50 protein-coding genes, 1 tRNA gene and 1 riboswitch (1 of these 52 running past the window's edge) are annotated in these 56,819 nt (G+C 71.1%); of the genes, 22 read left to right on the forward strand and 29 right to left on the reverse strand.

Translation table 11 applies throughout. From position 1 onward, the window contains the following. Positions 1–43: 43 nt before the first annotated feature. From ACFU3E_RS14915 to ACFU3E_RS14985, 15 genes are all read right to left on the reverse strand, one after another. Positions 44–1,336, reverse strand: a complete 1,293-nt coding sequence (locus ACFU3E_RS14915; RefSeq protein WP_384156832.1) for a class I SAM-dependent methyltransferase — start codon at positions 1,334–1,336, stop codon at positions 44–46. 208 nt (positions 1,337–1,544) lie between these two features. Continuing rightward, complete coding sequence (locus tag ACFU3E_RS14920; protein WP_384156836.1) at positions 1,545–2,933, reverse strand: NAD(P)/FAD-dependent oxidoreductase; 1,389 nt, start codon at positions 2,931–2,933, stop codon at positions 1,545–1,547. A gap of 466 nt (positions 2,934–3,399) precedes the next feature. Further along, positions 3,400–4,350, reverse strand: a complete 951-nt coding sequence (locus ACFU3E_RS14925; RefSeq protein WP_384156838.1) for an exopolyphosphatase — start codon at positions 4,348–4,350, stop codon at positions 3,400–3,402. Further along, positions 4,347–4,877 carry a DUF501 domain-containing protein gene (locus tag ACFU3E_RS14930; RefSeq protein ID WP_384156841.1) on the reverse strand — a complete coding sequence of 177 codons (531 nt, stop codon included), beginning with the start codon at positions 4,875–4,877 and terminating at the stop codon, positions 4,347–4,349. The genes ACFU3E_RS14925 and ACFU3E_RS14930 overlap by 4 nt, the downstream gene beginning before the upstream one ends. Before the next feature lie 52 nt (positions 4,878–4,929). Continuing rightward, complete coding sequence (locus ACFU3E_RS14935) at positions 4,930–5,406, reverse strand: septum formation initiator family protein (RefSeq protein WP_384156843.1); 477 nt, start codon at positions 5,404–5,406, stop codon at positions 4,930–4,932. A gap of 118 nt (positions 5,407–5,524) precedes the next feature. After that, on the reverse strand, positions 5,525–6,814 hold the full coding sequence (gene eno / locus ACFU3E_RS14940) for a phosphopyruvate hydratase (RefSeq protein ID WP_384156846.1): 1,290 nt from the start codon (positions 6,812–6,814) through the stop codon (positions 5,525–5,527). 276 nt (positions 6,815–7,090) lie between these two features. Further along, the gene (locus ACFU3E_RS14945; RefSeq protein ID WP_384156849.1) at positions 7,091–7,786 is read right to left on the reverse strand and encodes a transglycosylase family protein; all 696 of its coding nucleotides are present in this window, start codon (positions 7,784–7,786) and stop codon (positions 7,091–7,093) included. A 4-nt stretch (positions 7,787–7,790) separates the two neighbouring features. Then, positions 7,791–7,957, reverse strand: a riboswitch (cyclic di-AMP (ydaO/yuaA leader). Between the two features lie 228 nt (positions 7,958–8,185). After that, positions 8,186–9,145 (reverse strand): transglycosylase family protein, encoded by a 960-nt coding sequence (locus ACFU3E_RS14950; RefSeq protein WP_384156853.1) that lies wholly within the window; start codon positions 9,143–9,145, stop codon positions 8,186–8,188. A 121-nt stretch (positions 9,146–9,266) separates the two neighbouring features. Then, a complete protein-coding gene (locus ACFU3E_RS14955) occupies positions 9,267–10,565 on the reverse strand; it encodes a cytochrome P450 (RefSeq protein ID WP_384156856.1) in 1,299 nt (432 codons plus the stop codon). 106 nt (positions 10,566–10,671) lie between these two features. Continuing rightward, positions 10,672–11,691, reverse strand: coding sequence for a nucleoside triphosphate pyrophosphohydrolase (locus ACFU3E_RS14960; RefSeq protein WP_384156859.1), 1,020 nt, complete (start codon positions 11,689–11,691; stop codon positions 10,672–10,674). A gap of 112 nt (positions 11,692–11,803) precedes the next feature. Then, the gene (locus ACFU3E_RS14965) at positions 11,804–12,451 is read right to left on the reverse strand and encodes a SurA N-terminal domain-containing protein (RefSeq protein ID WP_384156862.1); all 648 of its coding nucleotides are present in this window, start codon (positions 12,449–12,451) and stop codon (positions 11,804–11,806) included. Between the two features lie 142 nt (positions 12,452–12,593). Further along, positions 12,594–14,090, reverse strand: coding sequence for a protein kinase (locus tag ACFU3E_RS14970; RefSeq protein ID WP_384157174.1), 1,497 nt, complete (start codon positions 14,088–14,090; stop codon positions 12,594–12,596). Positions 14,091–14,128: 38 nt separating this feature from the next. Next, positions 14,129–14,761 (reverse strand): hypothetical protein, encoded by a 633-nt coding sequence (locus tag ACFU3E_RS14975; RefSeq protein ID WP_248503661.1) that lies wholly within the window; start codon positions 14,759–14,761, stop codon positions 14,129–14,131. Between the two features lie 183 nt (positions 14,762–14,944). After that, positions 14,945–15,688: an N-acetyltransferase gene (locus ACFU3E_RS14980; protein ID WP_384156867.1), complete on the reverse strand. Its 744-nt coding sequence runs from the start codon at positions 15,686–15,688 to the stop codon at positions 14,945–14,947. Between the two features lie 159 nt (positions 15,689–15,847). Further along, positions 15,848–16,624: an HNH endonuclease family protein gene (locus tag ACFU3E_RS14985; protein WP_384156870.1), complete on the reverse strand. Its 777-nt coding sequence runs from the start codon at positions 16,622–16,624 to the stop codon at positions 15,848–15,850. A 162-nt stretch (positions 16,625–16,786) separates the two neighbouring features. On the opposite strand from ACFU3E_RS14985, the gene ACFU3E_RS14990 reads away from it, so the two are divergent. Continuing rightward, positions 16,787–16,972, forward strand: a complete 186-nt coding sequence (locus tag ACFU3E_RS14990; RefSeq protein ID WP_248503667.1) for an antitoxin — start codon at positions 16,787–16,789, stop codon at positions 16,970–16,972. A gap of 88 nt (positions 16,973–17,060) precedes the next feature. Here the strand turns inward: ACFU3E_RS14990 and ACFU3E_RS14995 are convergent, their stop codons facing one another. After that, positions 17,061–17,975 (reverse strand): hypothetical protein, encoded by a 915-nt coding sequence (locus ACFU3E_RS14995; protein WP_248503669.1) that lies wholly within the window; start codon positions 17,973–17,975, stop codon positions 17,061–17,063. A 104-nt stretch (positions 17,976–18,079) separates the two neighbouring features. Here ACFU3E_RS14995 and ACFU3E_RS15000 point away from each other — a divergent pair, with 104 nt between their 5' ends. Continuing rightward, entirely contained in the window at positions 18,080–18,682 is a 603-nt protein-coding gene (locus ACFU3E_RS15000; protein WP_384156875.1) for a TetR/AcrR family transcriptional regulator, read from the forward strand. A gap of 338 nt (positions 18,683–19,020) precedes the next feature. On the opposite strand, the gene mfd is transcribed toward ACFU3E_RS15000, so the two are convergent. The 3 genes from mfd to ACFU3E_RS15015 form a co-directional block, all read right to left on the reverse strand. Then, a complete protein-coding gene (mfd, locus tag ACFU3E_RS15005) occupies positions 19,021–22,554 on the reverse strand; it encodes a transcription-repair coupling factor (RefSeq protein ID WP_384156878.1) in 3,534 nt (1,177 codons plus the stop codon). A 668-nt stretch (positions 22,555–23,222) separates the two neighbouring features. After that, positions 23,223–25,802: an ABC transporter permease gene (locus ACFU3E_RS15010; RefSeq protein WP_384156881.1), complete on the reverse strand. Its 2,580-nt coding sequence runs from the start codon at positions 25,800–25,802 to the stop codon at positions 23,223–23,225. Further along, positions 25,799–26,587, reverse strand: coding sequence for an ABC transporter ATP-binding protein (locus tag ACFU3E_RS15015; RefSeq protein WP_384156885.1), 789 nt, complete (start codon positions 26,585–26,587; stop codon positions 25,799–25,801). The genes ACFU3E_RS15010 and ACFU3E_RS15015 overlap by 4 nt, the downstream gene beginning before the upstream one ends. A 469-nt stretch (positions 26,588–27,056) precedes the next feature. Between ACFU3E_RS15015 and ACFU3E_RS15020 the strand changes: the two genes are divergently transcribed. The 4 genes from ACFU3E_RS15020 to ACFU3E_RS15035 all read left to right on the forward strand — a co-directional run bounded on the left by ACFU3E_RS15020 (position 27,057) and on the right by ACFU3E_RS15035 (position 31,316). Further along, positions 27,057–28,550 (forward strand): MFS transporter, encoded by a 1,494-nt coding sequence (locus ACFU3E_RS15020; RefSeq protein ID WP_384156888.1) that lies wholly within the window; start codon positions 27,057–27,059, stop codon positions 28,548–28,550. A 20-nt stretch (positions 28,551–28,570) separates the two neighbouring features. After that, complete coding sequence (locus ACFU3E_RS15025; protein WP_384156890.1) at positions 28,571–29,095, forward strand: GNAT family N-acetyltransferase; 525 nt, start codon at positions 28,571–28,573, stop codon at positions 29,093–29,095. Between the two features lie 161 nt (positions 29,096–29,256). Then, positions 29,257–29,706: a DUF485 domain-containing protein gene (locus ACFU3E_RS15030; RefSeq protein ID WP_384156893.1), complete on the forward strand. Its 450-nt coding sequence runs from the start codon at positions 29,257–29,259 to the stop codon at positions 29,704–29,706. Continuing rightward, positions 29,703–31,316, forward strand: coding sequence for a cation acetate symporter (locus ACFU3E_RS15035; protein ID WP_384156896.1), 1,614 nt, complete (start codon positions 29,703–29,705; stop codon positions 31,314–31,316). Before ACFU3E_RS15030 ends, ACFU3E_RS15035 begins: the two co-directional genes overlap by 4 nt. 473 nt (positions 31,317–31,789) lie before the next feature. Here ACFU3E_RS15035 and ACFU3E_RS15040 read toward each other — a convergent pair whose 3' ends face one another. From ACFU3E_RS15040 to ACFU3E_RS15055, 4 genes are all read right to left on the reverse strand, one after another. Continuing rightward, the gene (locus ACFU3E_RS15040) at positions 31,790–32,677 is read right to left on the reverse strand and encodes a cellulose-binding protein (protein WP_384156899.1); all 888 of its coding nucleotides are present in this window, start codon (positions 32,675–32,677) and stop codon (positions 31,790–31,792) included. Between the two features lie 142 nt (positions 32,678–32,819). Then, positions 32,820–33,281, reverse strand: a complete 462-nt coding sequence (locus ACFU3E_RS15045) for a carboxymuconolactone decarboxylase family protein (RefSeq protein ID WP_384156902.1) — start codon at positions 33,279–33,281, stop codon at positions 32,820–32,822. 170 nt (positions 33,282–33,451) lie between these two features. After that, a complete protein-coding gene (locus tag ACFU3E_RS15050; protein WP_384156905.1) occupies positions 33,452–36,382 on the reverse strand; it encodes an SUKH-4 family immunity protein in 2,931 nt (976 codons plus the stop codon). Positions 36,383–36,390: 8 nt separating this feature from the next. Next, on the reverse strand, positions 36,391–37,395 hold the full coding sequence (locus ACFU3E_RS15055; protein WP_384156908.1) for an SMI1/KNR4 family protein: 1,005 nt from the start codon (positions 37,393–37,395) through the stop codon (positions 36,391–36,393). Between the two features lie 399 nt (positions 37,396–37,794). Here ACFU3E_RS15055 and ACFU3E_RS15060 point away from each other — a divergent pair, with 399 nt between their 5' ends. Both ACFU3E_RS15060 and ACFU3E_RS15065 read left to right on the forward strand, forming a co-directional pair. Beyond that, positions 37,795–38,382: a YwqJ-related putative deaminase gene (locus tag ACFU3E_RS15060; RefSeq protein ID WP_384156911.1), complete on the forward strand. Its 588-nt coding sequence runs from the start codon at positions 37,795–37,797 to the stop codon at positions 38,380–38,382. A gap of 97 nt (positions 38,383–38,479) precedes the next feature. Further along, positions 38,480–38,974 carry an SUKH-3 domain-containing protein gene (locus tag ACFU3E_RS15065; protein ID WP_384156914.1) on the forward strand — a complete coding sequence of 165 codons (495 nt, stop codon included), beginning with the start codon at positions 38,480–38,482 and terminating at the stop codon, positions 38,972–38,974. Between the two features lie 21 nt (positions 38,975–38,995). Here ACFU3E_RS15065 and ACFU3E_RS15070 read toward each other — a convergent pair whose 3' ends face one another. Beyond that, complete coding sequence (locus ACFU3E_RS15070) at positions 38,996–40,294, reverse strand: sensor histidine kinase (RefSeq protein WP_384156917.1); 1,299 nt, start codon at positions 40,292–40,294, stop codon at positions 38,996–38,998. A 168-nt stretch (positions 40,295–40,462) separates the two neighbouring features. Here ACFU3E_RS15070 and ACFU3E_RS15075 point away from each other — a divergent pair, with 168 nt between their 5' ends. The 8 genes from ACFU3E_RS15075 to ACFU3E_RS15110 all read left to right on the forward strand — a co-directional run bounded on the left by ACFU3E_RS15075 (position 40,463) and on the right by ACFU3E_RS15110 (position 46,926). After that, positions 40,463–41,335 carry a hypothetical protein gene (locus ACFU3E_RS15075; RefSeq protein WP_384156920.1) on the forward strand — a complete coding sequence of 291 codons (873 nt, stop codon included), beginning with the start codon at positions 40,463–40,465 and terminating at the stop codon, positions 41,333–41,335. Between the two features lie 12 nt (positions 41,336–41,347). Continuing rightward, positions 41,348–41,419 (forward strand) — tRNA-Gln (locus ACFU3E_RS15080). A gap of 124 nt (positions 41,420–41,543) precedes the next feature. Next, on the forward strand, positions 41,544–42,992 hold the full coding sequence (gene glmU / locus ACFU3E_RS15085) for a bifunctional UDP-N-acetylglucosamine diphosphorylase/glucosamine-1-phosphate N-acetyltransferase GlmU (protein ID WP_384156922.1): 1,449 nt from the start codon (positions 41,544–41,546) through the stop codon (positions 42,990–42,992). Positions 42,993–43,127: 135 nt separating this feature from the next. Next, a complete protein-coding gene (locus tag ACFU3E_RS15090) occupies positions 43,128–44,108 on the forward strand; it encodes a ribose-phosphate diphosphokinase (protein ID WP_384156925.1) in 981 nt (326 codons plus the stop codon). A 164-nt stretch (positions 44,109–44,272) separates the two neighbouring features. After that, positions 44,273–44,869: a 50S ribosomal protein L25/general stress protein Ctc gene (locus ACFU3E_RS15095; protein WP_384156928.1), complete on the forward strand. Its 597-nt coding sequence runs from the start codon at positions 44,273–44,275 to the stop codon at positions 44,867–44,869. A gap of 66 nt (positions 44,870–44,935) precedes the next feature. After that, entirely contained in the window at positions 44,936–45,538 is a 603-nt protein-coding gene (gene pth / locus ACFU3E_RS15100; protein ID WP_384156931.1) for an aminoacyl-tRNA hydrolase, read from the forward strand. A gap of 54 nt (positions 45,539–45,592) precedes the next feature. Next, positions 45,593–46,084: a hypothetical protein gene (locus ACFU3E_RS15105; RefSeq protein WP_384156934.1), complete on the forward strand. Its 492-nt coding sequence runs from the start codon at positions 45,593–45,595 to the stop codon at positions 46,082–46,084. A 137-nt stretch (positions 46,085–46,221) separates the two neighbouring features. Further along, positions 46,222–46,926 (forward strand): LPXTG cell wall anchor domain-containing protein, encoded by a 705-nt coding sequence (locus ACFU3E_RS15110; protein WP_384156937.1) that lies wholly within the window; start codon positions 46,222–46,224, stop codon positions 46,924–46,926. A 63-nt stretch (positions 46,927–46,989) separates the two neighbouring features. Here the strand turns inward: ACFU3E_RS15110 and ppc are convergent, their stop codons facing one another. Next, positions 46,990–49,722: a phosphoenolpyruvate carboxylase gene (gene ppc / locus ACFU3E_RS15115; protein WP_384156940.1), complete on the reverse strand. Its 2,733-nt coding sequence runs from the start codon at positions 49,720–49,722 to the stop codon at positions 46,990–46,992. 294 nt (positions 49,723–50,016) lie between these two features. Between ppc and ACFU3E_RS15120 the strand changes: the two genes are divergently transcribed. The 4 genes from ACFU3E_RS15120 to ACFU3E_RS15135 are packed head-to-tail and all read left to right on the forward strand — an operon-like array spanning position 50,017 to position 52,243. Further along, a complete protein-coding gene (locus tag ACFU3E_RS15120; RefSeq protein WP_384156943.1) occupies positions 50,017–51,030 on the forward strand; it encodes an acyl-CoA desaturase in 1,014 nt (337 codons plus the stop codon). Then, positions 51,027–51,704, forward strand: coding sequence for a TetR/AcrR family transcriptional regulator (locus ACFU3E_RS15125; RefSeq protein ID WP_248503713.1), 678 nt, complete (start codon positions 51,027–51,029; stop codon positions 51,702–51,704). Before ACFU3E_RS15120 ends, ACFU3E_RS15125 begins: the two co-directional genes overlap by 4 nt. Before the next feature lie 42 nt (positions 51,705–51,746). Next, a complete protein-coding gene (locus tag ACFU3E_RS15130; RefSeq protein ID WP_384156947.1) occupies positions 51,747–51,998 on the forward strand; it encodes a type II toxin-antitoxin system Phd/YefM family antitoxin in 252 nt (83 codons plus the stop codon). Continuing rightward, positions 51,995–52,243, forward strand: coding sequence for a type II toxin-antitoxin system RelE/ParE family toxin (locus ACFU3E_RS15135; protein ID WP_384156950.1), 249 nt, complete (start codon positions 51,995–51,997; stop codon positions 52,241–52,243). Before ACFU3E_RS15130 ends, ACFU3E_RS15135 begins: the two co-directional genes overlap by 4 nt. Before the next feature lie 7 nt (positions 52,244–52,250). On the opposite strand, the gene ACFU3E_RS15140 is transcribed toward ACFU3E_RS15135, so the two are convergent. After that, on the reverse strand, positions 52,251–53,081 hold the full coding sequence (locus ACFU3E_RS15140; protein WP_384156953.1) for a trans-aconitate 2-methyltransferase: 831 nt from the start codon (positions 53,079–53,081) through the stop codon (positions 52,251–52,253). A 117-nt stretch (positions 53,082–53,198) separates the two neighbouring features. Here ACFU3E_RS15140 and tamR point away from each other — a divergent pair, with 117 nt between their 5' ends. After that, complete coding sequence (tamR, locus tag ACFU3E_RS15145; protein WP_184561325.1) at positions 53,199–53,696, forward strand: MarR family transcriptional regulator TamR; 498 nt, start codon at positions 53,199–53,201, stop codon at positions 53,694–53,696. Here tamR and ACFU3E_RS15150 read toward each other — a convergent pair. Beyond that, positions 53,655–54,422: a LuxR C-terminal-related transcriptional regulator gene (locus ACFU3E_RS15150; protein WP_384156956.1), complete on the reverse strand. Its 768-nt coding sequence runs from the start codon at positions 54,420–54,422 to the stop codon at positions 53,655–53,657. The genes tamR and ACFU3E_RS15150 overlap by 42 nt on opposite strands. A gap of 307 nt (positions 54,423–54,729) precedes the next feature. On the opposite strand from ACFU3E_RS15150, the gene ACFU3E_RS15155 reads away from it, so the two are divergent. Further along, positions 54,730–55,188 (forward strand): GNAT family N-acetyltransferase, encoded by a 459-nt coding sequence (locus ACFU3E_RS15155; protein WP_384156959.1) that lies wholly within the window; start codon positions 54,730–54,732, stop codon positions 55,186–55,188. Between the two features lie 89 nt (positions 55,189–55,277). Here the strand turns inward: ACFU3E_RS15155 and galK are convergent, their stop codons facing one another. After that, positions 55,278–56,453, reverse strand: coding sequence for a galactokinase (gene galK, locus ACFU3E_RS15160; RefSeq protein WP_384156962.1), 1,176 nt, complete (start codon positions 56,451–56,453; stop codon positions 55,278–55,280). A gap of 27 nt (positions 56,454–56,480) precedes the next feature. Then, positions 56,481–56,819 carry the end of a UDP-glucose 4-epimerase GalE gene (gene galE, locus ACFU3E_RS15165; protein WP_384156965.1) on the reverse strand. It continues 624 nt past the right edge of the window, so 339 of the gene's 963 nt are visible here — the last part of the coding sequence; its start codon lies off the right edge, out of view; it ends in the stop codon at positions 56,481–56,483.

The following is a 56,819-nucleotide window of genomic DNA, read 5'->3' on the forward strand; positions in this document are numbered from 1 at the left end:
CGAAGGGCCCCTTTCCCGGACGGAAAGGGGCCCTTCGCCGTGCTCAGTTCCAGGTGCGGGTGCGCAGCGGCATGTCCGACGCCCCGGACTCGGGGGTACGGACGGCCAGGACCTGGTTGACGCCGATGCGGTTGTGTTCGAAGGCCAGCGCGGAGGCCGCCATGTACAGGCGCCAGACGCGGGCGCGGCCGGGGCTGGTCAGCTGGACGGCACGCTGCCAGTCCGCCTCCAGGCGTGCGACCCACTGGCGCAGGGTGAGGGCGTAGTGCTCGCGGATCGCCTCGACGTCGCGTACCTCGAACCCGGCGCGCTCCAGCCGGTCCACGGTGCTGCCGATCGGCTGGAGCTCGCCGTCGGGGAAGACGTAGGAGTCGATGAACGCGTCGACGCTGTACGTCGTCTCGTCCCCCCGCGGGCGGCGGGCGATCTGGTGGTTCAGGAGCCGCCCGCCGGACCTGAGGAGGTTGTACAGGTCGGCGGCGTACTCCAGGTACCGCTCGGCGCCGACGTGTTCGGCCATGCCGATGGAGGAGATCGCGTCGTAGGGCCCGTCGCGGACTTCGCGGTAGTCCTGGACGCGGATCTCGACCTTGTCGGTGAGGCCCTCGTCGGCGACGCGCTTGCGGGCGTAGGCGGCCTGCTCCTGCGAGAGCGTGACGCCGACGACGCTCACGCCGTGCTCGCGGGCGGCGTGGATGGCCATGGAGCCCCAGCCGCAGCCGACGTCGAGCAGCCGCCTGCCGGGGCTCAGGCCGAGCTTGCGGCAGACGAGTTCGAGCTTGTCCCGCTGGGCCTGTTCGAGGGTGCTGTCCGGGGTGGGCCAGTAGGCGCAGGAGTACACCATGGACGGGCCGAGGACGATCTCGTAGAAGTCGTTGCCGACGTCGTAGTGGTGGCTGATGGCGCGCCGGTCGGTGCGCTTGGTGTGCAGGTGGCGGCGGGGGCTGCGGGTCTCCTCGCGGGGCGGGGCGGGCGGCAGCGGGGGTCCGGCGAGTCTGACCAGTCCGCGGACGGCGGCGCGGACCTCGGGGTCGCGCAGGGCCTCGGCGAGGGTGCGGGCGTCGTCGCCGCGCTCCCAGATGAGTCCGGCCAGCAGATCGAGGGTCGTGTAGAGGTCGCCCTCGATGTCGAGGTCTCCCGCCACCCAGGCGCGGGCCAGGCCCAGTTCGCCCGGCTTCCACAGCAGGCGGCGCAGCGCGCGGCGGTTGCGTACGACCAGAGTCGGCGCGCCCGGCGGGCCCGCCTGCGAACCGTCCCAGGCGCGGATGCGCACCGGGAGCGGTGCTCCCAGCAACTGTGTGAAGAGGCCCTGCAGCCGCGACGCGGCGTCTGCCATGGTGTACACCTCCGTTAGGGGTATCCCCTGCTCGAGCGAAGTCGAGAGCTTGGGGAAGGGGAATCCCGGAATGTCCAACACCACGTAAGCACCTGCGGGGCTTCGGCGCAGTCCCCGGCACGCGTCATGTCTGGGCAATACACGCCGAAGGGCCTCCCGCACCACGGATGGCGGGAGGCCCTTCGTCAGGCGGATGACCGACCGGAGGTCAGGAGGCCTTGGCCTTCTCCTCGGTCTTCTCCTTCGGCGCGGCGGCGACCGGGGCCGGCTTGGCGGCCTCGTAGAACTCCTCGCGCGGCGTCTCGATGGCGCCGAGCGAGACGACCTCGCGCTTGAGGAACATGCCGAGGGTCCAGTCGGCGAAGACGCGGATCTTGCGGTTCCAGGTCGGCATCGCCAGGCCGTGGTAGCCACGGTGCATGTACCAGGCGAGACGGCCCTTGAGCTTGATCTTCATCTTGCCCATGACGATCATCGCGACGCCCTTGTGGAGGCCGAGACCGGCCACCGCGCCCTTGTTGGCGTGGGCGTAGTCCTTCTGCGGGAAGCCCCGCATGCCGGACACCACGTTGTCGCCGAGGACCCGGGCCTGGCGCAGCGCGTGCTGGGCGTTCGGCGGGCACCAGGCGTTCTCGTTGCCCGCCTTGCGGCCGACGAGGTCCGGGACCTGGGCGTTGTCGCCGGCGGCCCAGATGTAGTCGGTGCCCTTGACCTGGAGGGTCGGCTCGCAGTCGACGTGACCGCGGGGGCCGAGGGGCAGGCCGTAGCGGGTGAGGGCCGGGTTGGGCTTGACGCCGGCGGTCCAGACGATGGTGCTGGAGTCGACCTCGAGGCCGTTCTTCAGCACCACGTGGCCGTCGACGCAGGAGTCCATGGAGGTGGACAGGTAGACCTCGACACCGCGGCCCTCGAGGTGCTCCTTGCCGTACTTGCCGAGCTTGGGACCCACCTCGGGGAGGATCTTGTCGGCGGCGTCGACCAGGATGAAGCGCATGTCCTCACGGGACACGTTCTTGTAGTACTTGGCCGCGTCGCGGGCCATGTCCTCGACCTCGCCGATGGTCTCCGCACCGGCGAACCCGCCGCCCACGAAGACGAAGGTGAGCGCCTTGCGGCGGATCTCCTCGTCGGTGGTGGAGTCGGCCTTGTCCAGCTGCTCGAGGACGTGGTTGCGCAGGCCGATGGCCTCCTCGACGCCCTTCATTCCGATGCCCTGCTCGGCGAGGCCGGGGATCGGGAAGGTGCGGGAGACCGCGCCGAGCGCGATCACCAGGTAGTCGAAGGGCAGCTCGTAGGCCTCGCCGACCAACGGGGAGACCGTGGCGACCTTGCGGTCCTGGTCGATGGTGGTGACCCGGCCGGTGAGGACCTCCGCCTTGGGCAGCACGCGTCGCAGCGGGACGACGACGTGGCGCGGGGAGATGTTGCCGGCGGCGGCTTCGGGGAGGAAGGGCTGGTAGGTCATGTACGACCGGGGGTCGACGACCGTGACGGTCGCCTCGCCGTAGCGCATCTTCTTCTGGATGCGCCGAGCTGCGTACAGGCCTACGTACCCACCGCCTACTACGAGGATCCTGGGACGCTCCGTGGTGCTCATGCCATCGAGTATCCACCCGTCTCAGGGGGGTGGCTCGTGCGCCCCTTCACAAGCTCGGGTGGGCAGTGTGTTATCCTCCGCCGCCCGCGTGATCCACGTCATGGTGACAACCGGGCTCCTTTATGCACCTCGGAGCGTTGTCAATGCCGCGTGAGCTGCCTCTCTGTGCCCGAGGAGCCTCCGTGAGGCACTCCCCGAGGGGTACACCGAGCACCTCCCGGAACACCTCCATACCATGCTTCTGAACATGTTCAAAGGCCCGTTCAGTCCACGGACGGGTCAACGGGGCCCCTCTCGTCGCCCGGGAGGGCCGAATTCCTTGTGAAGAACTTCACGAACTTTTCCGACGGGCTGCCGCCGGAGGGTTCTTCCGAGCCCTCCGGCCGCGCTCATTCGTGATCCATGCCTGCTCAGAAGCGGGCTGGGCGACCGAGCGCGCGACGCCGTGGAGGATCGCGTACAAAGGTCACTCGGCGGACGCACAACTCCAAGCGATCCCGTCGAGGATGTCGTGCTCGCTGACGACGACCTCCTGCGCGCCGATCCGCTCCATGATCGACAGGAGTACGAGGGCGCCCGCCCCGATCACGTCGACCCGGCCCGGGTGCATGGAGGGCACGGCCGCGCGCTCGGCGTGGGTGGAGCGCAGCAGCCACCCGGTGATCTCGCGGACCCGGTCGTGGGAGACACGGGAGTGGTGGATGGCCTCGGAGTCGTACTCGGGCAGCTCCTGCGCGATCGCCGACACGGTCGTCACCGAACCGGCCAGGCCGACCAGCGTGCGCGCCTCGCGCAGCGGAACCGTCTGCTCGGCGAGGTCGAGCGCGGCCTCGATATCGGCCCGCATCGCAGCGATCTGCTCCTCGGACGGCGGGTCGCTCACCACCCCGTCCCGGACCAGGTGACGCTCGGTCATCCGGACGCAGCCGATGTCCACCGAGCGCGCCGCACGCACATGGTCGTCGCCCACGACGAACTCGGTCGAACCGCCGCCGATGTCCACGACCAGGTAGGGCTTCGGGAGGTGGTCGCCCCCGGCGAGCTCCTTGGTGGCGCCGGTGAAGGAGAACTCGGCCTCCTGGTCCCCGGAGATCACCTCGGGCTCGACGCCCAGGATGTCCAGCACACCGCGCACGAACTCGTCCCGGTTCTCGGCGTCCCGGGAGGCGGAGGTCGCCACGAACCGCAGCCGCTCCGCCCCGTGCTCCTTGATGATCCCGGCGTACTCGCGGCACGCCGCGAAGGTCCGCCGCAGCGCCTCGGGGGCGAGCCGGCCGGTGCGGTCGACACCCTGCCCGAGCCGCACGATCGTCATCCGGCGGTCCAGGTCGGTCAGCTCTCCGGTGGCGGGGTCGGCGTCGGCGACCAGGAGCCGGATGGAGTTCGTGCCGCAGTCCACGGCCGCGACACGGGTCACTGGGCGTCCTCCTCGGCGGTCGTCACACAGGCGCCCTTGCGCCACCACTCCGGCAGCATCGCCAGCGCCTCGTCGCCCAGCGGGTTCACACCCGGCCCCGCGGCCAGGGAGTGGGCCACCAGGACGTGCAGGCACTTCACCCGGTCCGGCATGCCGCCCGCGCTCGGGAAGTTCTTCAGTTCCTCGATCTCGTCGCGCCGCCGGATGTAGTCCTCGTGCGCGGCCCGGTACGCCGCCGCCAGCTCCGGGTCCGAGGCCAGCCGCTCGGTCATCTCCTTCATCACGCCGTTGGCCTCCAGCGTGCCGATGGCCGAGTTCGCCTTCGGGCACGTCAGGTAGTACAGCGTGGGGAACGGCGTGCCGTCCGGCAGCCGCGGGGCCGTCTCGACGACGTCCGGCTGTCCGCACGGGCAGCGGTGCGCGATCGCGCGCAGACCGCGCGGGGGCCGACCGAGCTGCTGCTTGAAGGCCTCGACGTCGGTGTCGGTGGGCTCGGTGCGCGGGGTGGTCGGCGGAGGCGTTTCCATGACTGTCTTCAGGCTGTCTTTCTCTGGGTTCAGGTCACTGACTGGGGCTCGGTCACTGGTCGGAGGCGTCGGCCTTGTCGACCCCGTCCCAGACGTTCGAGTACCAGGGGCGGTCGGCCGCCCCCAGGTCCGTGCGCGACTGCTTCGCCGCCTGCGGGTCGACGACGATGAAGCCCGTCTCCCCCGGCATGACGTAGTGCAACCGCTTCCGGATCTGCTGCTCGGCGTACGCGTCGTCCTGCCAGCGCGCCTTCAGGTCGCGCAGCCGTTCGACGCGCTCGCGGGCCTGCTGCTGTTCGCGCTGGAGGTCGTCGATCTCGGCGCGCTGCGAGACGTACTCCCGCATCGGGTAGGCCAGGGCCACGATCAGCGAGCACATCACCAGGGCGAGCAGCGCGGCCCGGCCGGTCAGCCGCGAGCGGCGGGCCTGGCGTTTGGTCTGGGAGCGGTAGACCCGGGCCGCGGTCTGCTCGCCGAGCAACCGGATCCTGGTCGCGGTGGAGAACCGGTCCCGGTCCTTCACGGCCATCTGTCCGCCTCCCGCTCCACCGTCCTACGCGCGTACGTCCCCGGACACGGTACGGGACCGAGTACGGGGACGTACGTACGACGCTGCTACTTACGGGACGGGTCAGCCCTTGCTGTGCCTAATAGTTCGCGGAGCGAAACCGCGGGAAGGCGCTGCGGCCGGCGTAGACGGCGGCGTCGTCGAGGATCTCCTCGATGCGCAGCAGCTGGTTGTACTTGGCGACGCGCTCGGAGCGGGCCGGGGCGCCGGTCTTGATCTGGCCGCAGTTGGTGGCGACGGCCAGGTCGGCGATGGTGACGTCCTCGGTCTCGCCGGAGCGGTGCGACATCATGCACTTGAAGCCGTTGCGCTGCGCCAGCTCGACGGCGTCCAGGGTCTCGGTGAGCGAACCGATCTGGTTGACCTTGACCAGGAGCGCGTTGGCGGCGCCCTCGTCGATGCCGCGGGCCAGGCGCTCCGGGTTGGTGACGAACAGGTCGTCGCCGACGAGCTGGACCTTGTCGCCGAGCTTGGCGGTGATGGTCTTCCAGCCGTCCCAGTCGTCCTCGAACAGCGGGTCCTCGATGGACACGAGCGGGTACGCGTCGACGAGCTCCGCGTAGTACTCGGTCATCTCGGCGGCCGAGCGGTCCTTGCCCTCGAAGGTGTAGACGCCGTCCTTGTAGAACTCGGACGCGGCGACGTCGAGGGCGAGGGCGATCTGCTCACCGGGGGTGTAGCCGGCCTCCTTGACGGCCTCGAGGATGAGGTCGAGGGCCTCACGGTTGGAGCCGAGGTTCGGGGCGAAGCCGCCTTCGTCGCCAAGGCCGGTGGCCAGGCCCTTGCTCTTCAGGACCTTCTTCAGCGTGTGGTAGACCTCGGCGCCCCAGCGCAGGGCCTCGGAGAAGGACTCCGCGCCGATCGGGGCGATCATGAACTCCTGGATGTCCACGTTGGAGTCGGCGTGCGAGCCGCCGTTCAGGATGTTCATCATCGGCACCGGCAGCAGGTGCGCGTTGGGGCCGCCCAGGTAGCGGAACAGCGGCAGGTCGCTGGCCTCGGAGGCGGCGTGGGCGACGGCGAGGGAGACGCCGAGGATGGCGTTGGCGCCGAGCGAACCCTTGTTGTCGGTGGCGTCCAGGTCGAACATCGCCTGGTCGATCAGGCGCTGCTCGGTGGCGTCGTAGCCGACCAGCTCCGGGCCGATCTGCTCGATGACCGCGAGGACGGCTTTCTCCACACCCTTGCCGAGGTAGCGGTTCGAGTCGCCGTCGCGGAGCTCGATGGCCTCGAAGGCGCCCGTGGAGGCGCCGGACGGGACGGCGGCACGACCGGTGCTGCCGTCGTCGAGGCCGACCTCGACCTCGACCGTGGGGTTGCCTCGGGAGTCCAGGATTTCCCGGGCTACGACGACGTCGATGGACGGCACGAGCATCTCCTTCTTGGTGTGACGCGGGTACGCGGGTCGCGTGGACCCGGCGAGGTGCGGGCCGCGGTGGCTCGCGACATGAGCCTAACCGGCTCGGGCCGATCGGCCACCGGGTCGCCCACCCCATGGACAGAACCGAGAGTAAATTGTTTCCGAACGGAACAAAGCTGGAGGGCGAAGACCGGCCGAAAGCCGGGCAGAAAAAACCCCGCCCCGGTGCGTACGGGGGATGACGCACCGGGGCGGGGAGCCCATGGACCCTGGGCGGGCCGCTGCCTACTTCAGGTGCAGCTGCTGGCCCGGGTAGATGAGGTTGGCGTCCTCGACGATGTCCTTGTTCAGCTGGAACAGCTTCTCCCAGCCGCCCTTGACGTTCTCGTCCTCGGCGATCGAGCTCAGGGTGTCACCCTTGACGACCTTGTACTCGCCGTCGCCCTTCTTGACCTTCTTGCCGGTCGGGGTGGTGACGGTCTTCTTGGCCGCCGGGCGCTCGTCGGAGCGGGAGGCCGGCTGCTGCTGGGTCTCGCGGGACTCGGTGCTCTGCTGGTTCTGCTGCGAGGAACTGCCGGAGTCGCTCGAGGAGCCGCCGCCGGTGTAACCGGCGCTCGACAGGCCCTTGCCGCAGACCGGCCAGGCACCCTTGCCCTGGCCCGCCAGGACCTTCTCGGCGATCTCGATCTGCTGCGCCTTGGTGGCCTGGTCGGCGGTGGAGGCGTACTTGGTGCCGCCGTAGCCGGACCAGGTGGAGGCCGAGAACTGCAGGCCCCCGTAGTAGCCGTTGCCGGTGTTGATGGACCAGTTGCCGCCGGACTCGCACTGGGCGACGGTGTCCCACTCGGAAGCGGTGGCGGCGGAGGCGTTGCCGGCCGCCATCAGCGGGGCGGCTACGGCGGCACCGGTGACACCGGCGATGGCGATGGCGCGACTGGCCTTGGACGGACGGCGGTGCGTGCCCTTGCCGGAAAACAGCATGGAGAGATCCCCTCACCGACGCCTGCGAGGTGAGCTGTCGGGTTCGGGCCGGTTGAGTTGCCCGGCCGCGTCCCTCCCGGGACACGGCTTCACCCCAAGCCCTTCCGGCACAACCGGCCGGTCGGGCACCTACCTTGGGTCCCCCGCTCCTGCCTACGGCGCTTGACGCGACGACTGTTCCCGTACCGCCGCTGGCAGGATTCGGCGTTGCGGCAGCCGGGGCTCGCGGTGACGAGCGGTCACGACCGTAGACACGCGATCCGCCGAATTTCAAAGACGATCAGGGCTTCTGAGATCTATCTCTCACGGGCCACAAACAGGACATTCATCGCGAATCATGACGTGAACTCGTGTGCTTTGGGGGCGACTTCCACCCCTGTTTCCGCACTGCCCGAACGGCTACTTCTCGTCCCCTTCGCCCGCCACGGTGAGCTTCTGACCGGGGTGGATGAGGTTCGGGTCGGTACCGACGGCCTTCTCGTTGCCGTCGTAGAGCACGCGCCATCCGCCGCTGACCCGAAGGGCGTCGGCGATGGACCAGAGACTGTCACCGACGCCCACGATGTAGTCGCCTTGGGGCGCGTCAGGAGAGTCCTCGTCGCCGCGCGAGGAGTGACGGCCCGTGGACTCGTCCGCGCGGCCGCTCTCGGGCGTGCCGGTCTCGTCGGCGCTCGGGCCGCGATGACGACCGGAGCCGGTGTCGGTCAGCGCCGAGGAGTCGTCACTCTGCTGCGAGTTGCCGGACCGGCCGCTCTCGGGGGCGGCCGACTCAGCGCCGTCGGACTGCCGGCCAGCCGATGAGTCGGAGGATTCAGGCGTCTTGTCGGACTTGTCGGTTTCGTCACTAGCGGGTGACGATGCGTCAGGCGACGACGACGGGGACGTGGAAGGGCTCGCGGACGGGGACGGATCCAGCGAGTCGAGCAGACCACGCGAGTCCTCCGAACCGGACGATTCGGATGAGTCGGACGAGCCCGACCCCTTGTCCTGCTGAAGGCCGGAGAGCAGTCCGCAGGTGCGCCACGTGCCGACCCCCTGGTCGGCGAGGATTCTCTCGGCGACGGATATCTGCTGAGAGCGGCTGGCCAGGTCGGCGCTCGCGGCGTAGTCGAGGCCGCCGTGGTTCTCCCAGTCCTCCTGGGACAACTGCAGGCCGCCGTAGTAGCCGTTGCCGCTGTTCTGGCTCCAGGCGCCACCGGTCTCGCAGTCCGCGACCCGGTCCCAGGTCGTGCCGTCGGCCGCACTGGCGCCGGAGGCCCCGAGGAGCGGGATCGCGATGGCGGAGCCGGTCACTCCGGCCGCCAAGAGGAGAGCCGGAGCCTGGCGGGGGCGACGGTGCCGACCGTTCCCGGAGAGCATACGGAGACCTTTCGCGAGACAGCTGTGACCACGCGGTGGGAATCCCGGGCCGCGTTGATGGGTGAACGTATCGGCAGACGATCACTTGTCACAAGTTCATGCCGCGTAGATCACGTGAAGATCACAGGTCTGATGTTTCGTCACTTTCAGCCGGTGTGAACTCCACCGGCAGCGTGCGCAGCCCGCGCATGATGAGGCCGCCGCGCCATCTCAGCTCGGCCGGATCCGCCGCGAGCCGGAGGTCCGGAAGGCGGGTGAGGAGGGTGGCGAGCGCGGCCTGGCCCTCCAGGCGGGCGAGCGGGGCACCGAGGCAGTAGTGGATGCCGTGGCCGTACCCGAGGTGCTGGTTGTCGCGGCGGGCGAGGTCCAGCACGTCCGGATCGGCGAACCGCTCCGGGTCCCGGTCCGCGGCGGCCAGGACGACGAGGACGGGGTCGCCGGCCTCGATGCGCTGCCCGCCGAGGGTCAGGGGCTGCGTGGCGAAGCGCCAGGTGGCGAGTTCGACGGGGCCGTCGTAGCGGAGGAGTTCCTCGACGCCGGTCTCCAGGAGGGCGGTCTCCCCGGCGGCGAGGGAGCCCTGGAGCCGTGCGCGCTGCCCGGGATGGGTGAGCAGGGCGTAGGTGCCGTTGCCGATCAGGTTCACGGTCGTCTCGAAACCGGCGAACAGCAGGATGAAGGCCATGGCCGCCGCCTCGTTCTCGGTGAGGTGCTCGCCGTGGTCGGAGGCGCGGATGAGACCGGAGATGAGGTCCTCGCCGGGGGCGGCCTCGGCGGGCAGCGCCTCCCGCTTGCGGTGGATGAGGTCGGCGAGGTAGCCGCGCATCTTCTTCACGGACCGCGCCACGCCGCCCCGGGGGCCGCCCTGGTGACGGATCATCATGCCCGCCCAGTCGCGGAAGTCGTCCTGGTCCTCGCGCGGGACGCCGAGCAGGTCGCAGATGGCGTAGATGGGGAGCGGGAAGGCGAACTCGTGGATCAGGTCGGCGGACCCCTTCCGCGCGAACCCGTCGATGAGGGAGTCGGTGAGCTCCTGCACCCGCGGCGCGAACTCGGCGACCCGGCGGGGCGTGAACGCCTTGGACACGAGCCGCCGCAGCCGGGTGTGGTCCGGCGGGTCGATGTTCAGCAGATGCGTCATCAGCTCGGCCTTGCGCTCCCCGGGGATCCCGGTCTTGCCCCTGGCGTGCGCGGGCTCGTGGTGATGCGCCGGGTTCTTGGAGAGCCGGTTGTCGGCGAGCGTCTGCTTTGCGTCGGCGTACCGGGTGACCAGCCAGGCCTCCACACCGCTGGGGAGCCGCGTCTTGTGGACGGGGCTGTGCTCGCGGAGCCAGGCGTAGGCGGGGTAGGGGTTGCTCGCGAACTCCCAGGTGAAGAGGTCGGGAGCGGTCGCGGGGGTGCGGGTCTGGGGCTGGTCGGTCACGCCCCGACCGTATCCGGCTTCGGGGAGCGCCCCTGCTTCCGCTCCGGCATCCCGGAGTCCCCCCTCTTCCGTCCCGGCATCCCGGAGCGCCCCTGCCCCGGAGCGCTCAGCTCTCCGCCTCCCTGATCGCGTCCCGGTACGCGCGGGCCGCCGCTCTCAGGGCCGCTTCCGGGTCGACGCCCTCGGACTCGGCGCGGACGGCCAGAGCCAGGAGGTCGTAGCCGACGCCCTCGACGGGTGGGAGCGGTATGTCGAGGTTCGCGGTGCGGGCGCGGGAGGCCAGCTTGGCGGCGAGGGCCAGGCCGGGCTGGCCGAGGGGGATGCCCTCGGTGATCGAGGTGCGCTGCTTCTCGACCGCCTTGGTGCGCAGCCAGTGCTCCTTGACCTCTTCCGGGGTGGTGGCCGTCGCGTCGCCGAAGACATGCGGATGACGGTGGATCAGCTTGGCGACGATGCCGCCGGCCACGTCGTCGATGGAGAAGGGGGTCTCCCCCTCTTCCGGGCGGGCCTCTTCAGCGATGCGGGAGTGGAACACGACCTGGAGCAGAACGTCGCCGAGCTCCTCGCGCAGCTCGTCGCGGTCCCCCTCCTCGATCGCCTCGACGAGTTCGTACGCCTCCTCGATGCCGTACTTGGCCAGGCCCTCGTGGGTCTGCTGGGAGGACCAGGGGCACTCGGCGCGGATGCGGTCCATGACCTGGACGAGGTCGAGGAGCCGGGCGCCCGGCAGGTCGTAGGAGGCGGGCAGCAGCTCCAGCTCGGGCATGGCGATCCGGCCGGTGCCGGCGAGGCGGGCCAGGCCGTCCGTCAGGACCGGTTCGCCCTCGCCGGTCGCCACCACGACCACCGCGCGTCCGCCGGCGCAGGCGCCGACCAGTTCCTGAGCGGTCGGGGACGCCTCGGCGACGGTGATCCCCGCCTCGCGCAGATACGGCAGCTGCGGGTGCGCACCGTCCGCGCACAGGACCCGGTCGGCCGCGTGCAGCGCCTGCCAGGCGGGCCAGGAGAGCAGGCCGGGGGCGACGCGGTGGCTGGTGGTGAGCAGGATGATGCGGCCAGGGGCAGCGGCCGCATCGGGAGCGGTCCGCTCGGGGCCCGGGGTGGCTTCGGGGCTGTTGGCGTTCACGGTTCGAAGCTATCCCACGCCGCCGACGGTCCCCGAAGTTGTCCACAGGCCCGGGAGCGGATTCCCTGCCTGGCCTGCCCGCCCCGCCTGGCCTGCCTGCCCTGCACCTGCTCTACATGCCCTGCTGGGTCTGCGCCGCCGTGACGTCCCGCACCCACGGCGTCTTGGCGTCGGCACGGCTGCTCTTCTGGACGTCCCAGGTGCCGTAGCGCGGGTTGAGGTCGACGTTCAGGTCCTTGGAGGCGTCGGAGAGCGCCTTCCAGAACTCGGGACGGTCGGTGTTCGTGCCGAGCTCCTCGGCGAGCTTCTGGGCCTCCAGCTGGAGGCGGAGGTTCTCGTCGAGGCGCTGCGGCGGGATGCCGTACTGCTGGAGCCAGGCCGTCTCCAGCGCCTCGGCGCCGCCGGCCTGCTGTTCCAGGCCGGAGCGCATCGCCTGGATCTCCTTGCGGGAGACGGTCACCCCGGCGTCCTCGGCGGCGCGGTGCAGCACCCTGTCCAGGACCATGGTGTGCAGGGTGTCGCGGGTGAGGGTGCCGGTTCTGGCGATGACCTGCTGGTACTGGGCCTCGTCCTGCACGGCCGCCCGCTGGGCCGCGCGTACCTCGCCGACCCGCTCGTCCAGCTGGGAGACGGTGATCCGCTGGCCGCCCACCACGGCTGCCGCGCCGGGATGCGCGTCGCTTCCACAGGCGGTGAGAAGGGGCGCCGCGGCGGCGATCGAGGCGGTGAGGAGGAGCGCGGTGCGACGGCGGCGGTGCAAGGAAACCTCCCGAGGAGATTGTGCGACGGTGCACAAGGTCTTGCGATGATCGATGGTAGGCAGTGGCCAAGCTCTGGCCAACCCATTCGACCAACGATTCACCGGGACTTCCGGCACCGCCGCGCCACCCCCGGGGCGGTCGTCAGCCGCGGACCTGCCCCAGCCACTGCAGTGTCCTGCGGATTTCCGTGCCGATCGGGTGCCCGGGGCCGTGGGTGCGCTCCACGTCGTGCAGCAGGCGGGCGAGGGTGTCGTGAGCGGCGCCTCGGTCGCCGAGGGCGAGCAGGAGGTGCCCGATCCGGCGGCGGACGTCGTGCGCGAGCTCGGGTCCGCCGGCGGCGACGTACTGGTTCTCGTAGTACGGCAGCAGCGCCCGGTACTCGGCGAGCGCCGCGGCCGGTTCGCCCAGCTGTTCGAGGCACTGGGCGGCCTCGTAGCGGTGGCGCAGGGCTTGCGGGTCGGCCTGGCCCGCCTCGGCGGCGCGTTCGTCGGCGAGCCGGCGCAGCTCGGGCAGGGCGCGCCGGTACTGGCCGTCGTCCAGGAGCGTCGCCGCGTACTGCTTGCGCAGGGTGCGGACGACCGGGGAGTGCGCGCCGTGCTGTTCGGCGGCGGCGGGCAGGATCGCCCCGAGGATGTCCACGGCCTGGGTGACACGGCCTTCGCCGAGGAGCCGCTTGACCTCGTCGACGGCGCGGGCGATGTCCGTCTGCCCCGGAGTCCCGGTGACCGGTGTGGCGGGCGTGGGCTGGGGCGCTGGGGTGCGCGCACGGTCCGGCCACGGGGCGTGCGGGCGCAGGAACGGGCGGGTGGGGTCCAGGGCCGCTCCGGTGGGCGTCCCTCGCGCGGGCAGGAGCAGCTCCAGGTGCTCGTAGACCTCCTGCGCGGAGGCGGGCCGGTGCTGCGGATCCTTGGCGAGGAGGCGCAGGACGAGGGCCTCCAGGGCCTCGGGGACTTCGGGGCGGGTGCGGCGCACGGGCAGCGGCGGCTCGTACAGGTGCCGGTGCAGGACTCCGAGGGCCGTGGAGCCGGAGAAGGGGACGTCGCCGCTGAGCAGCTCGTGCAGGACCACGCCCAGCGCGTACAGGTCGGTGTAGGGGCCGACCGCGCCGCCCATCGCCTGCTCGGGGGCCATGTAGGCGGGCGAGCCGATGGGGGTGCCGGTGTGGGTGAGACGGGTGGTGTCCGCGTCCATGACGGAGGCGACGCCGAGGTCGAGGACGCTGACCGTGCCGTCCTGCTTCACCATCACGTTGCGCGGCTTGAGGTCACGGTGGACGATCGGCACGGCGTGCACGGCGCTCAGCACGGCGCACAGCTGCGCGGCGACCGCGACCGCCCACTGCCAGGGGTACGGGTCGTGCTCGGCGAGGTGACCGGCGAGGTCGGCGCCGTCGATGTACTGCATGACGAGGAACAGCTCCTCGCCCTCGCTGCCCGCGTCGTGCACGGTGACCAGGCCGGGATGGTCGACCTGCGCGGTCACCCGGCACTCACGCACGAACCGGCGGCGCAGTTCCTCCGCGTCCTGGCCGGCCACCTTGTCGGGGCGCAGCAGCTTCACCGCCACGCGCCGGTCGAGCCGCTGGTCGTAGGCCGTCCAGACCTGGCCCATGCCGCCCTGCCCGAGGACCGTGGACAGTTCGTAGCGGCCGGCGACGACACGTCCCGCGGCCCCGGTCACCGTCCGCCCTCGTGGTTGCCGTCCCGGGGTCCTTCGCCCTCGTGCCGGCGCAGGTAGTCGCTGAGCTCGTCGAGTTCGGCGCGGACCTGGTCGATGCGGGCGGGGGCGGGGCGCTGGGGGGACGGGGGCGGCTGGATCGGGCCCTGGGCATGGGGCGTGGCGTCGTGGGGGGCCGGTGTGTGAGGTGCCGGGGGCTGCGGGACGGGCGTGGACGTCGGGGCGTACGGCGGCGCGGGCTGCGGATAGCCGTACGGGGTGTGCACGACGGTCGGCGCGTGGGGCGAGGCGTAACCGGCGAACTTCCGCCGCTCGCCGTGGTGGCCGATGTCCACGACGAGGAAGTGGATGGCGGCGCCCGCTCCGAGCAGCAGGACCATGGCCAGCGCGATGTCGGTGCGGTAGTCGCCCTCCGGCAGAGCGCCGACCACGGCGAAACACGCGATGGACAGCGGCAGGCTCACCCAGGCCAGCACCCAGTCGAGGGCCCGTCCGCGCAGGACGGCGACCCGGAACAGCGGTACGCAGGCCAGCACGCCGCACGTGAGGAAACCGGCTGCGACGAACAGCACCCGCAGGGAGATGACCGTTGCCGCGCTGCGGGGAGGCGGTGCCGCGCCGTGGCCGTACATGACTGCTCCTGGACCGGTGTGGCCGATGGGGACGGACGTGCGAGTGACAGACCCTGTTGGGGAATCCGAGCGTATAGCCCGACACGGACAACCGGTCACGGGTTGTACCGAACCGTTGTCATGCTGATCACTTCGTGTGAACAGCCGTCCCGGGGCCGGTCGCGGCCGACCGTCCGTCATGCCCTACAAAGGGTGCCGCATCCACACGTTGGGCTCGACGTACACCGCGTACCCGCGCTCCACCTCGCAGCGCACCGGCACCAGACCGCCGGGCACCTCGATGTCGCCGTCGGTGTCGAAGGGCAGGCCCGTCCAGCGGCGCCAGTCCGCGAGCGGGGCGGACACCGTCATGGACGCCGGTGCCACCGAGTCGATGGTGGCACCGGCCCGGGCGTGGACGCGCAGCCACGGGTCCTGAGGCAGGCCGTCGGGGCGGAAGCGGTGGGCGTACTCCTCCATCGGCGTGTGCGGTTCGAGGTGTTTGGCGTTGGGGCGGACCGGGGCTACGACCTCGCGGAAGCCGCGGGCCCGGGCGTTGTCGCGCATGGCCGAGAGCATCACCGCGGACAGGCCGCGGCCCTGTGCCTGCGGGGCGACGGAGACCGAGATCGCGCTGGCGGTGTCGGGCCGGACTCCGCGCCGCAGGTCGGAGAAGGCCCACACCAGCACCGCGTCCCAGCCGTTGGCCGGCAGCCGGCCGCGGTGCTCGGCGTCGAGGGCGAACGGCACGCTGTAGGCGTTCGCCACGATCTCGCCCCGCTCGTCCTCGGCGAACAGGACGTACTCCGGGAGTTCGGTGGCGATCCGTGGGAAGTGGGCGGCGCCCACGAGGTCCTGGATCACGAACTCCGGCCAGCTGTCCGCCATCCCGACGACCCGCTCCAGCATGTCCGGGCGGTCGGCAAGGCTCGATATCTTCGGCTGCATGTGATCACGGTAGGCACGGGGGCGGACACCCGGAACCGAATTACCGAGCGGGCACCCGGTCCGCCGCGCCCCCGTAGAGCGGCGCGGTGCAACCGAGACCCACGGAGATGGCCAGGTCTCCGAGCCCATCGCCATCAACCGGCCTCCGGACAGGGACACTTACCCGCCGCACTGCTCCAGCATCATCTCCTTGTCGGCCGCCGTCACGGCGAGTTCGTACTTCAGCGACACCTGGGCGAAGCGCACCGAGTAGGCGCAGCGGATCTGCTTGTTCGGGGGGAGCCAGGACGCCGGGCCGGAGTCTCCCTTCGAGCCGTTGGTCGGCCCGTCCACCGGGACGAGGTTGAGCGGGTCGTTGGCGATGGACTCCCGCTTGTCCTTCGTCCAGCGCGAGGCGCCCATCTGCCAGTCGTACGACAGCGGCATGACGTGGTCTATCTGGACCTTGATCGCATGGGACTTGGTCCACTCGATGACCTTCCCGGTGTACGGGTCGTGCAGCGTCAGTGAGGTGACGACGCAGTCCGACCCCGCCCGGAAGCGCAGGTCTTCCCCGTCTCGTTTCAGAAGGTCGTTCCGCGTGTCGCAGCCGTTGCGGGAGAAGGGGACGTCGCGGGGTGCCGAGTCCATCCAGGCGTAGCCGAACTTGTCCCGTTCGTAGCCCGTCTTGGGGCCGCGGCCCTTCGTCGTCACCTTCTCGATCAGGGCACGCGCCTTCTCCTTGTCCGCGCTGGAAGTGATCGCCGCCAGCCCCGGCTTGGTGCCGTCCGGGTTGTCCAGCGGGCTCACGGCCCGTCCGTCACCGGCGGCCGGAACGCCGGAACCGGAGGGTCCACCACTGTCCGCGGGCGGGGCCAGGCCCTCGCAGCCGGCCAGTGCCGAACCGGTGAACACCATCGCGACAGCCAGTGCCGCCCCACCCCTCAGACGCCTCACCGTGCGCCCCTCCTCTGTCTGCGTGTTCCGCTCCGGCACGGGCGGCCGGTGCCCGGTCCCACGGTAGCGAGGAAGAGGTTCAGACCACATCGGGCCTCAATGCGCATTCTTCGCATCTCGCGCGTATCGTCGGTTCTGAGTCACCTCCGGAGGGAGCTTTGCATGGGCATCTTCGACAAGTTCAAGAGCCAGGCGCGGCACAAGGGCAAGCAGGGCTCTGACACCGCGGAAGAGCGGATGAACGAGAGGACCGGCGGCAAGTACGAGGACCAGGTCGACTCCGGCCAGCAGCGCGTCGAGGGCTCTCTGGGCATGGACCGCGACCGGGACCGGCCCGAACAGCAGTAAGGCCTCCGAACCCGAGGCCGTCCGCGGAGACCCAGACGTATCTCCTGCGGGCGGCTTCCCATGTGCGAAGTCTGGCCGCCCCCTCCGGTCAGACCTTGCCTATGCCCAGCGTCGTCTCCGAGGGCAGCAGGCCCGACGCCAGGACCGCGACCCAGAAGTCGCCCAGCAGCTCGGCGAGACGGTCGGCACCGACCGGGCCGAGGGACTCCCAGGGCCGGGCGGCCAGTTGGTCGGTGTGCCGCTCCACGCGGTGACGCAGGGCGCGGCCCGCCTCCGTCGCCGTACCGTCCGCGTCGACCAGTCCCCTGGCGGCCAGGCGGGCGCGTGCGGCCGTCCACTGCTCAGGACTCCAGCCGCGGCTCTCGAAGCGCTCCACCGACGCGGCACCTATCGCGGCGAAGGAAACGAGCGCCTCCACGGGATCGAGTTCCGCCATGAGCAGGGCCGCGAGGTGGCCGTCACCGCGGTGTTCGCGCAGGATCGTCGCCGCGTGCCACAGCTGCAGGTGCGGGGCCTGCGGCCAGTCGAGCCCCGCGTTGGCCGCGGCCAGTGGGCGGGCGGCGGTGTCCGCGGCCTCTGCCGCGCGCCGGGCGAGTGCGGCGGCCTCCGCCAGCTCCGGGCCGGACACCCGGTCGCCGAACAGGGAGCGGTAGGCCCTGTCGACCGCCCGCGTCCTCGCCTCGATCACCGCGATGGGGCTCGCGATTCTCCACGCCGGTTCGACGTACTCGGCGACCATGCGCGGGCTGAAGCTGTAGAAGGCCGAGGCCACCTGTTCCGGTCCGGCCTGCCCCAACGGGGCGGCGCGATACGGGAAGTAGCTCGGCCAGCGCTCCCCCGTGTCGTATCCGAGGGCAGCCGCCTCCGCGAAGGCCTCCGGGGCGTAGTACAGCACCGCGTGCAAGGGCTCCAGCAGGTGCCACATCTGCCGTACGCGGGCCGGCTCCACGCCGCCCTCCCGCGCCGCGGCGCCCTCGCCGATCTCACTGACCTGTTCCGGCATGGCGTACCTCCACTCGCATCCGGCCACGCGCAACTTGACACTGACAAGATTGCCCGAGCCGAGGCCAACTTGTCAATGACAAGATTCGGCGTACGCTCCTGACCATGAGCTCCAGCAAGGCATCAGCGAACGAAAAGGGCCCCGCGAACCGCCCGTACCACCACGGTGATCTGCGCCGTGCCATCCTCGGCGCCGCCCTCGACGTCATCGCGGCGGACGGTCCGGCCGCGCTGAGTCTGCGCGACCTCGCCCGCCGCGCCGGTGTCTCGCACGCCGCGCCGGCCCACCACTTCAAGGACCGCGCGGGGCTGCTCACGGCGATCGCCGCCGAGGGCTTCGGACTGCTCGCGACCACGCTCGGGGAGGCGGCGGACCTGAAGGAGGCGGGCGTGCGCTACGTGCGTTTCGCGCGGGAGTATCCGGCGCACTTCCAGGTGATGTTCGCGCCCGAGCTGCTGCGCGGCGGCGACCTGGAACTGACCACCGCCCGTGCCCTCGCCTCGGACGCCCTGCGCGACGCCGTCGCCGCCGTGCCGCCGGAGGGCCGCGGCACCGACGCCCGGCTCGCCGGTGTCGCGGCCTGGTCCCTGGCCCATGGTTTCGCCACGCTGCTGCTCAGCCACAACCTCGACGGCCCGGTGGGCGATCAGGACCCCGAGGAGGTGTTCCGCGGGCTGGCGGCGATGCTGTTCCGCCCCGCCGACTAGCAACCCCGGGTGGGGCACGCGGTTGACCTTGCCCCTGACGTCATGGGCATGCCTTCGCCGACGAGGGCGCGCGCACGTCGTGGCGGTGGGCCGCCGCCGCGAGGCGCCGCTCGTCGGGACCGCGCGAGGCGCCGCTCCTCGGGACCGCCGGCCATGACCCGTCCCGGACCAGCCCGCTCGTCGCCGACATCACGGCCGCCGGCGGCCCCGAGAGCGCCGTCGGGACGGCGCTCGACCGGCACGGCCCCGCACCAGGCCACCGCTACCCACGTACGCCCGGTGGCCTGACGGAACCTCAGCGGAACCAGGGCGTCAGCGCCGCCCCGTGCGCCGAGGCATCAGGACCCCAGCACCGAGGTGAGGAACTCCCCCACCCACGCCAGCAGTTCCCGCCCGACCAGCGGCTTCCCGCCCACCTTCGCGGTCTTCGGGCGCGGCACCAGCACCTGGTGCACCGCCGGCTTGATGACGACCCCGGGGTACAGCCGCTTGACGCGCAGCTCCTGCGACTCGCGCAACTCCACCGGGGCGAACCGGATGTTGTTGCCCTGCAGCACGATCTCGCCGACGCCGCACGCACGCGCGAACATCCGCAGGCCCGCGACGAGCAGCAGGTTCTCCACCGGCTCGGGCAGCTTGCCGTAGCGGTCGACGAGTTCCTCGCGGACCGCCTTGATGTCCTCCTCCGAATTGGCGGAGGCGATGGCGCGGTACGCCTGGAGCCTGAGCCGCTCGCCCGGCGCGTAGTCGTGCGGGACGTGCGCGTCGACGGGCAGCTCGATCTTGACCTCGAGCGGCGGCTCCTCCTCGATCTCGCCGGTCTCCAGCTGGCGCCGGTAGTCGGCCACGGCCTCGCCGACCATCCGCACGTACAGATCGAAGCCGACACCCGCGATGTGGCCGGACTGCTCGCCGCCGAGGAGGTTGCCCGCGCCACGGATCTCCAGGTCCTTCATGGCCACGTACATGCCGGCGCCCATCTCCGTGTGCTGGGCGATGGTCGCGAGCCGCTCGTGCGCGGTCTCGGTCAGCGGCTTCTCCGGCGGGTAGAGGAAGTAGGCGTAGCCGCGCTCGCGGCCACGGCCCACCCGGCCGCGCAGCTGGTGCAGCTGGCTGAGCCCGAAGTTGTCGCCGCGCTCCACGATCAGGGTGTTGGCGTTGGAGATGTCGATGCCGGACTCCACGATCGTCGTGGACACCAGCACGTCGAACTTCTTCTCCCAGAAGTCGACGACGACCTGCTCCAGCGCCGACTCCGACATCTGCCCGTGGGCGGTGGCGATGCGCGCCTCGGGGACGATCTCGCGCAGCCGGGCCGCCGCGCGGTCGATCGACTCGACGCGGTTGTGGATGTAGAAGACCTGGCCCTCGCGCAGCAGCTCACGGCGGATCGCGGCGCCGATCTGCTTCTCCTCGTAGGGACCGACGAAGGTCAGCACCGGGTGGCGCTCCTCCGGCGGGGTGGTGATCGTCGACATCTCGCGGATGCCGGTGACCGCCATCTCCAGCGTCCTCGGGATCGGGGTCGCGGACATCGTCAGCACGTCGACGTTGGCCCGGAGCTTCTTCAGCTGCTCCTTGTGCTCGACACCGAAGCGCTGCTCCTCGTCGACGATGACCAGGCCCAGGTCCTTGAACTTCGTCTCGGACGAGAACAGGCGGTGCGTGCCGATGACGATGTCGACCGAGCCCTCGCGCAGGCCCTCCAGGACCGCCTTGGCCTCGGTGTCGGTCTGGAAGCGGGACAGGGCCTTCACGCTCACCGGGAACTGCGCGTACCGCTCGCTGAACGTCCCGAAGTGCTGCTGCACCAGCAGGGTCGTGGGCACCAGGACGGCCACCTGCTTGCCGTCCTGGACGGCCTTGAAGGCGGCGCGGACCGCGATCTCGGTCTTGCCGTAGCCGACGTCGCCGCAGATCAGGCGGTCCATCGGGACCGTCTTCTCCATGTCCTCCTTGACCTCGGCGATGGTGGTGAGCTGGTCGGGCGTCTCCGCGTAGGGGAAGGCGTCCTCCAGTTCGCGCTGCCAGGGGGTGTCCGTCCCGAAGGCGTGCCCGGGGGCGGCCATACGCGCGCTGTACAGCTTGATCAGGTCGGCGGCGATCTCCTTGACGGCCTTCTTCGCCCGGGCCTTGGTCTTGGTCCAGTCGGCGCCGCCGAGGCGGTGCAGGGTGGGGGCCTCGCCGCCGACGTACTTGGTGATCTGCTCCAGCTGGTCGGTGGGGATGTAGAGGCGGTCGCCGGGCTGGCCGCGCTTGGCGGGGGCGTACTCGACGACCAGGTACTCGCGGGTCGCGCCCTGCACGGTGCGCTGCACCATCTCGATGTAGCGGCCCACACCGTGCTGCTCGTGGACGATGTGGTCGCCCGGCTCCAGGGTGAGCGGGTCGATGGTCTTGCGGCGGCGGGCCGGCATCCGGGCGCCCTCGCGGCCCGACGCCTTCTGGCCGGTCAGGTCGGTCTCGGTGAGGACGGCGATTCCGAGGGCCGCGTCGACGAAGCCGTGCTCGATGGAGCCGCACGCCACGTGCACGACGGACGGGGAGATCTCGGCGACGTCGGAGTCGAGGCGGGCCGCGATGCCCTCGCCGCCCAGCACCTCGACGGTACGGGCCGCCGGGCCGTGCCCCTCGGTGACGAACACCGTGCGCCAGCCGTCGGCGAGCCAGCCCTTGGTGTCGGCGAGGGCCTTGGCGGTGTCGCCGCGGTAGGTCTCCGGGGCGTGCATGCCGAGCTTGAGCGTGTCCTCGTCGAGCTCCTCGTCCGCGGCGAACGGCGACACCGACCACCACATCATGTCCAGCTCGCGGGCCCGGTCCCGGACGTCCGCGATGGACCACAGGGAGGCCGCGCCGACGTCGATGGGCGCCTCGCCGCCACCGGCGGTGGCCGCCCAGGAGGCCTGCAGGAACTCCTGCGAGGTGGCCACGAGGTCCGACGCGCGCGTGCGGACCCGCTCCGGGTCGCACACCACGGCCATGGCGCCCTTGGGCAGGACGTCGAGCAGCAGCTCCATGTCGTCGACGAGGACCGGCGCGAGGGACTCCATGCCCTCGACGGCGATGCCCTCGGCGATCTTGCCGAGGAGTTCACCGAGCTCGGGGTGCTGTTCGGCCAGGGCACGCGCGCGCGTACGGACGTCCTCGGTGAGCAGCAGTTCGCGGCACGGCGGCGCCCACAGGCCGTGCTCGGCGACTTCGAGGGAGCGCTGGTCGGCGACCTTGAAGTAGCGGATCTCCTCGACGTCGTCACTCCAGAACTCGACGCGCAGGGGATGTTCCTCGGTGGGCGGGAACACGTCGAGGATGCCGCCGCGCACGGCGAACTCGCCGCGCTTCTCGACGAGCTCCACGCGCGCGTAGGCGGCTGCCGCGAGGGCCTCGACGATCTCGTTGAGGTCGGTGCTCTCGCCGGTCCTCAGTGAGACCGGCTCCAGGTCGCCGAGGCCTTTGACCTGCGGCTGGAGCACGGACCGGACGGGCGCGACGACGACCGAGACCGGGCCGGTCTCGGGATCGTCGGGGCGGGGGTGGGACAGGCGGCGCAGCACGGCCAGGCGGCGGCCGACGGTGTCGCTGCGGGGGCTGAGCCGCTCGTGCGGGAGCGTCTCCCAGGACGGGTACTCCACGACTCCCTCGGGCGGGAGGAGGGAGCGCAGGGCCGCGGCCAGGTCCTCCGCCTCACGGCCCGTCGCCGTGACCGCCAGCACCGGGCGGCCCGTGTCACGGGCCAGGGCGGCGACCGCGAAGGGGCGGGCCGCAGGGGGGCCGACCAGGTCGACATGCATGCGGTTGCCGTCTGCGGCCGCCCTGATCGCTTCCGCGAGGGCGGCGTCCTTCACTACGGCGTCGAGCAGACCGTGCAGGCTCATGGGGGCTTTTTCCGTCCAGAGGTGGGCAACACGACGGGCCCGACGCGCGCCGCGGGCCGGGGGGTCTCCAGCGTACGACGAGGCGCGCCCACGCGGCGGGCCTGTGGATAACGCCCGTTCCCCCCGGGGGCGAACATTCGTTCCCCCGGCGCGGCCTCCGGGGAAGGCGCCGCACCGAGGCACGCGGTCACGGGACACGCGGTCGGTCACGTACCGCGACCCCGTGGGCTACGCCCGGAAGCTGCACCCCCTCGCCGAGTACGGCGTGGTGGGCGAGGAGGGCGGGTACGTGGTCCTCCGGCGGCGGACGGCGACCGGGAGCTGACGCACGCGGGGCCCTCCGGGCCGACCGCAGGGCGCGCCCGGCCAGGCGGTCGCCCGGCCCGGAGAGTGGCCGGCCCCTCCGTCGGCTCATCCGATGAGGGCCCACCCGACGGCCACCCCACCCGGAAAACGACAAGGCCCCACCGTCGCCCCACCCGAAGAAGGCCCACCCGACGGCCACCCCACCCGGGAGACGACCGGCCCCACCGTCGGCCCGCCGCCACGCAGCCCGTTGTGTGCGCACGTGTCCGGAAAGCCGCCGGGCCCGCCCCGGAGGCGGATGCCTCCGGGGCGGGCCCATCCTCCGCAACCCCCGTGTGCGGTGGTTCTCGGGCGCCGGTCGGCTACTCCGTCGCGATCGCGTTCAGGACGTTCATGCGGCCCGCCCGGAACGCCGGGATCAGTGCCGCGAACAGGCCCACGAACGCCGAGCCGATGAAGACGCCGATGATCGTCGGCCAGGGGATCTCCAGGACCATCAGGCCCTCCAGGGCGAGCAGCTGCTGCGCGGTGGCGCCCCAGCCCATGCCCAGTCCGAGGCCCAGCAGGGCGCCGAAGAGGGCGATGACGACCGACTCCATGCGGATCATGCGGCGCAGCTGGCGGCGGGAGAGGCCGATCGCCCGCATCAGCCCGATCTCCCGGGTGCGCTCCACCACCGACAGGGCCAGGGTGTTCACCACACCCAGGATGGCGACGATGATCGCCAGGGCCAGCAGGCCGTAGATCATGTTGAGCAGCTGGCCGATCTGGTCCTTCAGGGCCTCCTTGTAGTCGGTCTGGTCACGCACGGTGTACTGCGGGTAGTCGTGCAGCGCCGACTTCAGGGACGTGTAGGCGGCGTCCTGCTGCCCCTCCTTGGCGCTGGCGAAGAGCAGGGAGTCCAGCGGCATCTTGTCGGCCGGGACGTACGTGGCCATCGTCGAGATCGACGTGTACATCGCGCCCGCGTCGATGACGACGTCGCTGCTGGTGATCGCCCGGACCGTCAGGTCGGCCGCGGAGCCGTCCTTGAAGGCCACCTTGATCTTGGACCCGAGGCTGACGCCGTGGTCCTTGGCGAACTTCTCGTGCACGGACATCGAGTCGGGCTTGTAGGCGTCGGGGAGCTTGCCGGCGACCACCTCGGTGCGCAGGTCCGTCGCGTACGACGGGTCGGCCGCCGTGATCGCCGTGTCCTTGAGCGTCTCGCCGTCAGGGGTGGTGAAGTCGGCCTTGGTCCACTTGTACTGCGTGACGTGCTCCAGGTCCGGCGAGGACTTCACGGCCTCGACCGCCTGCGGGGTGACCAGCTGGCCGCTGTCGGACTGGATGATGAAGTCCGTGCCGACGGTCTTGTCGAGCTGGTCGGTGGCGGACGCCACCATGGAGGAGCCGACCACGGACAGGCACGCCACCAGGGCGAGGCCGATCATCAGCGCGGCGCCCGTCGCGCCGGTGCGGCGCGGGTTGCGCAGGGCGTTGCGCTCGGCCATGCGCCCCACGGGGCCGAACATCCGCAGCAGGACGGCGCCGAGGACGCGGACCACACCGCCGGCGAGCAGTGGGCCGATGACGACGAAGCCGATCAGGGACAGCACCACGCCGAGGCCGAGCCACAGCGAGCCGTCCTTGGCCGTGTCCGCCTCGGCCGCCAGGTACAGGCAGAAGACGCCGGCGCCGGTGAGGACCGTGCCGATCACAGCGCGAATCCAGCCGGCCTTGGCGTCCGCGGGGGCGCCCGCGTCGCGCAGGGCCGCCATCGGGGAGATCTTGCCGGCGCGGCGGGCGGGCAGGTAGGCGGCGAGGACGGTGACGACCACGCCGAGGACGAGGCCGACCACGGGGGTCGTCCAGGCCACGGTCAGGTCGTCGGTGGACAGCTCCATGCCCATCTGGCCCATGAGCTTCATCAGGCCGACGGCGAGACCGACGCCCGCGGCGACACCGAGCACCGATCCGACGAGGCCGAGCAGCAGCGCCTCGGCCAGCACGGAGCGGTTGACCTGCTTGCGGGAGGAGCCGATCGCCCGCATCAGGCCGATCTCCCGGGTGCGCTGGGCGACCAGCATGGAGAAGGTGTTGATGATCAGGAAGATGCCGACGAGGAAGGCGATCCCGGCGAACCCGAGCATCGCGTACTTCATGACGTTCATGAAGCCCGCGACGTCCTTCTGGTTGGCGTCGGCGGTCTCCTTGGCGGTCTGCACCTGGAAGTCGCCGCCGAGCGCGGCGGTGACGTTCTTCTTCAGCTGCGCGTCGCTGACGCCGGCGGCCGCGGTGACATTGACGTTGGTGTAGACGTCGCTCTCGCCGACCAGGGTCTGCTGGGCGGTCCTGGTGTCGAGGTAGAAGATCGCGGCGCCGGGGTTGGTGACGGTGAAGTCGGCGATGCCGGAGATCTTCGCGTCGTGGGTGCCGACCGCGGTGATCACGCCGATCTCGTCACCGAGCTTCAGGCCGTGCTTGTCGGCGGTGTCGGCGTCGACCATGATCTGCTCGGGGCCCTTGGGCGCCGCACCGGAGACGATCTTCATGGTGCGGGCTTCGTTGCTGTTCCAGCTGCCGACGATGGTCGGGGCGCCGCTGGAGGGCGACAGGTTGTCCTTGTCGCCGTCGACGACGGTCACCGAGGTGGAGAACACGGCGCCCTCGGCGGACTTCACGCCCTGCGCCTTGCGGACGTCGGTGAGCACCGAGGCCGGCATGACCGGCGGTTTGCCGTTGTCGGCGGTCGTCTCACCGGTGTCCGAGGCGCCCTTGGCGCTCACGGTGACGTCGGAGGAGGTGGCCGCGAAGAGCTTGTCGAAGGTGGTGGACATGGTGTCCGTGAAGACGAGTGTCCCGCAGACGAAGGCCACCGACAGCAGGACGGCGATCGCCGACAGGGCCATGCGTCCCTTGTGCGCGAAGAAGTTGCGCATCGAGGTCTTCATGACGGTCATGACGTGCGCCCCCGGGCGTCGAAGTCCTTCATGCGGTCCAGGACGGCCTCCGCGGTCGGCTTGTACATCTCGTCGACGATGCGGCCGTCGGCGAGGTACAGCACACGGTCCGCGTAACTGGCGGCGACCGGGTCGTGGGTGACCATCACGATGGTCTGGCCCAGTTCGTCGACGGACCGGCGCAGGAAGCCGAGGACCTCGGAGCCGGCGCGCGAGTCGAGGTTTCCGGTCGGCTCGTCCCCGAAGATGATCTCGGGCCGGGCCGCCAGAGCCCGCGCCACGGCGACGCGCTGCTGCTGGCCGCCGGAGAGCTGGGTGGGCCGGTGCTTGAGGCGGTCGGCGAGCCCGACGGTCTCCACGACCCGCGCAAGCCACTGCTGGTCCGGCTTGCGGCCCGCGATGTCCATGGGCAGCGTGATGTTCTCGATCGCGTTCAGCGTCGGGAGCAGGTTGAACGCCTGGAAGATGAACCCGATCCGGTCCCGGCGCAGCCGCGTGAGCTTCTTGTCCTTCAGCCCGGTGATCTCGGTCTCGTCGAGGTAGATCTGGCCGCTCGTCACGGTGTCCAGCCCGGCCAGGCAGTGCATGAGTGTGGACTTGCCGGAGCCCGAGGGGCCCATGATCGCGGTGAACTGGCCGCGTGCGATGTCCACGTCGACGTGATCGAGGGCGACGACACGGGTCTCACCGGATCCGTACGCCTTCACGACCTGCCGCGCCCGCGCGGCAACGGCCGTACGCCCTCCAGTGCCCCCGTGCCTGGGAATGGTTACAGCCGAAGTCACGGTATGTCTCCTATATCGGTCAGCAGTTGGTGTAGGCGGTCGCCTGGCCGACAGCCGTTGTGCGCGTTGCCGGACCAGGAATCCGTCCGACGCGTTCAGTCTCGCGGCGGGGAGGGGTCCCGCGCCCTGGTGTCCAGCGCAGTCTTTTGCTGTGGAAAACCCCACCCCCGCCGGTGTGCTGAACCGCCCCCCGGCGGCGTAAAGCCAGGTTAAGGAAGGCCCCTTGCCCGTCTCGTCCTCCGTCGGTACGAACCCTCCCCAGGTCGTAGTACGGAGGTACCCCTAGGGGCAGTCCACCGGAGGGTGGAGGCCGTCTCAGGGTTCGCTCCACCCGTCGGCCGACTCAGGCTCCACCCTCCCGCGACGTCAGGGTCAAGTGGGAAGCTGTTCCGCGGCAGATAGGTGCAAGGGGCAGACACAAGCGCGGGGCCCGGCGAGGGCGTGGCCGGGGCGAGGGGGGAGGACCTGGGTGGGCGGCACCAGTTCGGCGGAACGTGAGGTCGCAGGTCCCGTGACGACCGGTCGGCGCGGAGCCGTCGTCGCGGCACTGATGCTCTCCATGGCGCTGGCGGCGCTCGACGCGACCATCGTCTCGACGGCCGTCCCGCAGATCGTCGGGGACCTCGGCGGTTTCTCCGTCTTCTCCTGGCTGTTCTCCGGCTACCTGCTGGCCGTGACCGTCACCCTGCCCGTGTACGGCAAGCTCTCCGACACCTTCGGCCGCAAGCCGGTCCTCATCGCGGGGTCGGTGGTCTTCCTTCTCGGGTCCCTGCTGTGCGCGCTGGCGTGGAACATGGGGGCGCTCATCGCCTTCCGCATCGTGCAGGGCCTGGGCGGCGGCGCGCTCCAGGGCACGGTGCAGACGCTCGCCGCCGACCTGTACCCCCTGAAGGACCGCCCCAAGATCCAGTCGAAGCTGTCCACGGTGTGGGCGGTGTCCGCGGTCGCCGGCCCGGGTCTCGGCGGCGTGCTCGCCGCGTACGCGGACTGGCGCTGGATCTTCCTGATCAACCTGCCGGTCGGCGCGGTCGCGTTGTGGCTGATCGTCCGTCACCTCCACGAGCCGGAGCGGGAAGCCCCCGCGCACGCGCGCGTGGACTGGGCGGGGGCGCTCGCGGTGTTCGCGTGCGGCGGCGTTCTGCTCACGGCCCTGGTGCAGGGCGGGGTGGCGTGGCCGTGGTTGTCGGTGCCCTCACTGGCCCTGTTCGCCGCGGGACTTGCCCTGGTCGCGGTCGTGGTGCTGGTGGAGCGCCGGGCGGCGGAGCCGATCATCCCCGGGTGGGTGTGGAGGCGCCGTACGATCGCCGCGGTCAACCTGGCCCTGGGCGCGCTCGGCCTGCTGATGGTCGCGCCGTCGGTCTTCCTGCCCACCTACGCCCAGTCGGTACTGGGCCTCGCGCCCGTGGCCGCCGGGTTCGTGCTGTCCGTCTGGACGTTGAGCTGGCCGGTGTCGGCGGCGCTGAGCCAGCACGTGTACCGCAGGATCGGCTTCCGCAACACGGCGATGCTGGGCATCGGCACGGCCGCGCTGATCCTGTTCGCGTTCCCCTGTCTGCCCTACCCCGGGCGGGCGTGGCAGCCGACGCTGCTGATGCTGCTGCTCGGCGCCGCCCTGGGCCTGTTCCAGCTGCCGCTCATCGTCGGTGTGCAGTCGACGGTGGGATGGGCGGAGCGCGGTACGACGACCGCGTCCGTGCTGTTCTGCCGCCAGACCGGCCAGACCGTCGGCGCGGCGGTGTTCGGCGCGGTCGCCAACGGGGTGCTGGCCGCGCGGCTCGGCGGCGCGGGCGACCTGGACTCGGTGACGCGGGCGCTCGACTCGGGCAGCGCGCCGGAGGCGACGCGGCGGGCGATCGCCGACGCGGTGCACGCGGTCTACCTGGGCGCCGGGTGCGCGGCGGCCCTGGCGTTCCTGGTGCTGCTGTTCGTCGCGCCCCGGAAATTCCCGGTGCTGAAGGAGTGAGCGTCCGTATCCTCCCGCTCATGGTGACTTTGGAGCCACTCCGGGCGGATCACGCGGACGCGCTGCTGGCCTTCGAGCGGGAGAACCGGACGTACTTCGCCCGCACGGTGCCGGACCGCGGGGACGCCTTCTTCACACCCGTGGGTTTCGCCGCACGCCTAAGGGCGCTCCTCGACGAGCAGCACGCGCGCGTGTGCCGCTTCCATGTCGTCCTCGGGGAGGACGGCGACCTGATCGGCCGGGTGAACCTGGTCGATGTGACGGACGGCAGTGCCGAACTGGGCTACCGCATCGGCGAGCAGGCCGCCGGCCGGGGCGTGGCTACCGCGGCCGTCGCAAGAGTGTGCCGGCTGGCTGCCGCCGACTACGGTCTGACGTCCCTCACCGCGGCCACGACCCGGGACAACCCGGCTTCCATGAGAGTCCTGACCCGTAACGGCTTCACGCGGGTGGAGAACACGATCGTGGGCGGCCGCCCCGGACTCCGTTATGCGCGCCGGGACTTGGCGTTCACACCGCCGGCGCCACCGGCGTTTTCGGGTTAACGCGGGTAACACTCGAGGTCGGAGAGGTAAGCGCATACCGACCGATCAGTTTGCCGAAACCCTCGCGCAGGACCCTTACTCCGAAGTAACGTGCGTGGCTCCCGCCCCCCACCTCCCTGCGGTCCGCCGCACCGGATCCAACCCTCGCAAGGAGTACCGGGATGTCCTACGACCCGTCCCCGTCCTACCCGTACCGGCCACCCGATCCGCCCCCGTCCCACGACCCGTACACGTACGACACCTACCCCTGGGCGCCGCAGGAGGCGCCCGAACCGGCCGGACGGCGTCCCCAGCGCCACACCGCGCTCGGGCACCACAGCGACCTGAGGGAGCTGCGCAGCGCCTACCGCCGGCAGCGGCGCGTGGCCACGCTCACGGCGCTCGGCTATTTCGTCCTGTTCCTGATCCTCTCGGCGTTCGCGCCGTCCTTCATGACGAGCACCGTCACCGACGGTCTGCCCACCGGACTGCTGCTGGCGCTCGTCCAGGTCCCCGTGACCTGGCTGGCGATCGCCCTGTACGAGCAGACGGCCCGCCGCCGCGTCGACCCGATCGCGTACCGGATACGCAAGCAGGCCGAACTGGACGCGAAGCGGGAGGGAGTACGGTGACCACCGATTTCAGCGGCAACGCCCAGGCCATGTCCCTCGTCGGCTTCACCGCCGTCGCCACGATCACGCTGCTGCTGTGCGTGATGACGGGCCCGGACCGGGACGACCTGGACGAGTTCTACACCGGCTACAGCTCGCTGTCGCCCATGCGCAACGGCCTGGCGATCGCCGGAGACTACATCTCCGCCGCGACCGTCCTCGGCACCGGCGGCGTCATCGCGCTGTTCGGCTACGACGGGATCGTGCTGGCGCTGAGTACCGCCCTGTCGCTGATGCTGCTGATGTTCCTGCTGGCCGAACCGTTGCGCAACGCGGGCCGGTTCACCATGGGCGACGCGCTGACCCGCCGGATGCCGGGACGCGGTGTCCGTATCGCGGCCTGTGCGGTGACCCTGGCGGCGCTGGTACCGCTGATGGTGGTGCAGCTGGCCGGAACCGGGCAGCTGATGGCGTTCATCCTCGGCTTCTCCGGCGAGACGCTGCAGACGGGCTGCATCATCGGCGTGGGCGCACTGATGATCAGTTACGCGGCGATCGGCGGGATGAAGGGCACCGCCCTCATCCAGATCCTGAAGATCGTGATGCTGCTCGGCTCCGGCATGGTGGTCGCGGTGCTGATCCTCCACCGCTTCGACTGGGACCCGGGAGCCCTGTTCGACGCGGCCGCCCAGAACAGCGGCGTGGGCTCGGCGTTCCTCTCCTCGGGCCTGCAGTTCTCGAGCGGCCCCAGCCCCGACCTGGACATGATCACCGCGCAACTGACGGTGGTCCTCGGCGGTGGTGTCCTGCCGCACGTCACCATGCGCATGTACACGGCCTCCAGCGCCCGTCAGGTGCGGCGCTCGATGTCCTGGGCGGTGTCGGGCGTGGCCCTGTTCGTGCTCGTCATCACGGTCGTCGGCTTCGGCGCGACCGCGCTGGTCGGGCGGGAGCTGATCGCGAAGGTCGACCCGCAGGGCAACACGGCGTATCTGCTGGGATCTCAGGCGGCGTTCGGGCGGGACGTGTCGGCGGCGGAGACGTTCCTGTTCACGACCGTCACCACGGCGGTCTTCCTCACGCTGCTCGCCTCCGTCGCCGGCATGATCCTGGCCTGTGCCAACTCCCTCGCGCACGACGTGTTCGCGGCCCGGGTGCGGGAGATGTCACCGCGGCGCGAGATGACCGTGGCGCGGCTGTCGGCCCTGGCCGTGGGCGTCCCCGCGATCCTCCTGGCCACCCAGGTCCAGCACCGCAGCCTGCAACCGCTGGTGACGCTGTCCTTCTGCCTGGGCGCCTCGGCCATCGCGCCCGCGCTCGTCTACAGCCTGTTCTGGCGCCGCTTCACGCGAACGGGCCTGCTCAGCACGCTCATCGGCGGCTCCCTTGCCGTCCTGCTCCTGATGCCGGGCACCAACCTGGTCTCCGGTTCACCCGTCTCGGCCTTCCCCGAAGCCGACTTCAACTGGTTCCCGTTCACCACCACGGGCCTGCTCTCCATCCCCCTGGGCTTCGCCTGCGGCTGGCTGGGCACGATGGCCTCCGGCCACCGGAAGTCGGAGGAGCAGCGCCACGCGTACGAGGCCGTCGAGGGCTGGATCCTGGCGGGCGCGGTCCGCAGGGACCCCTGACGCGGAAACCAGGCCGGGCCGACCGGCAGGCAGGCAGGCAGGCAGGCAGGCAGGCAGGCAGCGGCCCGAACGCCGAGGCGGGTGGGAGCGCACGGCGTAAGTGCGTGCCCACGCGCGCCTGCGCGGACCGGCACGCGCAGGGCGCGGGCGCCGTCGGCCTCGTCGCGCGCCGCGAACAGGAGAGACGACGTCAGCCGTCGGCCCTGGCCGGCCTCGCGCGGTACGGCGCCCCGTCGGCACCGCGAGCGGCCGGGGGGCCGACGGGCCCCGCACCGCCGACGGCGACCGGCCCGTCTCACGTACGGCCACGGAGACAGCAGGCACCCCGTCGCGCGACGGCGGCGGACGGTCCGCCTCACGTACGGGCAGCGCGCCGCCCCGCCTGCGGGCGAGAGTCCGCCCCACCTACGGGCGAGAGCCGGTCTCGCCTACGAGCCACGAGCCGCGCCGCCCGCGGGCACCCGCCGACCGCGTCACTCCGCCGCCGCCCGCCCCGCCCACGCCGTCAGGCTGGTGTGAACACGGTCGATGTGAGCGAGGGCGTCGTCTCGTTGCCCGGCGTGTGCGCGGAGGACCCGGTCCGTCTCCTCCGCCACGGACTCCGCGTGCTCGCGGGCCTGGGCGACCAGCTCCGCCGCATGGGCGTGAGCCCTCTCCTCCAGGTCGCGGGCGGAGTCCTCGGCCCCGGCGACAGCCTGCTCGGCCTCGGACAGTGCGTCCTCGGCGCGCGTCACCGCCTCCTCGTGGTGCGCGTCCAGCGCCGCCTCGCGGGCGGCCTCCTCCCGCTCCGCGTCCGCCCACCGTTCGGCCCGTTCCTTGTCCTGCTCGGCCAGCATTGCGGAGGTGCGCTGCCGCATCTCCCGCAGCGCGGCCAGTGCCTCGCCCTGATGCTCCTGCGCCTCGCGCCGGGCCGCGCCCCGGGTCTCGTCGGCCTCGGCGTGCGCGGCGAGCAGCCGCAGCCGGGCGCGTTCGTCTGCGTCGGCGCGCACGGCATCGGCATGCTCCTGCGCGGAATCGCGCACGCCTGCCGCGGACGCCCGCGCCCCGTCCACGAGTTGCCGCGCCTCCCGCCGCGCCCCCTCCTGCACGGCGACGGCCTCCTCCTCGCCCAGTTCGAAGAGCCGCCGCGCCCGTCCCCCGAGCGTCTCGTAGTTCTGCGGGGCCAGCCGGGCCGCCGCCTCGCGCAGCCGCCCCAGTTCCTCGTCCATCCGCCGGGCGAGCACCGTCAGACGGGCCGCCCTCTCCCAGGCCGCGTCCCGATCCGCGGAGAGGGCTTCGGCGTACTCGTCGACCTGCTCGGGACGGTAGCCGCGCCCCCGCACGGCCGTGAAGCCGTGCGGCGACGCCGTCGTGCTGCTCATCCGGACCCCTCTCCACCACACCGACGTGAGGTCGCGCCAGAAATGGGATGATTTCGCGCACATCTTGGTGGATCGGACGGACGTGTTCAGCACGCGACACTCCGCACCGGGGTCACGGACCCACGGCCGGGCCGTACGGCCGTCAGCCCCAGGTGGTGCCCGCGGGCTCCTGGATGGTCGTGTTGATGCGGTTGAACATGTTGGTGACCGAGACGGTGAGGATCAGCGCGGAGAGTTCCTTCTCGGCGAAGTGGTCGGCCACCTCGTCCCACAGCGCGTCCGGCACCGGCTCCCCCGAGAGGTCGGAAAGCCGCGTCATCGCCTCCGTCAGCCGCAGCGCGGCACGCTCGGCGTCCGAGAAGTGGGGCGCGTGCCGCCAGGCGGCGACGGCCGCGATGCGCTCCTCGCTCACCCCGGCCTTGCGGAGGTTGGCGACGTGCCCGTGCACGCAGGCGCCACAGCCGTTGATCTGGCTGGCGCGCAGCCCGACGATCTCCGCCACGTCCTGCGCCAGGCCGCCCTCCCCGATCGCCTGGAAGAGAGTGCCGATGCCCTTCATCGCGCCGGAAAGGACATACGCCGGGTTCGTCATCCGTGCCTGCATGATCTCTGCCTCCTGTGGGTCGGCGGTGCGTCGCCGTCACTGCACTGACGGAGCGCCGGAGGGAGTTGTGACGGCCCGGCGCGAAGAATTTCCGCACGGGCATGAAAGAGCCGGGCCCGGTCGTACGAGCGACCGAACCCGGCTCCTCACGGCACGTCAGCGGCGACGCCTCACAGCAGTCCGTCCCACATCTGCTCCAGCAGCACCGACCACCAGCTCTCCGGCGACCCCAGCGCCGCCGGGTCGAGGGCGGCCAGCTGGGCCTGGAAGTCGACGGTCCAGCGGCCCGCCTGCTCCTGGTTCAGCCCGAACCGCAGCCGCCACATCCGCCCGAGCAGCGCCAGGCAGCGCGCGAACTCCGGCAGCCCGGTGTTCACGAACTGCGGCGGCACGGGCGCCCCGCCCGGCCCGGCCTCCACCGGCACGGCGACGATGTTCGCGGTGCCGTACTGCACGCAGATCGCCTTGCCGAAGTCGCTGCCCATCACCAGATAGGAGCCCGCGTCCGAGGCCGGCTGCACACCGCGCTCGGCCGCCAGCTCCGCCAGCGTCGGAACCGGCCGCCCGGGCTGGGCCTGCGCCCAGAAGAACGGGCCCATGTCCATCGGCAGTCCGGCCGCCACCAGCGTGTGCGCCACCACCGGCGGCACACCCTGCCGCGACACGGCGGCCTGCTCGAACCGGAACACCCCCGGTCCGAACGCGGCCCCCAGCTCCTGCCCGATGGCCTCCGGCGGGATCGGCGGCACCGGCTGCACCGGCGGCAGCGGAGCGCGCACCGGAGCCGGACGCGCGGGGCCGTCCGCCACCTGGTGCAACTCGCCCTGGTGGGCCAGCAGCTGCTGCATGCCCTGCTGCCGGCTCGCGTGGTCCGTGCCGTACGGCGCGATGCTCGTGATGCGTGCCTGCGGCCACTGCTCCCGGATCATCCGCGCGCAGTACGCACCCGGCAGCTCGCACGACTCCAGCTCGGTGTGCAGCTCCAGCACCTGGTCCGGGGGCACGTTCATGGCCCGGAGCTCGTGGAAGATCTGCCACTCCGGGTGCGGCGTACCCGGCGCCGAACGCCGGATCAGCTGCTGCTCGGAACCGTCCTGCGCGCGGTAGCGCAGCACGGCCTGGTAGCCGGGGCCGACGGTCGGCTGCCCGGTGGGCTGCTGCGGATAGCCGTACGCCGCCGGCTGACCGGGGGCGGGCTGACCGGGCGGCGGCACCGCACCCGGGGGTACCGCGCCGGGCGGCATACCGGGCGGCATCCCACCCGGCACCGCGCCGTGCGGCACGGGCGGCGGCGCACCGGGTACGCCAGGGGCGCCCGGGGCGGCAGGTGGTGCGCCGGGGGCCTGCGGCGGCGGAGGCACACCGGGGCCACCCGCCGGAGGCGTGGCCAGCATGGTCTCCGCGTGATGCACGGGACCCGGGCCACCGGGAGTACCAGGGGCGCCGGGTGGCTGCGGCGCACCGGGCGGATGCGGGGCACCGGGCGGATGCGGGGCACCAGGCGCTCCCGGAGGCCCGGGCGGCTGCGGAGGCTGAGGCGCGCCCGGGCCCATCCGGCCGGGGTCGGCGAGCATCGTGGCGGCATGGTGGACACCACCCGGAGGGGTACCACCAGGGGCACCGGGCGGCTGCGGCGCGCCAGGGGGACCGGGCGGGTGCGGAGCACCCGGCGGCTGCTGCGGAGGCAACGGCGCACCGGGATCCTGCGAAGACCCGGCCCCCGCGGAACCCCCGGCACCAGCAGGACCCGCCGGACCGCCGGGTGCACCAGGACCCTCGGAGCCCGGTCCACCCGGTCCGCCCGGCCCCTCAGGACTCAGCGCCGACACGAGTTGCGTAGGCACGTACCCGCCCGCCGGAGTGCCCGGAACCCCGGACCCCGACGGCGGGGGTGTGCTGCCCGGCCGCGCACCCGGCGCACCCGGGGCGCCCGGCGGAGGCGGCGTGGTCGGACCGGCGTTGCGGCCACGGCCCGGCGGCGGAGCCGCCTTACTGGTCGCGGCGTCGGCGATGTCACCGGCGTGGGGCGCGAGGGGCCGCTCAGGCGCACCCGGCCCGGCCGGCGGCTGCGGCACCCCGCCAGGACCGGCAGGACCGGCAGGACCGGCAGGACCGGCAGGACCAGGGAATCCGGCACCTGCACCGCCCGCCCCCTGCGGATAGCCGTACGGCTGCCCGCCCGGCACAGGCGGAGGCGTACTGCCCTGCGGCGTCCCGCCGGGCGGCGTCCCCGGCACGCCGGGCGCGGTAGCCGGCCCGGAGGGATAGCCGTACCCCGCCCCCGGGGCGCTCGGGCCGTCCACCGCCGGCGTCACCGCCGTCGGCGGAAGCCCGCTGCCGCCCGACATCAGGGCCGTCTGGGCGTCGGGTGTCGTCGACGGCGGCGTGTCGCCGTCGGCCTCGCTCAGCGGCGGCGCGAACACCGTCGCGGGCAGCGGTACGGAACGGTCGTCACCGGCATCGCCGTTGGTGTCCGTACCGGCCCAGGGCGTCGCCCCGGGGGGCACGCCCGGCACCTCGGAAGCCCCGGTACCCGCGTCGGACCCGGAGTCACCGCCCCCGGCCGCCGGCCACGACGCACCACTCCCCTGCCCGACCGGCGCCCCCTGCGTGGGAGTCGAACCACCACCCGGCCCGGCGGAAGCCGGATCACCGGCCGAAGCCGGCTCACCGACAGCAGCCGACGGAGCACCGGCCCCCGCACCCGCACCCCGCCGGTCCGGAATCCCCAGCTTGTCCGCCGCGTCCTGCAACCACTCCGGCGGAGTCAGCAGGAAGGACGTCTGATTCAGATCCACCCGCGCGGCAGGTGCCGCCGGCGCCGGCTCGTCGGCCTCGTCCGCACGGCCGTACTCCTCCTCGTACCGGCGGATCACCTCACCCACCGGCAACCCCGGCCACAGCGTCGCCTCACCGCTGTCCCGCGCGATCACCAGCCGCTGCGCACCACCGTCCGACCGCGGCCCGTCCGCCCGGTCCTCGGCCCACACCACGAACCCGAGGTCGAACTCCCGCACCCGCACCTCACGATGCTGGTACGCGGGCAGATCCCCGTTGATCCACTCTTCCGCGCGCTCCTGCGCCTGCGCGAAGGTCACCATCGCCGACCTCACTCCCCCACGGCCGAGGACGACACCGCGCCCACCGGCACCACACGCGCGAAACCGCCGTCCACCATCAGGTTCGCCACCGTCTCCAACTCCGGCGGATTGCCCGCCAGCCGCGACAGGAAGACATCGAAGTCGTCCCCGCACGGCAGCAGCAGCCGCTCCACGCGCTCCGCCGGCGGCACCGAGGGATCCACGTCCCGCGCGTCGTCGTACGCGCAGAACCACACCGAACCGATCCGCTCGCCCTTCACCTTCACGGCCAGCAGCCCGCCCTGGACGAACGAAATCCCCAGGTAGTCCTTGGTCAGATGGTCACGCAGACACTTGTTGACGTACACCAGGTCATTGACCGCGGCCTCGTCGCGCACCGTGAAGAACGGCTGGTCGACCAGCAGCCCCAGCTCCGCGTCCAGCGCGGCACCCACCGGCGCACAGCCGCCCGCCGCCTTCAGGAACGACCGGTACGCACCCGGCAACCGGTAGCCGAGGTCCTCCTCGACACCCTGCACCTGCGACTCCGTCACCGCGACACCCGACTTCGGCAGCCCGAAGTGCGCCGGACGCGTCTCCTGGAGCGGCCGTGTGCCCCGCTTGGAATGGTCGACGCCCGACGTCGCCACGCCCCCGTGATGCCGCAGCAGCGCCTTCACCTCGACCGGGACCAGCTCCAGCCGCCGCGTGCCCACCACGTGGTGCCACGTCCAGCCGTGCGGCGTCGCCACCGCCGGCACCGTGTCCCACAACTCGTGCCCGGACGCCGACAGCGCCGTGTTCGCCGACACGTAGTCCGTCAGCCGCAACTCGTCGACACCGAAACCCTCCGGCGGCTCCGCGATCTCCGTGGCCGCACGCGCGTAAGCCGAGAAGTCGGGGTAACCACGCTCGTCGACCCGTACCCCTCTCGGGTGACGCGCCGCCCGGACCGGATCCGGGAAATGCACGACCTGCCCGGCATAGGCCGCGTTCGGCGGCGCGGCTTGCTGCCCGAGCCGACCTGTCGTCATGACGGTTGCCCCCTGCGGCACTCTGTACGACCCGTATTCACCACCCTTGGCGCACTACGACCCGTATCGACTGTCACGTCTGCTTTCTCGACTGCACTGCACCTCGGCGCACTTCACTGCACCTCACTGCTCACCCACCGGCACCACGGATCACCCTCCGGTTCACTGCATCGATCTCCGAACGGATCACCGCATCACCCGCGGTGCCGACAGCCTATGCGGTACGACGACACCGGTCACCGGCACCGGCCGGCACCCCCTCCGCTTCCGTGACCAGCCGTCACCCCACCGTGACGCCACGCCCCGCTACGGGCGTGTCGCCGCGCCCCAGCTTCCGCACCAGCCACGGCATTTGGCAGGCTGTGCCCCCCGGGGGGATGCACGGAGGGGAAGAGAATCATGAACGCGACACAGACGGGACCACACACCGGCAGGTCCGCCGACCCACGAAACGGCAACCCCCGAGCCGGCACCCGCGACACCGGCCCCCTGGCCGGCGACCCGCGAAACGGCGACCCCCGCATCGGCTGGAGCGCCACCGAGGCCGCCCACACCCCCGTCCTCCGGCACCGCCGCGACGGCATCCTCCCCACCGTCGCCGCCGCCCTCTCCGTCCGCGGCACCACCCTCACCGGCACCGCCGCCCGCGGCGACACACCCCCCGCCCTGCACCCCCTCGTCCAGGACTTCCTCGACACCCTCACCAGCGCCCAGCGCGACCGCTACACCGGACGCTGCGCCGAGACCATCCTCATCTCCCGCCACATCGCCGCCGCCGACACCGCCCGCAGCAAACGCGCCGCACGCAAACCCATGACCAACGGCGAGGCACGCAAAGCCCTCAAGCAGGCCAAACTCACCGCCCGACGCATCCGCGAGGACGGCGACCCCCTCCACGGCAGCTTCGCCGCCCCCTGCCGCGCCTGCACCGCGCTCAGCTCCCACTTCGGCGTCCGGATAGTCGACCCGGCATCCCAGAACAGCTGACGCCTCCTCCTCCCCCCAGCACCAGCACCAGCACCAGCACCAGGCACCCCGGCGCGCACCTCACGCCGCCCCATGACCTCGACGAGACGAAGGGCAGATGCACACCGACCGCACCTCCTCCACCCGCTTCGCCGTTCCCGTCGACGCCGCCCTGCGCGCCGCCGGATGGCAACCCGGACGCTGGGACATCAAGCAAGCCGAGATCTGGGCCGACGCCCTGCGCGACCACGCCTCCCCCGCAGGCCACCGCCACACCGTCTTCCCCGCCGCCGTCGAGGCCTGGGCCGAATTCGGCGGACTCCACATCACCCCCACCGGCCCCGGCCGCCAGGTCGCCCCCGCCCACCTCCACCTCGACCCGCTGCACGGTCTCCACATGGCCCGCACCCTGGCCGACCTCGGCCGCGCCCTCGGCACCGACGTCTGCCCCCTCGGCACCGAAACCGACAGCCAGGCCCTCCTCGCCATCGACACCGACGGCCGCGTCTACACCCTCGACCACACCGGCGACTGGTACCTCGGCCCCGACATCGACCAAGCCCTCGCCACCCTCATCGCCGGCACCGAACCCCTGCGCCTCACAACAGGCTGACCACGACACACCCCGAACGGGCTACGACGCCGGAATCACCGCAGACACCCGGAAACCCCCCGCGTCCGTCGGCCCCGACACGAACACCCCACCCAGCGCCGAAACCCGCTCCTTCATCCCCACCAGCCCGTTCCCCCCGGACGGCAACCGCGCCGACGACGCCGCCTCCTCAGGCGGCTCGTTCTCCACCTGCATCGCGATCTCCGACACCCGATGCGCCAACCGCACATACGTCTTCGCCCCGGCCGCGTGCTTGTGGACGTTCGTCAACGCCTCCTGCACCACCCGATACGCCGTCTGCTCCACCACAGGCGCATACGACCGGGCATCCCCCTCCACCGACAGCGCCACCACCATCCCCGCGGCAGCCGACTGCCCCACCAGCTCCTCGATCTCCGCCAGACACGGCCCCTCGTCTTCGGCCGCCCGCGAAGCCGCCGCAGCCGCAGCAACCCCCACCGCCGCCAACGGCATCGACGGCGCCCGCTCACGCCGCCCGTCCCCACCGCTGCGCAGCACCCCGAGCATCTCCCGCAGCTCCGTCAGCGCCTGCCGCCCCATGTCCCCCACCAGCGCGGCATTCCGGACGGCCTTCTCCGGATCCTTCCGGGCCACCGCCTGCAGCGCCGCGGCATGCACCACCATCAGACTCACCCGATGCGCGACCACATCGTGCATCTCCCGCGCGATCCGCGTCCGCTCCTCGTTACGGGCCCACTCCGCCCGCTCCTCCGCCCGCTCCGCGAGCAACTGAAGCTCCCGCTCCAGACTGTCCGCCCGCTCCCGCAAGCTCTCCATCAACCGCCGCCGCGCCCCCACATACAGACCGAGCAGCACCGGAGGCGCCGTGAAGCCCAGCGACATCGTGATCGCCGCGAAGGGCACGAACCAGTCCCCGATGTCCAGGTCCCCCCGCGACATGTCCTGCCGCGTCTTCACGAACGTCACGATCAGCGTCCCCACCAGCGACATCCCCGCCAGCGACGCGATGATCCGCCGGGGCATCTCGGCCGCGGCCAGCGTGTACAGGCCGACGACGCCCAGCAGGAAGCCCATCTCGGCCGGCGTGATGGCGATCGAGACCAGCACGACGGCGATCGGCCACCGCCGCCGCACCACCAGCACGGAACCGGCCAGCAGCCCGAAGACCACCCCCGCCGCCACCGGGATCCCCGCCTCCCGCGCGAACGGAATCCCCTCCAGCGCGCACTCCAGTGCGGACACCACGGCCAGACTCACATCGAACACGGCACTGCGCCGTCTGGCCCACCACCACGGCCCTCCCTGGGCCGTCACATGGTCTTCCCCCGTCACGGTCATGCCTCCCAGCCTAAAGGCGCCCCCCGCCCGCTTTCCGGTGAGTTTCCGGGACTGGCCCGCATCACACTCCGTGACCGTTCGGCTGCGAAACCACCCGATATCCCTCGAACTGCTGAATCGCTCACCGTTCGACCCCGGACTGCTCCATGCCGCCCGGACGGTATGCGTATGACACATGCACCCGGCAAGTACGCGGACTTCGAGGGGTTGCGGGAGAGGGCGGTGGAGCCGCGGCGCGCAGGGCTGAGCCGACGCCAGATCCGCGACCGCCTGCGCGTCGACAACAACGACATCCTCAACCGCCTCCTGGAGGGCGAGCCCGCCCCGGCCTGGACGAAGCGCCCGAACGCGAAGGACGACCTGAGGGAGAAGGCGAGGGACCTCCGACTCCAGGGCTGGACCTACGACCAGATCCAAATGGAGCTGGGGTGCTCGAAGAGTTCGATCTCGTTGTGGGTACGGGATCCGCCGAAGCCGGAGCGCAAGCGAACCCCCGAGGAGGCGTCAGCAATCGCGAAGCGGGGCCGGGAAGCCACCATGCGCCTGCGTGACGAGGAGCGGCAGCAGATCAAGGAGGCAGCCGAGCAAGCCGTCGGCGCACTGTCGCCGCGCGAGCTGTTCCTCTTGGGTGTCGGCCTGTACTGGGCAGAGGGCGGCAAGGACAAGCCCTACGACCGCCGTGAGAACGTCTGCTTCGTCAACAGCGATCCCGGCATGATCCGGGTCTTCCTGGCCTGGCTCGATCTGCTGGGCGTGGAGCGAGATCGCATCCGGTACGCGGTGATGATCCACGAGTCTGCCGACATCCCGGGCGCCGAACTGTACTGGGCCGAACTCGTCGGCGCCGATCGCTCCGCGTTCTACAAGACGACACTCAAGAAACACAACCCCAAGACGGTCCGCAAGAACACCGGCGACTCATACCGGGGCTGCCTTGCGATCAAGGTCCGGCAGAGCGCCGACCTGTACCGTCGCATCGAAGGCTCTTGGTACGGCATAGTGTTGGGAGCCACCCAGCCAATCGGCGAGATGTCCGATTAGCCGGGCCTATGGTCCCCTGTGGTGTAATCGGCAACACGGGTCACTTTGGATGATTTGTTCCAGGTTCGAGTCCTGGCAGGGGAGCACACACTCGGTTCGGGTCCTGGCTGATGCCAATGCCGGTCAGGCCCCACACCCACACCCCCCATAAAACCCCCCGGTATCCTGCGGATGTCACCCCACCCCATCCACAGCCGAAGGGCATCCCGTGAGCGCCAACCGCCCGGCCGCCGTCGTCGTTCTCGCAGCGGGTGAGGGCACCCGTATGAAGTCGGCCACACCCAAGGTCCTGCACGAGCTCTGCGGCCGCAGCCTCGTGGGCCATGTGCTCGCCGCCGCAGGTGAACTGCAGCCACAGCACCTGGTCGTCGTGGTCGGCCACGCCCGTGAGAAGGTCACCGCCCATCTCGGCGACATCGCCCCCGACGTCCGCACCGCCGTACAGGCGGAGCAGAACGGCACCGGGCACGCCGTGCGGATGGGCCTCGAGGAGCTCGGTGGGTCCGTCGACGGGACCGTCGTGGTCGTGTGCGGCGATACGCCCCTGCTGACCGGCGCAACCCTGCAGGCCCTCGCGGCCACGCACTCCGCCGACGGCAACGCGGTCACCGTGCTGACCGCCGAGGTGCCGGACGCGACGGGATACGGGCGGATCGTCCGCGACGAGGCCACCGGAGCCGTCACCGCCATCGTCGAGCACAAGGACGCCACCGACGCCCAGCGGTCGATCCGTGAGATCAACTCGGGTGTGTTCGCGTTCGACGGGCAGCTGCTCGCCGACGCGCTGAAGAAGGTGCGGACGGACAACAGTCAGGGCGAGGAGTACCTGACCGATGTCCTCGGGATCCTGCGTGAGGCCGGGCACCGGGTCGGGGCGTCCGTGGCCGGCGACCACCGTGAGATCGCCGGGATCAACAACCGTGTGCAGCTGTCCGAGGCCCGCCGGATTCTGAACGACCGGCTGCTGACCGGGGCGATGCTCGCGGGTGTGACGGTCATCGATCCCGCGACGACCTTCATCGACGTCTCCGTCACCTTCGAGCAGGACGCCGTCGTCCACCCGGGCACCCAGCTGCACGGCTCGACGCATCTGGCCGAGGGTGCGGAGGTCGGGCCCAACTCCCGGCTGACCGACACCCGCGTGGGTGCCGGTGCGCGGGTCGACAACACCGTGGCCGCGGGTGCCGAGGTCGGCCCGGGCGCGACCGTGGGTCCGTACGCGTATCTGCGTCCGGGGACGCGGCTGGGCGCGAAGGGCAAGATCGGGACGTACGTGGAGACGAAGAACGCCTCGATCGGGGACGGGACGAAGGTGCCGCACCTCTCCTACGTGGGTGACGCGACCATCGGGGAGCAGTCCAACATCGGTGCTGCGAGCGTGTTCGTGAACTACGACGGGCAGGAGAAGCACCACACGACCATCGGTTCGCACTGCCGGACGGGCTCGGACAACATGTTTGTGGCGCCTGTCACGGTGGGGGACGGTGCGTACACCGCTGCCGGGTCCGTGATCACGAAGGATGTGCCGCCCGGTTCGCTGGCCGTGGCCCGTGGTCAGCAGCGGAATATCGAGGGTTGGGTGGCTCGGAAGCGTCCGGGGAGCGCGGCCGCGAAGGCGGCTGAGGCGGCCTCCCGGGAGTCGGCCGGTGAGGGCTGACCGGAAACCGTTGCCTCAAACACGGCGTACGGTGATAAGTGCACACCCGCACCCCCACCAGCTGAGACGGCCTCCGGCAAGCCGGCTGCGAGGTCTCTCGACACCCAGCTGCGACACCTCTGAGGAGACAGTGCTGTGACCGGGATCAAGACGACCGGCGAGAAGAAGTTGATGTTCTTCTCCGGCCGCGCCCACCCCGAGCTTGCGGAGGAGGTCGCCCAACAGCTGGGGGTCGGGGTTGTCCCGACCAAGGCCTTCGACTTCGCCAACGGTGAGATCTATGTGCGTTATCAGGAGTCGGCGCGTGGTGCCGACTGCTTCCTGATCCAGAGCCACACGGCTCCGATCAACAAGTGGATCATGGAGCAGTTGATCATGATCGACGCGCTGAAGCGTGCGTCGGCCCGGTCCATCACGGTCATCGTGCCGTTCTACGGTTACGCGCGGCAGGACAAGAAGCACCGTGGGCGTGAACCGATTTCGGCGCGTCTGATCGCGGACATGATGAAGACCGCGGGTGCGGACCGGATCCTGACCGTGGATCTGCACACGGACCAGATCCAGGGTTTCTTCGACGGTCCGGTGGACCACCTGTTCGCGTTGCCGCTGCTGGCGGACTACGTGGGCCGGAAGGTGGACCGCAAGAAGCTGACGGTGGTGTCGCCGGACGCGGGCCGGGTGCGGGTCGCGGACCGCTGGTGCGACCGGCTGGGTGCGCCGCTGGCGATCGTGCACAAGCGCCGGGACAAGGATGTCGCGAACCAGGTCACCGTCCACGAGGTCGTGGGTGAGGTGGAGGGTCGCGTGTGCGTCCTGGTGGACGACATGATCGACACGGGTGGGACGATCTGTGCCGCTGCGGACGCGCTGTTCGCGCACGGTGCGGAGGATGTGATCGTGACGGCGACGCACGGTGTGCTGTCGGGCCCGGCGGCGGACCGGCTGAAGAACTCGCGGGTGAGTGAGTTCGTGTTCACGAACACGCTGCCGACGCCGGGTGAGCTGAGCGGGGATCTGGACAAGATCTCGGTGCTGTCGATCGCGCCGACGATCGCGAGTGCGGTGCGTGAGGTGTTCGAGGACGGCTCGGTGACGAGCCTGTTCGACGAGCAGTAGAGATCCTTTTGGGTGTGGCCTCCCTGTCCGAGTAGACTGCTTCAGTTGCTCGGCGAGGGAGGCCGTTCCCGTTTGGGGATGCGGTTGTCCGTTATCGACGCGCTCTTCGTAGCAGGCCGTTCGTGGCCGGGTGACCACGTCCGTTCCTACTTCGAGGAGTGACTATGTCCGAGGTGAAGATCTCCGCCGCGACGCGCACCGAGTTCGGCAAGGGTGCCGCGCGCCGTATCCGTCGTGAAGACAAGGTTCCGGGTGTCCTGTACGGGCACGGTTCGGACCCGCTGCACCTGACCCTGCCGGGTCACGACCTGCTGATGGCGCTGCGTACGCCGAACGTGCTGATCGCGCTGGACATCGACGGCAAGTCGAACGAGCTGGCGATTCCGAAGGCCGTGCAGCGTGACCCGCTGAAGGGTTTCCTGGAGCACGTGGACCTGCAGCTGGTCAAGCGGGGCGAGCAGGTCAACGTCGAGATCTACGTCCACACCGAGGGTGAGCTGGCCCCGGGTGGCAACCTGCTGGAGCACGTGCTGAACGCGCTGCCGGTCGTGGCCGAGGCGACGCACATCCCGGAGTCCGTGACGGTCTCCGTCGAGGGTCTGACGGCCGGTGACTCCGTCCTGGCCAAGGACATCGCGCTGCCGAAGGGCACGACGCTGGACGTCGAGGAGGACACCGTCGTCCTTCAGGTTCTGGCCGCGCAGGCCGAGGAGGCCGCTGAGGGTGAAGAGGCCGAGGGCGGAGAGGCCGCTGAGGCCTGATCCTCGTCGTCGTTTCGTCGGCCGCTGCTCCCGTGCGGGGCGGCGGCCGACGCGTATGAAGGAGACATGGACGTGACGACCGATGCGGCCGCTCCCTGGCTGATCGTGGGGCTGGGCAATCCGGGACCGGAGTACGCGGGGAACCGGCACAACGTGGGTTTCATGGTGGCGGATCTGCTGGCGGACCGGGTCGGGGGGAGGTTCAAGCGGGCCGGGCGGGCGCAGGCGCAGGTCGTGGAGGGCCGGATCGGGCCGCCGGGGCCGTTGAACCGGCGGGTGGTGCTGGCGAAGCCGATGTCGTACATGAATCTGTCGGGCGGGCCGGTGAACGCGCTGCGGGATTTCTACAAGGTGCCGGTGGGCCATGTGGTGGCGGTGCATGACGAGTTGGACATCGACTATGGGATGTTGCGGCTGAAGCTGGGTGGCGGGGACAACGGGCACAACGGTCTGAAGTCGATGACGAAGGCGTTCGGTGCGGAGTATCACCGGGTGCGGTTCGGGATCGGGCGGCCGCCGGGGCGGATGCCGGTGGCGGATTTCGTGCTGAAGGATTTCTCGTCGGCGGAGCGCAAGGAGCTGGACTACTTCGTGGACCGGGCGGCGGACGCGGTGGAGTGTCTGGTGATCGAGGGGCTGGAGCGGGCGCAAAGCACGTACAACTCCTGACTTGTCACCCGCCGAGGTTGACGGGCCGTTCAGGCATGGCCAATGATCCCGGCCATGCCTGCCCATGCCGCCTCCTCGTCCCAGGCCTCGGCCGTCGTGTTGCGGTTCGGGCGGTTCGCGGCGATGGGTACGGTCGCGGTGCTGATTCTGATCGCGGGTGTGTGGGCGTCGTGGGGTACGGCGCAGCACGTGATGCTGACGAAGGGCCGGGAGCGGGGCACGGTCGAGGTGGCGCGGTGCGGGCCGGAGACGTGCTGGGGCCGGTTCACTCCGTCGTCGGAGGGGTGGCAGCCGCGGGCGCGGGTGGTGCTGGAGAAGTCGGTCGCGGTGGAGCGGGGCCGGACCTACACGGTGGTCGTGAAGCCCGGCGGTGATGACGCGGTGCGTTCGGGTCCGGCGGGGGTGTTGTACGCGTGGGTTCCGCTGGGTGGGGCGTTGTTGCTGGCGTCGGTCGTGGTGGCGGGTGGTCTGCTGCGGACGCGGGCGGCGTGGGTGCTGGCGTTGTCGGGGATGGCGTTGCTGACGGCCGCGTTCGTGACCGTCTGAGGGGTTGGAACGTCCTCTCCATTCTGTGGAGGGGCGAGCGTTGTGTGTTCGTGATTGACGTGCTGCCGGGCGAGGCTGGAAGCTGAGCCGCCCCCTCCACATCTTCCCGGTCACTTCTCGAAGATGGACTGCCCCCTATGCGAACTCTCTCCCGCTTCGGCGCTGTCTGCGCTGCCGCTTCCACGGCCTTCCTGCTCACTCCGGCCGCCCACGCCACGCCTCCGGGTGACAACGGCACGGTGAAGATCCATGACGCCTCGACGGGCGAGGAGCTGCGCCGCAACGAGCCACATGTGTGCGCGTTCTATCTGGATGCCTTCGGTTTCGACGGTGGTCAGCAGGTGGACTGGCACATCGACGCGATTCCCCCGAGTGAGAACAAGGGGGAGACGGTGGAGTCCGGAGCGCTGACGCTGGACGCGGAGGGTCACGGCCGTAGCGAGGACCTGTCGTTGCCCGACGGGCATTACAAGCTGTTCTGGACCTTCGAGGGCGAGAAGGGTTCCGCCAAGCACAAGGTGTTCTGGTCGGAGTGCGAGGACGAGGAGGAGCCCGGTGGTGTGACGCCGTCCGGGTCGGCGTCCGTGTCGCCTTCGCCGGGGGCGTCCGAGGTGCCGTCGGGTGAGCCGTCCGGGTCGGCGTCGCCGGGTTCGTCGGCCGGCGGGGGTGTGCCGGTGTCCTCGGCGCCGTCGTCGTCGCCGTCGCCGCAGGGCGGTGCCGGTGGTGACCTCGCCGAGACGGGCAACTGGGCCCCGGTGGGGCTGCTGTCCGGTGTGGCGGCGGCGCTGGTGGCGGGCGGCGGGTTCCTGGTGCTGCGGCGCCGGAGGCCTGGCCGCGGCTGAGGTGGAACGCACCGTGCCCCCGAGCCTGTACGGGCTCGGGGGCACGGTGGTGTCCGGGGTGGTTCAGCCGGTGTTGCGCAGGCCTGCTGCCACGCCGTTGACGGTGAGGAGGAGGGCGCGGGCGAGGAGCGGGTCGGGCTGCTCGGCGGCCTGGGCGGCGTCGCGCTGCCGCTTGAGCAGGGCGACCTGGAGGTAGGAGATGGGGTCGAGGTAGGCGTCGCGGATGGTGAAGGTCTGCTTGAGGACGGGCGCGGCGTCGAGGAGTTCCTCTTCGCCGGTGACGCGCAGTACCTCGCGGACGGTGAGTTCGTGTTCGGCCTTGATGGTGTCGAAGACGTGCTTGAGCTCGTCGGGGACGAGGGTGTCGACGTAGTGCTGGGCGATCCGCAGGTCGGTCTTGGCGAGGGTCATCTCGACGTTGGAGATGAAGTTGCGGAAGAAGTGCCACTGTCCGTGCATCTCGTCGAGCACGGTGTCCAGGCCCGCCTCGCGCAGCGCCTTCAGGCCGGAGCCCACGCCGAACCAGCCGGGGACGATCTGCCGTGACTGGGTCCAGCCGAAGACCCACGGGATGGCTCGCAGCCCGTCGAGCGAGACGCCCGAGCCGGGGCGGCGGGAGGGCCGCGAGCCCAGGTGCAGGTCGGCGAGCTGGTCGACCGGCGTGGAAGCGAGGAAGTACGTCGGCAGGTCGGGGTCCTCGACGAGTTCGCGGTAGGCGGCGTGGGCGGCGTCGGAGACGACGTCCATCGCGGCGTCCCAGCGGGCGAGGGCCTCGTCGGACTGGCGGGGGGCTGTGTGCAGGGCGGATGCCTGGAGCGTGGCGGCGACCGTCAGCTCCAGGTTCTCCCTGGCCAAGGAGGGGATGAGGTACTTGTCGGAGATGACCTCACCCTGTTCGGTGACCTTGATCTCGCCTTCGAGGGTGCCCCAGGGCTGGGCGAGGATGGCGTCGTGGGTGGGGCCACCGCCGCGGCCGACGGTGCCGCCGCGGCCGTGGAAGAGGCGCAGGCGTACGCCGTAGCGGTGGGCGACGTCGCGCAGGCGGCGCTGGGCGCGGTGGATCTCCCACTGGCTGGTGGTGATGCCGCCGAACTTGGAGGAGTCGGAGTAGCCGAGCATGACCTCCTGGACGTCGCCGCGCAGGGCGACGAGGCGCCGGTAGGAGGGGTCGGAGAGCATGTCCTCCAGGATGGTGTCGGCGGCCTTGAGCTCGTCGGTGGTTTCGAGCAGCGGGACGATGCCGATCTTGGCCCAGCCGGCGTGCAGGTCGACGAGGCCGGCTTCGCGGGCGAGGACGGCGGCGGCGAAGACGTCGTCGGCGCCCTGGCACATGGAGATGATGTAGGACTCGATGACCTCGGGTCCGAAGACCTCCAGGGCCTTCTTCACGGTCTGGAAGACGCCGAGGGTCTTCTCGCCGGGCGCGTCGACGGGTGCCGGGGTGGGGGCGAGCGGCCTTCTTGACCTGAGTTCCTTGGCGAGGAGCTTGGCGCGGTAGTCGCGGGGCATGTCGGCGTAGCGCCAGGATTCCTCGCCGAGCCGGTCGAAGAGCTGGCCGAGGGCGTGGTGGTGGGCGTCGGCGTGTTCGCGGACGTCCATGGTGGCGAGCTGGAGGCCGAAGGCGGCGAGGGTGCGGATGGTGCGGGCGAGGCGGCCGTCGGCGAAGAGGCTGCCGCGGTGCTCGCGCAGGGAGTCCTGGATGATCCGCAGGTCGGCGAGGAGTTCGCCGGTGCCGAGGTAGTCGCGGCCGTCGCGGTGGGCGGTGCCCTTGGCGAGGCGCTTCTTGGTGTTCTCCAGCTTCTGCCGGATGCAGGTGGCCTTGAGCCGGTAGGGCTCTTCGGCGTTGAGGCGCTTGTAGCGGGGGCTGATCTCGGGGAGGTTCTCCAGGTCGGTCTGGAGGGAGGTCAGCAGTTCCTCGGTGGCTCCGGCGTAGCGGATGGAGTTGGACAGGAAGCCGCGGAGTTCGTCGATCGTCTCCAGGGCGTCGTTGATGCCGTGTTCGTGCTGGAGGATGAGGACGTCCCAGGTCACCTGGGGGGTGACGTTGGGGTTGCCGTCGCGGTCGCCGCCGATCCAGGTGCCGAAGGTGAGGGGGCGGGTGTCGTCGGGGAGCTTGACGCCGGCGCGCTCGAGTTCGGCGGTGAGGTCTTCCAGGACGTCGCCGACGGCGTTGGCGTGGAGTTCGTCGAGGTAGTAGATGGCGTTGCGGGCCTCGTCGGCGGGCTCGGGGCGGACGACGCGCAGTTCGTCGGTCTGCCAGACGAGGTCGATGTTCTCGGCGAGGCGGATGTCCAGGCGGCGGCGGTCGGATTCGATGACCGGCGTCTCCAGGAGCGCGGCGATGCGCCGGAGCTTGTTCAGGACGGACCGGCGTGCGGCCTCGGTGGGGTGGGCTGTGAAGACGGGGCGGACGTTGAGGTTGCGGACCGTCTCGCGCAGGTGTTCGGGGTCGGCGTCCTTGAGCCGGTCGGCCGTTCGGGCGAGGAGTCCGCCTTCGGCGGCGCGGCGGGCGCGCAGCTCGCGGCCGCGGTGGACCTGCTCGGTGACGTTGGCGAGGTGGAAGTAGGTGGAGAAGGCGCGGACCAGCTTGGCCGCGGTGTCGAGTTCGGTGCCGCGCAGCAGCTCGGCGGCGGCCTCGCCGTCCTCTCGGGTGAGGCGGCGGACCTTCTCGACGAGTTCCAGCAGCTCGGGGCCCTCTTGGCGGACGAGGGTCTCGCCGAGGAGGTCACCCAGCCGGCGGATGTCGGCACGCAGCTCGCTGCTCGTCGTGGTGGTCTGGTCGTCGGCACTGCTCACAGGTGCGGCTCCTTGCAGTGTTGAAGCTCGTCTGGGAGGGGAACCCGGACGGCGTCTCGCGGCGGCGTGTGCCGCATACAGATCGGACATCCGGGAAGAAATCAGAGCGGACCGCGCTGTCCGACCGACTCCAGGATAGGTGTCGGCCGGGACGCGCAGGGTCGCGGGCTCTTGCCGCCGGGCGACGCACTGCCATACTTACGATGCCGTAGGTTACGGAACCGTAGGAAGCACGTCGCGGTTGGCGTGCCCCGGCCACTCCTTCTCCATCCACATACCCCCCAGGGGACGCGTATGACCAGTAGTTCCGATGTGATCGAGGACGCCCCGAAGGCGCCCGGCCAGACCACCGATGCCGCTTCCGCCACACTGGGCGGCGAGAAGAAGCGGTCCATCGAGCAGATCGCCCTCCTCCTCTTCATCACCGTTCCCTTCCTCGCGCTGCTGGCGGCGGTTCCGCTGGCGTGGGGCTGGGGGGTGAGCTGGCTGGACCTCGGTCTGCTGGTCTTCTTCTACTACCTGGGGTGCCACGGCATCACGATCGGATTCCACCGTCACTTCACCCATGGCTCCTTCAAGGCCAAGCGGCCTTTGAAGATCGCGCTGGCGGTCGCGGGGTCCATGGCGGTCGAGGGTCCGCTGGTGCGCTGGGTGGCCGATCACCGCAAGCACCACAAGTTCTCCGACGCGGAGGGTGACCCACACTCGCCGTGGCGGTTCGGTGAGACCCTCCCGGCCCTGATGAAGGGCCTGTGGTGGGCGCACATCGGATGGATGTTCGATGAGGAGCAGACGTCGCAGGAGAAGTACGCCCCCGACCTGATCAAGGACAAGACGCTCCGGAACATCTCCCGCCAGTTCACCCTGTGGACGGTGGTGTCTCTGGGGCTGCCGCCACTGATCGGCGGTCTGGTCACGATGTCCTGGTGGGGCGCGTTCACGGCGTTCTTCTGGGGTTCGCTCGTCCGGGTGGCCCTGCTGCACCACGTGACCTGGTCGATCAACTCGATCTGCCACGCGGTGGGCAAGCGCCCCTTCAAGTCGCGTGACCGCTCGGGCAACGTGTGGTGGCTGGCGATCCTGTCCTGCGGTGAGTCCTGGCACAACCTGCACCACGCCGACCCGACCTCGGCGCGGCACGGTGTGATGCGCGGGCAGCTGGATTCGTCCGCCCGGCTGATCCGCTGGTTCGAGAGGGCGGGCTGGGCGTACGACGTGCGGTGGCCGTCACGCTCCCGTATCGATTCGCGCCGTAACACCGGGGAAGGCGGCTCCCCGCACGGGAAGGAGCCCGTCGAGGCGGCATGATGGTCGCTGTGGCGACCGACTCGAGCAGCACCCCCAGCAATGACAAGCCGCGGCGAGCGCGTCGCACCCGGATGACCGGTGCCGAGCGCCGTCAGCAGCTGCTGGAGATCGGCCGCACGCTCTTCGCGGCGAAGGGGTTCGAGGGCACGTCGGTGGAGGAGATCGCGGCGAAGGCCGGGGTCTCCAAGCCGGTGGTGTACGAGCACTTCGGCGGCAAGGAAGGGCTGTACGCGGTCGTGGTGGACCGTGAGATGCGGCGCCTGCTGGACATGGTGACCAGCTCGCTCACGGCCGGTCACCCCCGCGAACTGTGCGAGCAGGCGGCGTTCGCCCTGCTGGACTACATCGAGGAGTACACGGACGGCTTCCGCATCCTGGTCCGTGACTCCCCCATCCCCCAGTCGACGGGCTCTTTCGCCTCGCTGATCTCGGACATCGCCACACAGGTGGAGGACATCCTGGGCCGCGAGTTCAAGAGCCGGGGCTTCGACCCCAAGCTGGCCCCGCTGTACGCCCAGGCCCTGGTCGGCATGGTCGCCCTGACCGGGCAGTGGTGGCTGGACGTGCGCAGGCCGAAGAAGGCCGAGGTGGCGGCGCACCTGGTGAACCTGGCGTGGCACGGCCTGGACGGGATAGAGGCCAAGCCGCACCTGATAGGGCGCCGCAAGAGCTGAAACCACGGTGCCACGAGATTAACCTTGTGGCACCATGTGCGCATGACTGAGATCACGATCAGCTCCGCCCGTTCCCAGCTCGGCGACCTGGTCCGGCGCGCGGCCCACAGCCGCGAGACCATCGCCATCACCGACCACGGCCATGTGGCCGCGCTGCTCGTGTCTCCGCAGGTGATAGAGGATCTCGAGGACGCACTGGCTGTCGCCGACCATCAGCGACGCAAGGCGGAGGGCACGCTCGGCGAGGGCGTTCCGCACGAAGAGGTCGGGCGCATGCTGGGGCTGCGCCCGTGACCTACCGCATCATCTGGGAGCCGAACGCCACGAACGCGGCGGTGCGCTTCCTCAAGGACGACCCGGACGGACTCGCCGCCGTGTACGAGGCCGTCGACGCCCTCGCCGAAACTCCACGTCCCGCCGCCTCCACTCCTTACGGCTGGGATTTCCGCCGACTTCGCGTCGGCGGCTACCGCGTCCTCTACGCCATCGACGATGACGTGATCCACATCCTCGTCACTCACCTCGGCCGCACCCACTGACCACCGGTCACCCTCGTTTCCGGGCCACCGCGAACACCCGGCGGAACGGGAACGGCGTGCCGTGCGGGCCGGCCGGGTAGACCTCGCGCAAGGCCGCCCGGTACTCCGCGACGAAGGCCGCCCGCGCCTCGGGCTCCTCGGCGAGCGCGGTCAGCACCGGCCGCAGGCCGGTCCCCTTCACCCAGTCCAGCACCGGGTCCTCGCCCTGGAGCAGGTGGATGTACGTCGTCTCCCACACGTCGGCCGCACAGCCGAGGGACGTCAGCCGCGCGAGGTAGGCCGCGGGGGTGAGGACGGCGTCGGCGTGGCGCAGAGTGCCGGCGAGCCGGTCGCGCCAGCGCGGGGAGGCGGCGAGTTCGCGCATGAGCCGGTGACTGGGGGCGTCGAAGTTGCCCGGCACCTGGAAGGCGAGGGTGCCGCCGGGTTTCAGCCCGGCCACCCAGTCGGCGAACCGCTCGACGTGCCCCGGCACCCACTGCAGCGTGGCGTTACTGACGATCAGGTCGTGCGGCTCGTCCGGCGCCCATGTCCGTACGTCGGCGAGGCCGAAGCCGAGACGCCCGCCGCCGGACGTGGGCCCCTCGTGATCGACGTGGGCCCTGTCGAGCATCTCCGGCGAGTTGTCGTAGCCGGTGATCCGGGCGGTGGGCCAGCGGGCGGCGAGCAGCGTGGTGACGTTGCCGGGGCCGCAGCCGAGGTCGGCGATGCGGGGGTGACCCGAGGGCGGCGGTGTGGGCAGGTCGGGGACGCGGGCGAGGAGGTCGGCGAAGGGCCGGGCGCGGTGGCCCGCGTGACGGAGGTACTGGGCGGGGTCCCAGGTGGGGGCGGCTGCGGGCATGGGTCCTCCTGGTGTCCTGGTGGTGACGCACACCCAGCGTGACCCCGGAATTACCTCGATGTCAAGAAGCTTGACATCAAGAGACTCTACGTCGACACAACCACTACACTGATCGTCATGGAGGACGAGGTCGATCGGCTGGTCGCAGCGTGGCGCCGGGAGCGCCCGGACCTCGACGTGGAACCGCTCGAGGTGCTCAGCCGTGTGAGCAGACTGGCCCGGCATCTGGACCGGGCGCGGCGGCTGGCGTTCGCCGAGCACAACCTGGAGCCGTGGGAGTTCGACGTCCTGACGGCCCTGCGCCGCGCGGGCACGCCGTACCAGCTCTCGCCCGGACAGCTCCTCACCCAGACCCTGGTCACCTCGGGCACGATGACGAACCGCATCGACCGCCTGGCCAAGAAGGGCCTGGTGGAACGACTCCCCGACCCCAGTGACCGCCGAGGCGTCCTGGTCCGGCTGACGGACGAGGGCCGGGACCGCGCGGACCAGGCCCTGGCGGGTCTGCTGGACCAGGAGCGCGCGATCCTCGCGGAGCTCTCCCGGGCCCAGCGCGGTGAACTGGCGGGTCTGCTACGCCAGCTGACCGCCCCGTTCGACAACATCCCCGGCTAGGTCCACGGGCCCGACCCCGGCCCGCCGGGCGAGGGCGACGGCGGCGAGGGTGGAATGCACGCCGAGCTTGCCGAGGACGTTCTGCATATGAGTCCGCACGGTGTGCGGCGACAGATACAGGCGCTCGGCGACGGCCTTGCGCCCCAGTCCCGCCACCATGCACCGCAGCACTTCCCGCTCACGCGGAGTGAGGGACTCGACGAGCCGCTCGCTCTCGGTGCGGTGCTTGCGGGCGGCGGTGAGCTCCCGCAGTACGCCCGTCAGCAGAGCGGGCGGCAGATGGGTCTCCTCCCGCAGCACGCCCCGGATGACCGTGAGCAGCCGGGACAGCGAGCAGTCCTTCGCCACCCATCCGGAGGCGCCGGCCTGCAGGGCGAGCGCCGCCCGCCGCGGATCGTCCTTCTCGGCGAGCACGACGATCCGTACGTTGGGCTGTGCCGAGCGCACTCCCGTGACGAGGGAGATCCCGTCGACGAGCCCGTCCTCGTTGCCCTCCTGCACGGGTACGGCCGGGCGGGCGCCCGGCACCTTGCCGCCCAGGTCGGCGTCCACGAGCAGCACGTCGAACCGCCGCCCCTCGGCGACCGCCCGCTCAAGGCAGCGCAGCGCGGCCGGACCGCTGCCGGCCGCGGAGACGTCGACATCGGGCTCGGCGGCCAGGGCCGCCGCGAGTGACTCGGCGAAGATGCGATGGTCGTCGACGACCAGGACTCGGACGCGAACCACGAAACCCCCTTCCCCGAGCTCCTGAAGAGCAGGGGATACCCCATCCGCGGAGGATGACACCGCGCGGATACGACGCCGGAGTGTCCGGGTCTGCTGCGTCCGACCGTTCGTCCTTGCCGCAGCAGCCTGTTCGGGTCGCCGCAGCCGCACGGCCGCCGCCGCGCAGTAACCGCTACCCCACCCCGGGCGTCGTACCCGGCTGTCTCGCCCCCTGATCGGCACCGGCCCCCACCGGTGCTGTTCATCAGGGTACGGACGGGGGCCCGGAGCGGAAGGTTATTTGCAGAACTGACCGTCCGACGCGTTTATGGTGTGCCGCATGTTCCGTCTTGAGACAGAAGTCGACAAGGCCCGACGTGATCTGCTCCGCACACGCCTGCGGGACACGAACACAGCCGCCTCTCCGATCCTGCGCGCCCTGCGCGGGACACCGGACGAAAGGGACGCCCCCTTGCATGTGTGGGCTGTGAACGACGGCGACGACGACCTCGCCGGCGGCCTGGTCGGCCACACCTGGGCGACCTGGCTCCACGTGACCTACCTCTGGGTCGACGAACGCCACCGCGGAAGGGGTCTGGGCGCACGGCTGCTCGCGCAGGCGGAGCACATCGCGACAACCTCCCGCGGCTGCCGCTCGGCCCGCCTGGAGACCTGGGACTTCCAGGCCCCGAGGTTCTACGAGAAGCAGGGGTACGACGTGGTGTGCGTGGTGCCGGACTATCCGCCGGGGATCACGGAGTACACGCTGACGAAGAGGCTGTGCTGAGCTGCGGGGAGGGGTGACGGCGCGTCATCGTCCGAAGGGCGAGAGCGGCGCCCCCGCCAAGGGAAGGGCGCCGCTCTCGTCGGGTCGGGTCAGTGCAGGCGGCGTGCTCCCGGCGACGGGACCGCTTCGAAGACGCGGGGGGCCGTGAAGCCCGCTGCCGCGAAGGCCTCTGTCACCGCCTTGGTGAGGGCGTCCACGTCCGGCTCCTCCGCGAGGACGATCGCCGAGCCGCCGAAGCCGCCGCCCGTCATGCGGGCGCCCAGGGCGCCGGACGCCAGGGCCGTGTCGACGACCAGGTCCAGTTCCGGGCAGGAGATGCGGAAGTCGTCGCGGAGCGAGGCGTGGCCCTCGATCAGGACGGGGCCGATCGCGCGGGTCTCGCCCGACTCCAGGAGGGAGACGACCCGTTCGACGCGCTCGTTCTCCGTGACGATGTGGCGGACCAGCCGGCGGACCTCCTCCTCGTCGCCCAGGCGGGCCAGGGCCGCGTCCAGGCCGGCGTGGGGGATGTCCCGGAGCGCGTCCACGCCCAGCAGGGCCGCGCCCTTCTCGCAGCCGGCCCGGCGCTTGCCGTACTCGCCCTCGCTGTGGGAGTGCTTGACCTGCGTGTCGACGACCAGGAGGCGCATGCCCTCGGCCGCCAGGTCGAAGGGGATCTGCTTCTGGGAGAGGTCACGCGTGTCGAGGAAGAGGGCGTGGCCGGCCTCGCAGCAGGCCGACGCCGTCTGGTCCATGATGCCGACCGGGGCACCGACGTAGACGTTCTCCGCCCGCTGGCACAGGCGGGCCAGCTGCCAGCCGCGCAGGCCGAGGGAGAAGAGGTCGTTCAGGGCCAGGGCGACGACGACCTCCAGGGCCGCCGACGACGACAGGCCCGCGCCCGACGGTACCGTGGAGGCCAGGTGGACGTCCGCGCCGGTGACCGCGTGGCCCGCCTCGCGCAGGGCCCAGACCACGCCCGCCGGATACGCCGTCCAGTTCTTGTCCGACCCGGGGGCGAGGTCGTCCAGGCGGAGTTCGGTGACTCCTGCCTCGACGTCCGCCGAGTGCAGGCGGAGGACTCCGTCCTCTCGGCGCGACACCGCCGCCACCGCCGTGTGCGGCAGGGCGAACGGCATGACGAAGCCGTCGTTGTAGTCCGTGTGCTCGCCGATGAGGTTGACGCGGCCCGGCGCCGCCCAGACGCCGTGCGGCCCGGCGCCGTACAGCTCCGTGAACCGTGCGGCGACCGCCTCGGCGACCGTGTCGGCAACAGCCTCGCTCATGCCTGACTCCTGACCCTTCCGTACGTTCTAGTTACCGCGCCGCTGCGCGAAGTCCCACGCGTCCGCGACGATTCCCGCGAGGTCCGCGCGGGACGGGTTCCAGCCCAGCTTCTCGCGGGCCGTGGCGGCCGACGCCACCAGGACCGCGGGGTCGCCGCCCCGGCGCGGAGCGACCACTTCCGGGATCGGGTGGCCCGTCACCGTGCGGACCGTGTCGATGACCTCGCGGACCGAGAAGCCGTTGCCGTTGCCGAGGTTGCAGATCAGGTGCTCGCCGGGGGCGGCGGCCGTCAGCGCCAGCAGGTGGGCCTCGGCCAGGTCCGCGACGTGGATGTAGTCGCGCACGCAGGTGCCGTCCGGCGTCGG

Source organism: Streptomyces sp. NPDC057424, from assembly GCF_042803315.1.
In the GTDB taxonomy this organism is placed as follows: domain Bacteria; phylum Actinomycetota; class Actinomycetes; order Streptomycetales; family Streptomycetaceae; genus Streptomyces.

Bases quoted from the DNA above. Each gene is read 5' to 3' on its own strand.
- ACFU3E_RS15105 (WP_384156934.1), top strand. From the start codon at position 45,593: ATGCCTGCCCATGCCGCCTCCTCGTCCCAGGCCTCGGCCGTCGTGTTG.
- ACFU3E_RS15055 (WP_384156908.1), bottom strand. From the start codon at position 37,395: ATGACGACAGGTCGGCTCGGGCAGCAAGCCGCGCCGCCGAACGCGGCC.
- ACFU3E_RS15140 (WP_384156953.1), bottom strand. From the start codon at position 53,081: ATGCCCGCAGCCGCCCCCACCTGGGACCCCGCCCAGTACCTCCGTCAC.
- galK (WP_384156962.1), bottom strand. From the start codon at position 56,453: ATGAGCGAGGCTGTTGCCGACACGGTCGCCGAGGCGGTCGCCGCACGG.
- ACFU3E_RS14930 (WP_384156841.1), bottom strand. From the start codon at position 4,877: ATGGAAACGCCTCCGCCGACCACCCCGCGCACCGAGCCCACCGACACC.
- ACFU3E_RS15155 (WP_384156959.1), top strand. From the start codon at position 54,730: ATGGTGTGCCGCATGTTCCGTCTTGAGACAGAAGTCGACAAGGCCCGA.
- ACFU3E_RS15050 (WP_384156905.1), bottom strand. From the start codon at position 36,382: ATGGTGACCTTCGCGCAGGCGCAGGAGCGCGCGGAAGAGTGGATCAAC.
- ACFU3E_RS15000 (WP_384156875.1), top strand. From the start codon at position 18,080: ATGAGCTCCAGCAAGGCATCAGCGAACGAAAAGGGCCCCGCGAACCGC.
- pth (WP_384156931.1), top strand. From the start codon at position 44,936: ATGGACGTGACGACCGATGCGGCCGCTCCCTGGCTGATCGTGGGGCTG.
- ACFU3E_RS15130 (WP_384156947.1), top strand. From the start codon at position 51,747: ATGACTGAGATCACGATCAGCTCCGCCCGTTCCCAGCTCGGCGACCTG.
- tamR (WP_184561325.1), top strand. From the start codon at position 53,199: ATGGAGGACGAGGTCGATCGGCTGGTCGCAGCGTGGCGCCGGGAGCGC.
- ACFU3E_RS15060 (WP_384156911.1), top strand. From the start codon at position 37,795: ATGAACGCGACACAGACGGGACCACACACCGGCAGGTCCGCCGACCCA.
- ACFU3E_RS15125 (WP_248503713.1), top strand. From the start codon at position 51,027: ATGATGGTCGCTGTGGCGACCGACTCGAGCAGCACCCCCAGCAATGAC.
- ACFU3E_RS14995 (WP_248503669.1), bottom strand. From the start codon at position 17,975: ATGCCGGAACAGGTCAGTGAGATCGGCGAGGGCGCCGCGGCGCGGGAG.
- ACFU3E_RS15070 (WP_384156917.1), bottom strand. From the start codon at position 40,294: ATGACCGTGACGGGGGAAGACCATGTGACGGCCCAGGGAGGGCCGTGG.
- ACFU3E_RS15065 (WP_384156914.1), top strand. From the start codon at position 38,480: ATGCACACCGACCGCACCTCCTCCACCCGCTTCGCCGTTCCCGTCGAC.
- mfd (WP_384156878.1), bottom strand. From the start codon at position 22,554: ATGAGCCTGCACGGTCTGCTCGACGCCGTAGTGAAGGACGCCGCCCTC.
- ACFU3E_RS14935 (WP_384156843.1), bottom strand. From the start codon at position 5,406: ATGGCCGTGAAGGACCGGGACCGGTTCTCCACCGCGACCAGGATCCGG.
- ACFU3E_RS14945 (WP_384156849.1), bottom strand. From the start codon at position 7,786: ATGCTGTTTTCCGGCAAGGGCACGCACCGCCGTCCGTCCAAGGCCAGT.
- ACFU3E_RS15075 (WP_384156920.1), top strand. From the start codon at position 40,463: ATGACACATGCACCCGGCAAGTACGCGGACTTCGAGGGGTTGCGGGAG.
- ACFU3E_RS14915 (WP_384156832.1), bottom strand. From the start codon at position 1,336: ATGGCAGACGCCGCGTCGCGGCTGCAGGGCCTCTTCACACAGTTGCTG.
- ACFU3E_RS15025 (WP_384156890.1), top strand. From the start codon at position 28,571: ATGGTGACTTTGGAGCCACTCCGGGCGGATCACGCGGACGCGCTGCTG.
- ACFU3E_RS14950 (WP_384156853.1), bottom strand. From the start codon at position 9,145: ATGCTCTCCGGGAACGGTCGGCACCGTCGCCCCCGCCAGGCTCCGGCT.
- ACFU3E_RS15120 (WP_384156943.1), top strand. From the start codon at position 50,017: ATGACCAGTAGTTCCGATGTGATCGAGGACGCCCCGAAGGCGCCCGGC.
- ACFU3E_RS15040 (WP_384156899.1), bottom strand. From the start codon at position 32,677: ATGAGCAGCACGACGGCGTCGCCGCACGGCTTCACGGCCGTGCGGGGG.
- ACFU3E_RS15095 (WP_384156928.1), top strand. From the start codon at position 44,273: ATGTCCGAGGTGAAGATCTCCGCCGCGACGCGCACCGAGTTCGGCAAG.
- ACFU3E_RS14980 (WP_384156867.1), bottom strand. From the start codon at position 15,688: ATGCAGCCGAAGATATCGAGCCTTGCCGACCGCCCGGACATGCTGGAG.
- ACFU3E_RS15045 (WP_384156902.1), bottom strand. From the start codon at position 33,281: ATGCAGGCACGGATGACGAACCCGGCGTATGTCCTTTCCGGCGCGATG.
- ACFU3E_RS15010 (WP_384156881.1), bottom strand. From the start codon at position 25,802: ATGACCGTCATGAAGACCTCGATGCGCAACTTCTTCGCGCACAAGGGA.
- ACFU3E_RS14920 (WP_384156836.1), bottom strand. From the start codon at position 2,933: ATGAGCACCACGGAGCGTCCCAGGATCCTCGTAGTAGGCGGTGGGTAC.
- ACFU3E_RS15030 (WP_384156893.1), top strand. From the start codon at position 29,257: ATGTCCTACGACCCGTCCCCGTCCTACCCGTACCGGCCACCCGATCCG.
- ACFU3E_RS14975 (WP_248503661.1), bottom strand. From the start codon at position 14,761: ATGTACGGCCACGGCGCGGCACCGCCTCCCCGCAGCGCGGCAACGGTC.
- ACFU3E_RS15110 (WP_384156937.1), top strand. From the start codon at position 46,222: ATGCGAACTCTCTCCCGCTTCGGCGCTGTCTGCGCTGCCGCTTCCACG.
- ACFU3E_RS14990 (WP_248503667.1), top strand. From the start codon at position 16,787: ATGGGCATCTTCGACAAGTTCAAGAGCCAGGCGCGGCACAAGGGCAAG.